The 41238-nt window shown below is 72.1% G+C and carries 29 protein-coding genes, 1 tRNA gene and 1 pseudogene (1 of these 31 only partly in view); 18 read left to right on the top strand and 13 right to left on the bottom strand.

Annotation, left to right across the window (positions count from 1 at the left end):
• From LH62_RS31840 to LH62_RS32500, 3 genes and pseudogenes are all read right to left on the bottom strand, one after another.
• Positions 1-276: pseudogene (locus LH62_RS31840) on the bottom strand (O-antigen ligase domain-containing protein); the annotation flags it as partial.
• Positions 266-1159, bottom strand: coding sequence for a Wzz/FepE/Etk N-terminal domain-containing protein (locus LH62_RS04735; RefSeq protein WP_043359605.1), 894 nt, complete (start codon positions 1157-1159; stop codon positions 266-268). The gene LH62_RS04735 and the pseudogene LH62_RS31840, both read right to left, overlap by 11 nt.
• Before the next feature lie 39 nt (positions 1160-1198).
• On the bottom strand, positions 1199-2902 hold the full coding sequence (locus LH62_RS32500; RefSeq protein ID WP_043359602.1) for a heparinase II/III-family protein: 1704 nt from the start codon (positions 2900-2902) through the stop codon (positions 1199-1201).
• A 334-nt stretch (positions 2903-3236) separates the two neighbouring features.
• On the opposite strand from LH62_RS32500, the gene LH62_RS04725 reads away from it, so the two are divergent.
• Together LH62_RS04725 and LH62_RS04720 are read left to right on the top strand one after the other, a co-directional pair.
• A complete protein-coding gene (locus tag LH62_RS04725; RefSeq protein WP_236552472.1) occupies positions 3237-5771 on the top strand; it encodes an SLBB domain-containing protein in 2535 nt (844 codons plus the stop codon).
• 67 nt (positions 5772-5838) lie between these two features.
• Complete coding sequence (locus LH62_RS04720; protein WP_236552471.1) at positions 5839-7914, top strand: YjbH domain-containing protein; 2076 nt, start codon at positions 5839-5841, stop codon at positions 7912-7914.
• Positions 7915-7934: 20 nt separating this feature from the next.
• Here the strand turns inward: LH62_RS04720 and LH62_RS04715 are convergent, their stop codons facing one another.
• Positions 7935-8858 (bottom strand): manganese catalase family protein, encoded by a 924-nt coding sequence (locus tag LH62_RS04715; protein ID WP_043359599.1) that lies wholly within the window; start codon positions 8856-8858, stop codon positions 7935-7937.
• A 127-nt stretch (positions 8859-8985) separates the two neighbouring features.
• Here LH62_RS04715 and LH62_RS04710 point away from each other — a divergent pair, with 127 nt between their 5' ends.
• A complete protein-coding gene (locus LH62_RS04710; protein ID WP_052213710.1) occupies positions 8986-10041 on the top strand; it encodes a glycosyltransferase family 4 protein in 1056 nt (351 codons plus the stop codon).
• On the opposite strand, the gene LH62_RS04705 is transcribed toward LH62_RS04710, so the two are convergent.
• Positions 10025-10654 (bottom strand): YjbF family lipoprotein, encoded by a 630-nt coding sequence (locus LH62_RS04705; protein ID WP_043359597.1) that lies wholly within the window; start codon positions 10652-10654, stop codon positions 10025-10027. The genes LH62_RS04710 and LH62_RS04705 overlap by 17 nt on opposite strands.
• Before the next feature lie 53 nt (positions 10655-10707).
• The gene (locus LH62_RS04700) at positions 10708-11562 is read right to left on the bottom strand and encodes a prephenate dehydratase (protein ID WP_043359596.1); all 855 of its coding nucleotides are present in this window, start codon (positions 11560-11562) and stop codon (positions 10708-10710) included.
• 75 nt (positions 11563-11637) lie between these two features.
• Between LH62_RS04700 and LH62_RS04695 the strand changes: the two genes are divergently transcribed.
• Genes LH62_RS04695 through LH62_RS04685 form a run of 3 tightly spaced genes read left to right on the top strand, consistent with a single transcriptional unit; the run spans position 11638 to position 15396 of the window.
• On the top strand, positions 11638-12411 hold the full coding sequence (locus LH62_RS04695; protein ID WP_043359594.1) for an inositol monophosphatase family protein: 774 nt from the start codon (positions 11638-11640) through the stop codon (positions 12409-12411).
• A 38-nt stretch (positions 12412-12449) separates the two neighbouring features.
• Positions 12450-14291 carry an extracellular solute-binding protein gene (locus LH62_RS04690; protein WP_043365182.1) on the top strand — a complete coding sequence of 614 codons (1842 nt, stop codon included), beginning with the start codon at positions 12450-12452 and terminating at the stop codon, positions 14289-14291.
• 1 nt (position 14292) lies between these two features.
• The gene (locus LH62_RS04685; protein WP_043359593.1) at positions 14293-15396 is read left to right on the top strand and encodes a microcin C ABC transporter permease YejB; all 1104 of its coding nucleotides are present in this window, start codon (positions 14293-14295) and stop codon (positions 15394-15396) included.
• A gap of 3 nt (positions 15397-15399) precedes the next feature.
• Here the strand turns inward: LH62_RS04685 and LH62_RS04680 are convergent, their stop codons facing one another.
• The 3 genes from LH62_RS04680 to LH62_RS04670 all read right to left on the bottom strand — a co-directional run bounded on the left by LH62_RS04680 (position 15400) and on the right by LH62_RS04670 (position 22610).
• Entirely contained in the window at positions 15400-20673 is a 5274-nt protein-coding gene (locus LH62_RS04680; protein ID WP_043359590.1) for a calcium-binding protein, read from the bottom strand.
• A gap of 76 nt (positions 20674-20749) precedes the next feature.
• Entirely contained in the window at positions 20750-21583 is an 834-nt protein-coding gene (locus LH62_RS04675) for an NADPH-dependent oxidoreductase (RefSeq protein WP_052213709.1), read from the bottom strand.
• Positions 21584-21626: 43 nt separating this feature from the next.
• Positions 21627-22610, bottom strand: coding sequence for a tripartite tricarboxylate transporter substrate binding protein (locus LH62_RS04670; RefSeq protein WP_043359587.1), 984 nt, complete (start codon positions 22608-22610; stop codon positions 21627-21629).
• Between the two features lie 218 nt (positions 22611-22828).
• Here LH62_RS04670 and LH62_RS04665 point away from each other — a divergent pair, with 218 nt between their 5' ends.
• A complete protein-coding gene (locus LH62_RS04665; protein ID WP_236552470.1) occupies positions 22829-23530 on the top strand; it encodes a transglycosylase in 702 nt (233 codons plus the stop codon).
• Positions 23531-23859: 329 nt separating this feature from the next.
• A complete protein-coding gene (locus LH62_RS04660; protein ID WP_052213708.1) occupies positions 23860-24285 on the top strand; it encodes a response regulator in 426 nt (141 codons plus the stop codon).
• A 131-nt stretch (positions 24286-24416) separates the two neighbouring features.
• Here LH62_RS04660 and LH62_RS04655 read toward each other — a convergent pair whose 3' ends face one another.
• Complete coding sequence (locus LH62_RS04655; protein ID WP_043359585.1) at positions 24417-24611, bottom strand: hypothetical protein; 195 nt, start codon at positions 24609-24611, stop codon at positions 24417-24419.
• Between the two features lie 72 nt (positions 24612-24683).
• Here LH62_RS04655 and LH62_RS04650 point away from each other — a divergent pair, with 72 nt between their 5' ends.
• Positions 24684-25487: an SDR family NAD(P)-dependent oxidoreductase gene (locus LH62_RS04650; protein ID WP_144404376.1), complete on the top strand. Its 804-nt coding sequence runs from the start codon at positions 24684-24686 to the stop codon at positions 25485-25487.
• A gap of 125 nt (positions 25488-25612) precedes the next feature.
• On the opposite strand, the gene LH62_RS04645 is transcribed toward LH62_RS04650, so the two are convergent.
• Positions 25613-26215, bottom strand: a complete 603-nt coding sequence (locus LH62_RS04645) for a hypothetical protein (RefSeq protein ID WP_043359582.1) — start codon at positions 26213-26215, stop codon at positions 25613-25615.
• 139 nt (positions 26216-26354) lie between these two features.
• Positions 26355-26440: transfer RNA gene (locus tag LH62_RS04640), tRNA-Leu, on the bottom strand.
• Between the two features lie 131 nt (positions 26441-26571).
• On the opposite strand from LH62_RS04640, the gene LH62_RS04635 reads away from it, so the two are divergent.
• The gene (locus tag LH62_RS04635) at positions 26572-27537 is read left to right on the top strand and encodes a tripartite tricarboxylate transporter substrate binding protein (RefSeq protein ID WP_052213707.1); all 966 of its coding nucleotides are present in this window, start codon (positions 26572-26574) and stop codon (positions 27535-27537) included.
• A 112-nt stretch (positions 27538-27649) separates the two neighbouring features.
• Here LH62_RS04635 and nhaA read toward each other — a convergent pair whose 3' ends face one another.
• Complete coding sequence (gene nhaA, locus LH62_RS04630) at positions 27650-28846, bottom strand: Na+/H+ antiporter NhaA (RefSeq protein ID WP_043359581.1); 1197 nt, start codon at positions 28844-28846, stop codon at positions 27650-27652.
• Between the two features lie 229 nt (positions 28847-29075).
• Between nhaA and LH62_RS04625 the strand changes: the two genes are divergently transcribed.
• The 8 genes from LH62_RS04625 to LH62_RS04590 form a co-directional block, all read left to right on the top strand.
• Positions 29076-32384 (top strand): DUF2126 domain-containing protein, encoded by a 3309-nt coding sequence (locus tag LH62_RS04625; RefSeq protein WP_043359580.1) that lies wholly within the window; start codon positions 29076-29078, stop codon positions 32382-32384.
• Position 32385: 1 nt separating this feature from the next.
• On the top strand, positions 32386-34908 hold the full coding sequence (locus tag LH62_RS04620; RefSeq protein ID WP_052213706.1) for a circularly permuted type 2 ATP-grasp protein: 2523 nt from the start codon (positions 32386-32388) through the stop codon (positions 34906-34908).
• Positions 34905-35795, top strand: coding sequence for a transglutaminase family protein (locus tag LH62_RS04615; protein WP_043359579.1), 891 nt, complete (start codon positions 34905-34907; stop codon positions 35793-35795). The genes LH62_RS04620 and LH62_RS04615 overlap by 4 nt, the downstream gene beginning before the upstream one ends.
• 68 nt (positions 35796-35863) lie before the next feature.
• Complete coding sequence (locus LH62_RS04610) at positions 35864-36958, top strand: putative zinc-binding metallopeptidase (protein WP_043359578.1); 1095 nt, start codon at positions 35864-35866, stop codon at positions 36956-36958.
• A gap of 228 nt (positions 36959-37186) precedes the next feature.
• Positions 37187-37507, top strand: coding sequence for a 6-carboxytetrahydropterin synthase (locus LH62_RS04605; protein ID WP_043359577.1), 321 nt, complete (start codon positions 37187-37189; stop codon positions 37505-37507).
• Between the two features lie 179 nt (positions 37508-37686).
• Positions 37687-38202 (top strand): molybdopterin-dependent oxidoreductase, encoded by a 516-nt coding sequence (locus LH62_RS04600; protein ID WP_043359575.1) that lies wholly within the window; start codon positions 37687-37689, stop codon positions 38200-38202.
• Between the two features lie 48 nt (positions 38203-38250).
• Entirely contained in the window at positions 38251-40698 is a 2448-nt protein-coding gene (locus LH62_RS04595) for a bifunctional diguanylate cyclase/phosphodiesterase (protein WP_052213705.1), read from the top strand.
• A gap of 97 nt (positions 40699-40795) precedes the next feature.
• Positions 40796-41238, top strand: the start of a protein-coding gene (locus LH62_RS04590; RefSeq protein ID WP_052213704.1) for a cation:proton antiporter. 790 nt of this gene lie beyond the right edge of the window; 443 of the gene's 1233 nt are visible here — the first part of the coding sequence; its start codon is at positions 40796-40798; its stop codon lies off the right edge, out of view.

Raw genomic sequence — 41238 nt, 5'->3', positions numbered from 1 at the left:
GAGCGGGGGGCGGGAGCCGCTCCACGTCCCCGCCAGCACCAGCCAGACCAGCAGCCCGGCGAGCCCTGCCAGCGGCAGGGCAAGGTCCCGGCGCACCTCCCAGTCCCGCAGCGCGAAGAGCAGCAGCAGCGAGGGCACCAGCAGCAGGGTGGCCAGCAGGGTGAGGTCGACCGGCAAGGCCGCAAGGCCGGGCAGCGACTTCAGCGCACCGGCGAATTGCAGCAGCGCGGCGAAGAGGCCGGTGCCGGCGGCCAGTACGCCCGCGTCAATCCGCACCGGCGCCGAGCCTCCGCGGCCCGAGCGCCATCTCGTACTGCACGGGCCGCGCCCGCGCCGGGCCGCGCAGCAGCACCAGGCAGGCGGCGGCGAGCAGGCTCGCCAGCGGCGCCGCGACGGCCAGCAGCACCAGCAGCAGCGGCCGGTTGGGCAGCGAGGGCCTGATCCCGACCATTGGCGCCGAAACTATCCGCGCCGCCACCGCCTCATCCGCCCCAAGGACGAGGGCGATGCGCTGCTGCGCCGCCAGCAGCTCATAGAGCGCGCTGCGCTGGAATTGGTCCGGCTCCGTCGCCAGCCGCGCCTCGATCGCCGCCATCCGCTGCCGCGCCTGGCCGAGCAACCCGGCCCGCACCCGCGTCTCGGCCATGGCATGCAGGCGGCGGAGCATGTCGAGCGCCGCCGCCCGGTCGCGGTGCTCCAGCGTCAGCGTGACGGTGGTGGTGGCGATGCCCTGGGTCGCGGCGAAGCGCTGCGCCAGCCAGGACTCCGCATCGTCGAGATCGGCCTCGATCCGCCAGCCGAGATGGCGCCGCAGCGCCCCCATCGCCCCGGCGCCGCGGAGATCGCTGAGGTAGGCAAGCAGCCCGGTCTCCCGTGCCAGCATCGCCGCCGCCTCCGGCGCCCGCAGCGCATCCAGGTATATGCCGAAATTGCCCGAGGGCCGGTTGTCCAGCAGCCCGCCCTGCAGCAGCGGCGAGGGCGACATCAGCGTGGAGGTGGCGACGCCGCTGGTCTCGGCCGGCGCCACCATGGCTTGGGCGACGTAGTGCCGCGGCCAGGAAACGATCAGCCCGGCGCCCAGGCCGAAGACCAGCACCGCCGCCAGGGCCACCGCCCAGCGCCGCTGCCAGATCCCGCGAAGCAGTTCGTCGAGGGGCATGCCCTCCTGTACAATATGGTGTGATATCGCATCAATAAGTTATCGTTCCGGTATCGCGATAAGCGTCTCCACCCGGCGGGCCGGAGCGGCCAGCCGCGCCACCAGCACCGGCACCGGGCGGAGCACGCCATAGGCCGGGCTCTCCACCCCGTCCTCCAGGGCGAGGGCAAGCGGCGCGTCGGCGGCGAGGCGGAGCCGGGCGAGGGGCCCCCCCACACCATCCTCGGTCAGCCGCCATGCGCCGGGCGCCAGCCGCCAGCGCAGCGCCGCCTGCTGCCAGGGGCCGGACAGCCGGTCCTCCACCCGGCAGCGCCGCCCCTCCAGCCAGACCCGCCGCTCCTGCCGGTTGCCGCGATGGTCGCGGATCCAGCCGCCCTCCGGCAGCAGCCCGCAGTCCGGCCAGTGCGAATGGAGGAAGCGGGAGAGGGACGGCATCTGGTCCTGGCCGTCGAACTCCACGGTGTTGTGCCCGGCGGTCGCCCAGAGCGCGGGCTGCCAGGGGTTGTAGGCGCCCGTCCCGCCGTCGCGGAGCAGGTTGCGCGGCCCGTCCCAGAGGTCGAGATGCAGCAGGTCGGCATGGGCCGGGCGGAAGCGCAGCGGCCCCGTCCGCAGCACCGCCCGCAGCGTGCCGGAGCGCCAGCCGCGCAGCCCGGCCGCCACCCAGTCACCCGGCAGCGGAGCCATCACCGGCCCGGCGGCCACGCCGAGCCAGGCGCAGCCCGGATCCTCCCCATACCCGGCCGAGCCGCCGGCCAGCAGCCGCGCCGCCCGCTCCAGGCTCGGCCGCGCATCGGCTGGCCCGGCGAGGGAAAGGTCGGCGAAGGCCGAGCCGTCCTGGTGGCCGAGGCGCGGCGCCTCCCCCGTCTCCGCCGCCACCAGCCGGTGCAGCCAGAGCACCGGCGCCGGGTCGGGCGCGGCAAGGGGCAGGCCATGGCGCCGCCGCAGCCATTCCGTCACCGCCAGCACGTCGAGCAGCAGCCGGTGATAGCCGGTGGAAAGCTGCGCAAAGCCCCCATCGGCCCCGACCAGCCGCCGCCGCGCCGCCGCCAGCCGCCGCTCGCCCAGCGCCACCCAATCGCCCTCGCCGAGCAGCAGCCCGCAGGCCAGCAGCCCGGCCGGCTCGGAGATGGCGTGGTTGTTGTCCTGCGCCATGGCGTAGGCCGGCGTCGCCGCAATACGCCGTCCATGCAGCGCGACCAGCGCCCGCGCCCCGGCCGGCAGCATCGCCTGGTCGAGCGCCAGGGCAAGATGCAGCACCCGGAGCGCCGCCTCCTGCCCCGAGGCCCAATTCGGCCCGCGGAAAGGCGGGTTGCGCGCCGCCCAGTCCGCCAGCAGTGCCGCGGCCCGCGCGCCATGGCCGGCGCCCGGCTCGAGCCGCTGCGCCTGGGCGAGCAGCGGCAGCTCCGCCCAGCGGTTGCGCTCCCAGACCGGGCGGACATCGCCGGGACCGAACAGGTCGAGGCCGAGGGCGGGTGCGCCGGCGGCGAAATCCCCGTGCCAATCCACCCGTCCGAGCGACGCCGCCCGCGCCAGCACCGCCCGGCGATGCGCCATCGGCAGGGCCGGGGCAGGGGGCAGGCGCTCCGGCCAGAAAGGCCCGGCCGGCACCGGCCGGTCGGCCAGCGCCCGCCGCGCCAGCGCCCTGGCCGGCGGCGAGCGGTCCCAGGCCGCCAGCAGCACCGGCCGGGGGCCGAGCCGCCAGGCCGCATCGGCGATCCGGAGCCAGGTTGGAATGTATTCCATTGCGTAAACGTTTCTGATTCGATTAGTGATCGAGCACGGTATCACTTGGCAAGGCTTCCTTTTCTGACCGCGCCGTCCGGCTCCCTCCTGCTGCGTCGCCTGCTGGCCGCGATGCTCGCCTTGCCCTGGTCTGCCCTGGCGCAGACCGGCATGCCCGGCAGCGGCCTGCTGGCACCCCCCGCCCTGCCGGGAACGCTGCCTGGCGGCCTGCCGCTGCCGAGCCTGCCGCCCGGGGCGCAGCAGGACATCCTCCAGCGCATTCCTCGATGGCGGGGCGCAGCGCCCGCCGGGCCAGCCGGCGCTGCCGCTCGCCCCACCCCTGCCGGCAACGCCCGTGCCCCTTCCTCCTGCAGCGCTGCCGGAGGAGCCGCTCTCGCCGGCCGAGAGCTTCTTCGCCGCCCGCAACGCGCAGGGCGAGGCGGCACCCGGCGGCTCCGCCCCCCCGCCGCTGCGCCTCTTCGGCATCGAGAGCCTGCGGACGGCGCCCGGTGCCCCGGCCCCCGTCCCCGGCTTCGGCACCCTGCCCGACGAATACCTGATCGGCCGCGACGACGAGGTGGTGCTCGCCTTCCGTGGCCGCTCGCGCCAGACCCTCAGCCTGCGCGTCGGGCGGGACGGCATGCTGCTGCTGCCCGACCTCGCCCCCATCCCCGCCGCCGGCCGCACGCTGCGCGACCTCCGCGCCGACCTTTCCAGCCGGGCGGCGCGGGAGTTGGGCGGGTCGGAGGTCTTCCTTTCCATCGGCCAGATCCGCCAGGCCAACCTCTTCGTCGGCGGCGAGGTGCTGCGCCCCGGCCTGCAGCAGCTGACGGCCATGGCGAGCGTGCTGGACGCGCTGATGGCCGCGGGCGGCATCCGCCGCACCGGCAGCCTCCGCGCCATCCGCGTCGAGGGCCCCGCCGGCCGCCGCACCATCGACCTCTACCCGGTCCTCGCGGGCGAGGGGGAGGCGCCCGACCTCCGCCTGCATGAGGGCGAGCGCATCCTGGTCCCGCCCCTCGGCGGCGTCGTCGCCATCGGCGGCGAGGTGATGCGCCCCGGCCTCTATGAACTGCCCGCCGGCGCCAGCCAGGCTCCTCTCGCCGCCATGCTGCGCCTCGCCGGCGATGCGATGCGCCCGACGGGTCACCGCTTCCTGCTCCAGACCACCGATGCCAATGGCAGGCGGAGCTGGCGCGAGATCGGCCCGCGCGACGCGCTCCGCCGTGGCGACGCGCTGCTGGTCCAGCCCGGCTCCGACGTGCTGGCGCAGCAGATCCGCCTCTCCGGCCATGTCGGCGCCCCGCTGGTTCGTGCGGCGACCGGCCGCGGCCAAACGCTGCGCGGCCTGCTCGCCGACCCGCGGTTGGTGCGGCCCGACCCCTATCCGCGGCTCGGGATGGTCTGGCGCACCGATGCGCGGACGCGGGCGCGGCGCTTCATCCCCTTCGACCTCGGCCGGGTGCTAGAGGGACGAGCCGACCTGCCGCTCGCCGAGGGCGACGAGGTGATCCTGCTCGGCCTGCCGGACGTGCTCTTCCTCGCCGGGCCGAGCGTGCAGCAGGCCCTGCGCGGCGACCCGCCCGCCCCCAGCACCCCGCCGCCGACCCCGCTGCCCACCGCCGCCGGCATGCCGGGCGCCGCCCTCTCGGCGGCCACGCCCGCCGCACCGCCGCCGGCCCCGCCGGCCCCCGCCGCCCCCGACTGCCAGGCCCTGGTGCTGCTGACCGTCGCCGCCCAGGCCTCGCCGCAGCGCTTCGCCCATGCCCGCAGCGCCGGCTTCCCCGATTTTGGCCGCGGCCCCTGCCCGCAGGTCTTCCTCGACTACCCGACCCTGCTGCCGGTGCTGATGGACCAGACCGTGCTGCTCACCGGCGAGGTGCGGCTGCCCGGCCTCTACCCCATCCTCAACGATACCGGGCTCGATGCCGTCCTCGCCGCCGCCGGCGGGGCGAGCGACACCGCCGACCTTTCCGCCGTCGAGCTTGCCCGCGAGCCGGCGGAGCAGAGCGCCACCCTGCCGCTCGCCCGCACCCTGCTTGACCTGCGCTCGCGCAACTTCGCCGCCGTCCGACTCTCGCCGCGCGACGCACTGCGGCTGCCGCGCGGCTTCGGCGACCGCGACATCGGCCCGGTGACGCTTTCGGGCGAGTTCGTCCGCCCCGGCATCTACGACATCCGCCGCGGCGAGCGTCTTTCCGAGGTCATCGCCCGCGCCGGCGGGCTGACGCCCCAGGCCTATCCCTATGGCGCCGTCTTCACCCGCGAGAGCGTGCGCCAGCGCCAGCAGGACGGCTTCACCCGCAGCGCGCGGGAGCTGGAGCAGGGGCTGATGCAGGTCGCCGCCGGCCAGGCGGTGGCGGGGATGCGCGGCTCGGCCGATCTCGGTGGCGCCATCATGGCGGGGCGGGAACTCGCCAATTCCCTCCGCCAGGCCCGTGCCGCCGGGCGGATGGTGGTGGAGGCCAATCCGGTGATCCTCGCCGGCCGCCCCGACCTCGACGTGCTGATGGAGCCCGGCGACCTCATCGCCATCCCCAAGCGGCCGAACGAGGTGACGGTCGTCGGCTCCGTCCTCAACCCGGGCAGCCTGCAATTCGCCACCGGCTGGCGGGCCGGGGACTATGTCCGCGCGGCGGGCGGCCAGCAGCGCTTCGCCGATGGCAGCCGTGCCTTCATCGTCCTGCCGAACGGCCAGAGCAGCCCGGCCGGCCTCGGCGCCTGGCAGATGGGCGGGCCGCCGATCCCGCCCGGCAGCACCGTCGTCGTGCCGCAGGACCCCTCGCCTTATGAAAGCTGGGGGATGCTGCGCGACGTGACGCAGGTGCTGTCGCAGATCGCCCTGTCGAGCGCGGCTCTGGCGGTGATCGTGCGAACAGGTGCGCGGTAGGCGGTGACGCGTGCGGCCCCGCCCCCGCCACAAACCTGACTCAAGGGTTCCAAGGGTCCTTCGGCCCTTGGCGGGAGGGTCCAGGGAGGGCAGAGCCCTCCTTGGCCTCGCCTTCGCCCTCGCCGCTTTCGGGGCGCGAGCGCAGGACGTTCCCGCGACCGCCTCCGACTTCGGCGGCGTCGGCCTGATCGAGATGCGCAATGCCCGCTTCCGCCCGGACGGCATGCTGGAGGCCGGCACCGCCATTCGCCACCAGCGGCAATTCTGGTTCCTTTCCTTCCAGGCCCTGCCGTTCCTTGAGACCACCTTCCGCCTCACCGACCGGCTGGATGCGACGGCCGGCCGCGGCACCACCACCGACCGCGCCTTCGACTTCAAGGCGCGGCTGTGGGAGGAAGGAGAATGGCGCCCGGCGCTGGCGGTGGGCGCGCAGGACTTCATCGGCACCGGCCTTTATTCGGGCGAGTATCTGGTCGCGTCCAAGCGGCTATGGGACTTCGACCTGACGCTCGGCATGGGCTGGGGCCGGCTCGGCACCGGCGCCGATCTCGGCAACCCCTATGGCATGGCCTATTCCCGATACAACACCCGGCCGCGCCATGTCGGCACCGGCGGCATGCCGGCCTTCAACAGCCTGTTCCGCGGGCGGGACGCAGCCATCTTCGGCGGCGTCGAATGGTCGGTGCCCTGGGTGGAAGGGCTCCGCGCCAAGCTCGAATGGTCGGGCGACGCGCTGCGCGACGAGCGCGGCGGCTACCCCGCGCGCACCACCAACCTTCGCGGCGAGGCGCGCTCGCGGATCAATGCCGGCCTCACCTGGCAAAATGACTGGCTCGATGCCGGGGTGCACTTCGTCCACGGGACCGATGTGCTGTTCCGCCTCTCCCTTCGCCTCGATCCGGCACGCCCGCCGAGCCTGCCGCCCCCGCCCCCGCCGCCCCCGCCCCCGCCGCCCCTGCCGCCGCGCCCCGAAGCGCCCGGCGATGCCGAGGCGGCTCTGCGCCAGGCCGGCTTCCGCCCCATCGCCATCATCCAGCAGGGGGAGGAGGTGCGGATCGCCGTCGCCGGTGGCCGCTACCGTACCCTCGCCCGCACCGCCGGCCGGGTCGCCCGCGCCGTGCAGGGCAGCCTGCCGCCGGAGGTGGAGCGGATCGCCGTCGAATGGCACCGCGCTGGCCTGCCCGTCGCCCGGCTGGTGCTGTTGCGCGAGGCGCTGGAAGGCGCCGCGACCGGAGCCGGCAGCGCCGAGGAGGTGCTGGCCAGCGCCAGCCTCACCCCCGCCGAACCGCTGCCGGGCTTCGCCCCCGACCTCACCTGGGCGCTGGAGCCTCGCCTCGCCCTGCAACTCGGTGACCCGAGGACCGGCTTCCGTTGGCAGGCAGCCGGGGCAGCCGGGGTACGGCTCGGGCTCGGGGCAGGTTTCGCCGTGGCGGGCAGCCTGGCGCAGGCGGTGGCCGGCAATCTCGACAAGGGCCTGCCTTCGGACAGCCGGCTCCCGCATGTCCGCAGCGACATCGCCCGCTATGCGCGTCAGGGCCGGACGGCGATCCCGACCCTTTATGCCGAGCGGCTCTGGAGCCCGGCGCCCGATTGGTTCGCGCGCGTCTCGGCCGGGTTGCTGGAGCCGATGTTTGCCGGCGCCTCGGGCGAGCTGCTGTGGCGGCCGCAGGCGCGCGGCTTCGCCCTCGGCCTCGACCTCGCCTGGGTGGCGCAGCGGGACTACCGGCAGCGCTTCGGCGCCCTCGGCTATTCCGTGGCAACCGGCCATCTCTCGCTCTATGCGGACCTGCCGGTCTGGAACCTCGGCGCCGTGGTGCGGGCCGGGCGGTATCTCGCCGGTGATTGGGGCGCGACGCTGGAGATGAGCCGCCGCTTCGACAGCGGCATCGAGGTCGGCGCCTTCGCCACCCGCACCGATGTCTCCGCCCGCCGCTTCGGCGAGGGCAGCTTCGACAAGGGCAGCTTCGTCCGCATCCCCCTGCAATTGCTGGGGCCGGAGACGCCGGTGGTGGCCAATGCGGTGATCCGCCCCGTGGTGCGGGACGGCGGCCAGCGCCTCGCGGTCGACAACCCGCTCTGGGAGGTGACGCGCGAGGGCCGGGCGGAGGCGCTGGGGCGGGACTATCTCGGCTTGCTGCGATAGCCCCGCCCGGTCAGGTCAGGTCAGCCCATCGCCTTGGTCAGCTTGGCGGCGATCTCGAACATTTCCTCCGGCGCGTAGTCCGGGGTGAAGGCCGAGGGGATGCCCTCGAGCTGGTGGATCTTGCCGCCTTCCGGCATGCCCTTCACCACTTCCAGCTCGCCTGGCGGGTCGCCCGGCAGGGCCTGCTCGCCCTGGCCCCAGATGCCGGCGATCTCGGCATAGTCGTTCGGGCTCCAGGTGTAGAGCCGGCGATGCGAACCTTCCTGGAGGTACTTCTGGCACTCCGGGATGTTGCCGAGCGGGATGTTCGGCGTCGGCAGCATCTTCTCGATCTCGACGCCGGTGAGGTTCTTCAGCGCCAGCGCATAGGAATGCGCATGCACCGAGCCGCGCACTAGCAAGTAGCCGCAGACCTCGCGCCCGGTCGGGTCGGAAAGGGTCTCGTAGACCCGCAGCTTGTGCAGCCGCGCGCCGCATTCGAGGTGGAAGTTGTGCAGCAGGTCGAACACCACATTGCCCGTGGTGGTCACCATGTCGGCGTTCCACGACATGGAGTTGCTGTTCACCGGCGTAGCCCCGCCGCCATGGGAGGCGAAGCTGGCGAAGGAGCGGATGTCCTTCATCGCCTCGAAGGGCGTCTTCGAGATGTCGCCGCCATTGGCGCCGTCCGCGCCCTTGTCTGGGCCGTTGGCCAGCATGGCGACGCCGTTGCTGACCAGCTCGACATGGCCGAGTTCCTCGGCCGTGATGCTGGCAACCAAGCCGTAGAAGGGACGCAGCTTGCTCTTGCTCTTGAAGTTGAAGCTCTGGAACATGTAGTTCCCGAGCGTCGACATCTCGCCATATTTGCCGCCGAGCAGTTCCTGCAGGGCCGCGGCGGCGTTCGGGTCTTGCCGCTTCGGCGGAGGGAGTTCCGCCTGCAGCTTGTCGACGCGCATGAACATGGGCTGTACCCTTCCGGACAACTGGATACCGGATTAACCAGCCAGCGCCGCCGGGGTTTTCGTCGCGGGTGCGGATTGGACTGCTGCGCTTGCGATCCGCCGCCGCATCGGCCACACCCGCGGCCGCATGACCCTCGGCGCCCTTTCGCAACATCTCCTCTTCGCTCTCGCCCTCGCGCTGCTTTCGGCAGCCGCCGTCCGGGCAATGATCCGCTGGCCCATCCTCGACATCCCGAACGGCCGCAGCGCGCATAGCGTGGCGACGCCGCGGGGCGGCGGGGTCGGCGTGGTCGCGGCCTTCATCGTCGGGATGCTGGTGCTCTACCGCGTCGCGGACTTCGCCCGGCTGGAGGAGCGGCAGTTCCTCGGCGTCATCCTGGCCGCGCTCGCCATCGCCGGCGTCGCGCTGCTGGACGACATGCGGAACCTTTCCGCACGGCTGCGGCTGCTGGCGCAGCTGGCCGCGGCGCTGGTGGCGGTCGGCACCGGGCTCTCGCTCTCCCGCCTCGCCCTACCCTATGTCGGCGTGACGGAATTGGGCTGGATCGGCCCGGCGCTCACCGTCTTCTGGGTCCTCGGCTGCACCAATGCGGTGAATTTCATGGACGGGTTGGACGGGCTGGTCGGCGGCACGCTGCTGATCGCCTGCGCGGCGCTGGCCGCCATCGCCGGCGCCGAGGGCGGGCGCTTCGTCTACCTTTCCGCGCTGATGCTGGCGGCGGGCTTCGCCGGCTTCCTGCCCTTCAACCTTTCGCCCGCCCGCATCTTCATGGGCGACGTGGGCAGCCAGTTCGCCGGCTTCATGCTGGCGGTGCTCGCCGTCGCCGCCGCGCGCTTCGATGCCAGCCAGATCAGCTTCCTGATCGTGCCGCTGCTGCTCTTCAGCCTGCTTTTCGACGCCGCCTTCACCCTGCTGCGGCGTGGCTGGATGGGCGACAGGGTGGGCGCGCCGCACCGCACCCATCTCTACCAGATGGCGCAGCGCAGCGGCATGCCGGCCCTGGCGGTCGCGGCCACGCATTGGGGCTTCGCCCTGTTCCAGGCGGCGCTCGCCGTGCTCTTCTTGCAACTGCGCCCGGGGCTGAAGCCGCTGGTCGTGCTGCCCGCGCTCGCCCTGCAGCTGCTCTGGCTCGCCTATGTGGCGATGCGCGTGCGCCGCGCCGGCCTTAGCTGGCGGGGCTGAGGAACTCCATCACCAGCATCGGCATGGCCGGGCCGATCCACTGCTCGGCCCGCACCACCGCACCGCCCGCCGCCTCCACCCAGAACAGGTTGGTGAAGCCGAAGCGCCCGCGGCTGCGGCAGCTCTCCCGCACCAGCAGGATCTCGGCATCCTCGGTCGCCTCCGCCCGCAGCCGGCAATCGAGGGCGAGGCCGAAGCGCATCCCCTCCGGCCCGCCATCCGGGTCCTGCAGATCGACCAGGCGGCGGGCGGCGGCGGGATGGCCCAGCAGCTCGGACGGGTTGGCGAGCGGGTCCGGCCCGTCGAAATGCGTCGCCGCGACATATTGCCGGAAGCCGGCCGTCGCTGTGACGCGGCCTCCCTCGGTCGAGACCACCTGACCAGCCGCGGTGCGCCAGATCCGCCGCTCGCCGATCTCCTGGAGCAACACGGCCGCGGCGGGCCGGCCCCGGATCCAGAGGCGGAGCGCCGGCCCGCCCGGCTCCGGCAAGTCCTCCAGGGGGGTGGCGACGCGCTCCACTGCCTCGGTCCAGGCCGTCTCCGCATAGCGGGCGATCAGCGTATCGCCGCAGGCGGCGAGCAGCAGGGGCAGCAGCAGGGGCCAGGCGCGCATGCCCCGAGTTTAGGCTCGATATCGAAATAAAAGAAGTGGAAAGGCGGCGGCGCCTATTCCGCCGCTCCCCGATGCGCCCGCCGGTAGGGATGCGCCGAATAGGTGCCGAGCAGCTTCAGCTCCCGCGAGAAGAAGGCCAGCTCCTCCAGCGCCCGCCGCACCGGCGCTTCCTCCGGATGGCCATCGACATCGGCGAGGAACTGCGTCGCGGTGAACTCGCCATCGAGCATGTAGCTCTCCAGCTTCGTCATGTTGACGCCGTTGGTGGCGAAGCCGCCGAGCGCCTTGTAGAGCGCCGCCGGGATGTTCCGCACGCGGAAGACGAAGGTGGTGACGCAATCCGGCGTCCCCGCCGCCGGCAGCGCGGGGGAGGGGGCGCAGACATAGAAGCGCGTGGTGTTGTGCGCCGCATCCTCCACGTTGCGCCGGAGGATGGCGAGCCCATAGGTCTCGGCGGCCAGCGCGCTGGCGATCGCCGCATCCTCGACGCCGCCCCGCTCGGCGATGATCTGCGCCGCGCCGGCCGTGTCCGCCTCGATCACCGGCGTCAGCGACAGCTCCTTCAGGATGCTCCGCACCTGGCCGAGCGCGACGGGGTGGCTGTGCGCCCGCTTCAGCGTGGCGAGCGTCGCCCCATGCGGCGCCAGCAGGCAGTGCTCCACCCGCTCGAAATGCTCGCCCACCACGGCGAGGCCGCTCTCCGGCAGCAGCCGGTGGATGTCCGGCACCCGCCCGGCCAGCGAGTTCTCGCAGGGCAGCATGGCGAGCCCCGCCTGGCCGCCGCGCACCGCATCCATCGCCGCCTCGAAGCTCGGGCAGGGCAGGGTAGCCCAGCCGGGATAGGCGGCGCGGCAGGCGAGGTCGGAATAGGCGCCGGGCAGGCCCTGGAAGGCGATCACGTCGGTCATGCGGGTGCCGTTGCAAGAGGGGTCCGCGGCTTCTAATCGAGGGGGTGAGAGGGCGCAAACCGGGGGAGGAGGGGCATGGAGGCATTCATCGCGGCAGCCGAGGCGGCGGCCGAGGCCGCGGGCGCCGCCATCCGCCCGCTCTTCCGCTCGCCGTTGCTGGTGGAAGCAAAGGGCGATGCCAGCCCCGTCACCGAGGCCGACCGCGGCGCCGAGCGGGCGATGCGCGAGGTGCTCTCCGCCCGCTTCCCCGACCACGGCATCTGGGGCGAGGAATACGGCCCCGACCGCACCGAGGCCGAATATCTTTGGGTGCTGGACCCGATCGACGGCACCCGCGCCTTCGTCACCGGCCGCCCGCTCTTCGGCACGCTGATCGGCCTGCTGCATCGCGGCGTGCCGGTGCTCGGCCTGATCGACCAGCCGGGGATTGGCGAGCGCTGGATCGGCGCGAAGGGCCAGCCGACGCGCTTCCGCTCCCCTCTCGGCGGCGCGGCCGGCTGCCGCCCCTGCGCCCGCCTCGCCGAGGCCGAGCTCTCCTGCACCAGCCCCGACATGTTCGCCCCCGCCGACGGCCCGGGCTTCGCGCGCCTCCGCGCCGCCGCCCGCCGCGTCACCTGGGGCGGCGACTGCTACAGCTACGGCCTGCTCGCCCTCGGCCTGGTCGATGTCATCGCCGAAAGCACCATGAAGCCCTGGGACTGGGCCGCCCTCGTCCCGGTGGTGGAGGGCGCCGGCGGCCGCGTCACCGGCTGGCGCGGCGAGGCGCTGACCCTCGAGAGTGACGGCCGGGTCCTCGCGGTCGGCGACCCGGCCCTGCTGCCGGAGGCCGTCGCCCTGCTTGGCGGGTGACGGTTGCCGCCGGCGAGGCGAACCCCCATCCTCCCGCCATGGACCGCCGCACCCTCCTCGCCTCCGGCCTCGCTATCCCCTTCCTCCGGCCCGCCGCCGCGGCGGCCCAGCAGGGGCCGACCCGCAGCCACGCCCTCTCCCTGCTCGGCGACCCGGCCCTGCCCGCTGGCTTCCCGCATTGGCCCTGGGTCAACCCGGACGCGCCGAAGGGCGGCGAAATCGCGCTGACCGCGCTCGGCAGCTTCGACAGCTTCAACCAGTACATCCTGCGCGGCACGGCGGCGGTCGGCCTCGGCAACCTCTACGACACGCTGCTGAAGGAGAGCGCCGACGAGGCGAGCACGGAATACTGCCACCTCGCCGCCGCCATCGAGCAGCCGGCCGACCGCATGGGCGTCACCTTCGAGCTGCACCCCGCGGCGCGCTGGCATGACGGCAAGCCCGTCACCGCCGAGGACGTGGTCTGGACCTTCAACACCCTCCGCCAGAGCGGCCGGCCCTTCTACCGCGCCTATTGGGCGGACGTGGCGGAGGTGGTGGCCGAAAGCCCCCGCCGCGTCACCTTCCGCTTCAGGACGAACGAGAACCGCGAGCTGGCGCTGATCCTCGGCCAGATGCCGGTGCTGCCGAAGCATTGGTGGGAGAGCCGCGACTTCGCCCGTCCGCTGCTCGAGGCGCCGCTCGGCTCCGGCCCCTACCGGCTGGAGCGCTTCGAGAGCGGCCGCAGCCTGGTCTACCGCCGCGTCGCCGATTATTGGGCGAAAGACCTGCCGACGGCGCGCGGCACGGCGAATTACGACGTGATGCGCTACGAGTATTTCCGCGACAGCACCGTGGCGCTGGAGGCCTTCAAGGCCGGGCAGATCGACTTCCGCACCGAGAACATCGCCAAGGACTGGGCGACCGCCTACGACTTCCCCGCCATGCAGCGCGGCCTCGTCAAGCGCGACGAGATCCGCCACGAGCTGCCGACCGGCATGCAGGCCTTCGCCATGAACCTGCGCCGCCCGCTCTTCCAGGATGCCCGCGTCCGCCGCGCCCTCATCGAGGTCTTCGACTTCGAGTGGATGAACGCCAACCTCTTCTACGGCAGCTACACGCGGACGACCTCCTACTTCTCCAACTCCGAACTCGCCTCCTCGGGCATCCCCGAGGGGCGGGAGCTGGAGATCCTCCAGGCCTACAAGGGCCGCGTCCCCGACCGCCTCTTCACCGAGCCCTACAGGCTCCCCGTCACCGACGGCTCCGGCAACAACCGCGAGGGGTTGCGCCGCGCCCTCGACCTGCTGCGCGGGGCCGGCTGGACGGTGCGCGACCGCAAGCTGGTCAATGCCGAGGGCCAGCCCTTCGCCTTCGAGATCCTGCTGAACGGCCCGAGCTTCGAGCGCATCGCGCTGCCCTATGTGCAGACCCTCCAGCGCCTCGGGATGGAGCCGCGCATCCGCACCATCGACCCGGCGCAGTACCAGGTGCGGATCGACGCCTTCGACTACGACATGACCGTGGACGGCCAGGGCCAGTCCCTCTCCCCCGGCAACGAGCAGCGCGACTTCTGGACGGGCGCCAAGGCGGGGGAGAATGGCAGCCAGAACGTCGCCGGCATCGCCAACCCGGTGGTGGACGAGCTGGTGGAGCTGGTCATCGCCGCGCCGGACCGCGCCGAGCTGGTGGCCCGCACCCGGGCGCTGGACCGCGTGCTGCTCTGGAACGACTACATGATCCCGCAATGGCACAGCCGGACCTTCCGCGTGGCCTATTGGGACAAGTTCGGCCGCCCGCCGCGCAACCCGAAATACGCGCTAGCCATCGACAGCTGGTGGGTCGAGCGCAACCGCGAGGGCGCCGTCGAGCAGGGCAAGCGCGAGGCGAAGCCGCAATAGCATGGGCGCCTATCTCCTCCGCCGCCTGCTGCTGGTGGTGCCGACGCTGCTCGGCATCATCCTGATCAATTTCGCCGTGGTGCAATTCGCCCCCGGCGGCCCGGTGGACCAGATGCTGGCGGAGCTGAAGGGGCAGGGCGGCAGCAGCCTCGGCCGCCTCTCCGGCGAGGGCCAGGGCGAGACGACGCGCCCGCCGGCCAATCAGGGCGGCGGCAACGAGAGCAGCCGCTACCGCGGCGCCCGCGGCCTCGACCCGGCGGTGGTGCAGGAGATCGAGCGCGCCTTCGGCTTCGACAAGCCCTGGCCGCAGCGGCTCGGCGAGATGCTGGCCGGCTATGCCCGCTTCGACCTCGGCCGCAGCCTGTTCCAGGACCGGCCGGTCTCGCAGCTGATCCTGGAGAAGCTGCCCGTCTCCATCTCGCTCGGCCTGTGGTCCACGCTGATCATCTACCTGGTCTCGATCCCTCTCGGCATCCGCAAGGCGGTGCGCGACGGCACCCGCTTCGACCTCGCCAGCAGTGCCGTGGTGCTGGTGGGCTATGCGATCCCGAGCTTCCTCTTCGCCATCCTGCTGGTGGTGCTCTTCGCGGGGGGAAGCTTCGTGCAGTGGTTCCCGCTGCGCGGCCTGCTCTCCTCCGGGCTGCAGGACGCGCCCTTCCTGACGCGCGCGGCGGACTACGCCTGGCACATGGTGCTGCCGACCGTCGCCCTCGTCATCGGCGGCTTCGCCGGGCTCACCATGCTGACGAAGAACTCCTTCATGGAGGAGATCGGCAAGCAATACGTCGTCACGGCCCGCGCCAAGGGGGCAGGGGAGGGGCGCGTGCTCTACGGCCATGTCTTCCGCAACGCGATGCTGCTGATCATCGCCGGCTTCCCTGCGGCCTTCATCGGCATCCTCTTCACCGGGGCGCTGCTGGTGGAGATCATCTTCTCGCTGGACGGGCTCGGCCTGCTCGGCTTCGAGGCGGCGATCCGGCGCGACTACCCGATCATGTTCGGCACGCTCTACATCTTCACCCTGCTCGGCCTGGTGATGCAGATCATCGGCGACTTCGCCTACACCCTGGTCGATCCGCGCATCGACTTCTCCGCGCGGCGGTAGGGCTCAGCCGAAGAGGAAGTCGCCCGCCGACAGCGCGGACCTGGCGATGCCTGCCAGGGTGAGGCTGTCGCCCTGGCCGAGATCGATCACCACCCCGCCCGGCCGGTCCGTCGCCGCCGCCAGCACCGCGGTGAAGCCGGCGACGCCGCCGAGCCGGATGTGATCGAGGCCCGGGGTGAAATCGCCGATCCGGTCCGCCCCGCCGCCCGGCGCGAACAGGAACAGGTCCGCCCCCGTCCCGCCGAGCAGCACGTCGTTCCCGCCCCCGCCATCGAGCGTATCCTCGCCCGCGCCGCCCATCAGCCAATTCGCCGCCGCATTGCCGGTGATGGCGTTGTCGAGCGCATTCCCCTGGCCGATGCGCGTCGTCCCCAGCAGCACCAGCCTCTCGGCATTCGATGGCAGGATGTAGCGGCCGCCCGCGATATCGGCGAACACGGCGTCGATGCCCCCGCCCGCCGCCTCCACCACCTGGTCCGCGGCGCTGTCCACCCGGTAGGTGTCGTGGCCGGCGCCGCCTGCCAACCAATCCATCTCGCCGAGGCCGGAAGCGCCGTCCAGCAGGTCATCCCCGTCGCCGCCCAGCAGCCGGTCCATCCCGCCGCCGCCGACCAGCGTGTCGTTCCCCGCACCGCCGCCGAGGATGTTCGGCGCATCGTTCCCGGTGATCAGGTTGGCGAGCGCATTGCCCGTGCCGCGCAGGGCCCCGGCCGCGAGCACCAGCACCTCGACATGCGTGGGCAGCACGATGTCGATGGCGGCGACCACCGTATCCCGGCCCTCGCCCGCCGCCTCCGTCACCCGATCGCCCGCGGTGTCGACGTGATAAAGGTCGTTGCCGAGACCTCCCGCCAGCCGATCGGAACCCGCCCCGCCATCCAGCGTGTCGTCCCCCGCGCCGCCGGCGAGGCTATCCGCCCCGGCGCCACCCGTCAGCCGGTCCGCCCCGGCGCCGCCGGTGACCTCCAGCCGCTCGATCCCGCGCAGAAGGGTCGCATGGACGCCATCCGTCAGGCTGCCCACCGCCATGTCGAGGACGAGGCCCGCCCCGGCCGTGCTGCGATCGATCAGCGCGAGGTCATTGTCCTCACCGCCATCCAGCAGCGCATCCCAGTCCGTCGAGACGAGGGTATCGTCGCCGAGACCGCCCTCCAGGCTGTTCCGCCCGGTCTGGCCGTCGAGCCGGTCATTGCCGGTGCCGCCCTGCAGCGTATCCTCTCCTGCGCCGCCAAGCAGCGCATCGGCGCCATCTCCGCCTTCCAGGCGGTCGCTGCCGTCGCCGCCATCGAGTTGATCGGCGCCCGCATCGCCGAGCAGCGTATCGTCACCGAGGCCGCCAGCGAGCCTATCCTCGCCGTCGCCGCCATCCAGCCGGTCACTGCCGTCGCCGCCATCGAGTTGATCGGCGCCCGCATCGCCAAGCAACGCATCGTCACCGAGGCCGCCAGCGAGCCTATCCTCACCATCGCCGCCGCTCAGCGAGTCGCCGCCATCCCCGCCATCGAGCCAGTCCCCCTCGGCGCCGCCGCGGAGCGTATCGGCGCCGATGCCGCCATACTGCGTATCGGCGCCAGCGCCGCCGTCCAGCAGGTCGTCCCCATCGCCGCCATCGAGCCGGTCCGCCCCCGCGCCGCCGATCAGCGTATCCCTCCCCATCCCGCCATGGAGCGAATCATCGCCGCCCTGGCCGGCGACCAGGTCATCGCCGTCGCCACCATCGATCCAGTCGCCGCTTCCGCTGCCGGAGAGCGTATCATCCCCTGCCCCGCCATTCAGGGTCGTCGCCGGCTGCCCCGCCGCCAGCAGCAGCACGTCGTTGCCGGCGGAGCCGTTGATCTCCTCCATGCCCAGCATCATCCCCGCCGCGCCGCGCAGGTCGAGCAGCATGCCGATGCTGCCGGCGCCCCATCGGTCATATCCGGCACCGCCATCGACGCTGTCGGCCAGCGTGCCGATATCGGCGAGGCTGATGATGCGCGGCGCCGCCTCTCCGGCATCGAGCAGCAGCGTGCCGGTGAAGCGGCCATCGGCCTCGCTGATGAGGACGTCGTCGCCCCCGCCGCCGAGCAGCGTATCGGCGCCCGGCCCGGCGAGCAGGGCATCGTTCCCCGCCTCGCCCGCCAGCAGGTCGTCGCCACCGCTGCCATAAAGGGTATCCGCCCCGTCGCCGCCCTGCAGTGTATCCTGCCCGTCGCCGCCATCCATGGCGTCGGCGCCGGCCTGGCTGACCATCAGGTTGGCGAGCCCGTTGCCCCAGCCATTGGCGCTGCTGCCGGCGAGGTTGGCCAGCACCAGGGCCTCGACATCTGCCGGCAACGCATAGGGCCGGTCGGCGATGACGGTGTCGAAACCCTCGCCCGGCGCTTCCACCACCTGGTCGCCCGGGCCGACGCGATAGGTGTCGTCGCCCAGGCCGCCGATCAGCGTCTCCGCTCCCGCCCCGCCGGCAATGGTGTCGGCGAAGGCCGAGCCGCGGATCAGTCCGATGGAGACCAGCCGGTCGATTCCGCCCCAGCCGTCCCGCACCGTGCCGGCGGCCAGGTCGGCATCGATGGCGCCCGGATCCCCCGCGTAATCGGCGCCGACCCAGGTGCCAAGGGCGGGTGCCCGCAGCGTGTCGTTCCCGGCGAGGCCGCGCAGCCAGGCATAGGCGCCGATCGCCAGCCCGGTCAGGTCGTCGCCAAGGGCGGAACCCCAGAGGAATTCCACATTGCGCAGCACATCCGTGCCGCCCCATTGGTCCTGGCCGATGCCGGCGGTGAGGTTCGCCACCACGCCCTGCGTCGCCAGCCCGCCCGTATCGTAGCTGACGGTACCGAAGCCGCCGGCGCCATCGATGGTGTCGTTGCCTGCCCCGCCGGCCAGGCGCTCATCCGCTGCCGAGCCGTGGAGGCTGTCATGCCCAGCCCCGGCGGTGACGATCTCGATCGAGGTCAGCCGGTCGGTGCCCCCCGGCTTCAGCACATAGGGGCCCAGGACGAAGCCTTGCACCGTGGTCGTGGCGAGCATGGCGGTGATGGCGCCGTCGCCCGCATAGCGCCACTCATCCTGCCCGGCGCGGCCGTCGAAGCTCTTGTTGCCGCTCTGGCCGGAAAGGAAGACATCCTCCCAGGCCGAGCCCAGCACCGTGTCGCCATGGGCCGAGAGTGCCGCGACCCGGCGGATGTCCACCAGCGTGTCGATGCTGCCCCAGCCGTCCTGCGCCGTGCCGCCCTGCAGGTCGACGAGCACCGCTGTCGGGCTCGCCCCGTAGGAGAGCTGCACCGCCGTGGTGCGGTTGCCGATGATCCGGTCCGCCCCCGCCCGTCCCTCGAGGCTGAGGGCGAAGAAGCCGGCCGTGGCGCCGCCCGCATCCAGCGTATCGGCCCCCGCGGTGCCGGCGATCACCTGGATGCCGGTGAAGCTGTCCACCCCGCCGCCCGGCTTCACCGCCGTACCCGCCCCATAACCCGCAATGGTGACGGCGACGGGCCCGGACAGGCCGGCATAGCTCAGCGCATTCCCCGCCCCCGCGCCGCCGGCGATGCGGTCATTGCCGAGGCTGCCGAGAAAGGTCTCGGCCAGGCTGCCGCCTTGCAGGCTGTCATCCCCGGCCGTCCCACCGACAGAATAGCCACCATCGAGCCTGAGGAAGGTGCCGTCGACGAAATCCGCCACGCCGAGCGTGCCGACGCCATCCAGCCGCACTGCGAGGTCAGTTGCATCCAACTGCCCGTTGCGGTCGAGGTCGAGCACCAGCCAGCCGCCGCCATCCTGCCCCGGCAGCCAATAGGCCTGGTAGGCATCCAGCCGCTGCGCCGGCAGCGCCATCCCGGCGACGGGGGCCGCGCCAGCCGCGCCGATGCTGCCGCTGAAGACCAGCGGCCGGGCGATGCCATCCGTCCCGGCATAAAGCCCGGCATCCGCCCCGCTGCCGTCCGCGCGGCCGAACCAGGCATTGCTGATGCGGAGCCGGTCGCCATCCGCCCGGCTGAAGCCGATGACCGTGTCCATGGCGCCGAGGGTGGACCAACTGGCCTGCCCCATGCCGTGGAGCAGCAGCGTATCCGCGCCCGGCCCACCCTCCAGCCGGTCGGCGCCGAAGCCGCCCTGAAGGCTGTCATTCCCGTCGCCGCCCTGCAGCCAATCATTCCCCGCACCGCCGAGCAGCAGGTCGTCGCCCACCCCGCCGGCCAGCCCGTCATCGCCGTTGCCACCGTCGAGCACGTCGGTCCCGTCGCCCCCATCGAGCGAGTCGCCGCCCTCGCCACCGACCAGGCTGTCGAAGCCGGTCCCACCGAGCAGGACGTCAGCTCCATCCCCGCCGAGGAGGGTGTCGTCCCCGTCGAGCCCGGCCAGCGCATCGGCGCCGGCGAAGCCGTGGATGCGGTCCGCCCCGGCCGTCCCGACGAGGCTGTCCGCCCCGGCGGTCCCGAGGGTGGAGAAGGTCCCGGCGACGAAGCTTCCGGCCCCGATCGCCTGCCACGTCGGTAGGTCGAACCGCACCACGAGGTCGGCCGTGCCGAGCAGCCCGTCGCCGTCGAGGTCGAGCAGCAGCCAGCCGCCTGCCGCGAGCCCCGGCTGCCAGTGGAGCGTGAGGCCTTGCCCCCCTGTCGCATCCGGCAGCGCCATGCCGGCCACCGGCGCCACCCGCGCCGCCAGCGCCCCGCCGAAGCCGACCGGCAGGCTCGCCCCGCCCGAGAGGCCGAAGCTGCCCGTCGCCAGCGGCAGCAACCCGGCGCCGATGGCCTCGCCGCGCAGCACCAGCAGGTCACCGTCCCCGGCGTTGAAGTCGGCGATGCGGTCGGGGAAGGCGAGGCTGCTGTCGAGCCCGCCGCTGCCTTGCAGGATGAACCGATCCGCCCCCGCCCCGCCGGTCAGCAGGTCCGCCCCGGCCCCGCCGAGCAGCGTATCCGCCCCGTCGCCGCCGAGCAGCGTATCCGCCCCGGCCAGGCCTTGCAGCGCGTCGCTTCCCGCCCCGCCGGCGAAGCTGTCATCCCCCGCGCCGCCGGCCAGCCCGTCATTCCCGCTGCCGGCGGTGAAGCTCAGATGCTCCACCCCTGTCACGCTGGTGCCAGCGACCTGGCTGACCAGCCCCGGCGCCAGCATGTAGAAGGTGATGGCCGCCGTGCTGGCCGAGCGGTCGATCACCGCCCGGTCATGGCCCGCCCCGCCGTCGAGCGTGTCATTCCCCGCGCCACCGACCAGCGTATCGTCGCCGCCGAGGCCGGCGAGGCTGTCCGCCCCCTCCGTCCCTTGCAGCAGGTCGGCGCCCGCGGTGCCGGTGAGCGTGGCCATGGAACCCCTTGCCGGCCCGCCGCGGATCGGCGCGGCCGGTCAGAGGGCTCTAGCCTCCTTCCGCTTAAGAAATCCCCTACCGCAGCGGAAAGCCGATGCCCCGCAGCGCCGCCACCAGCCGGTCGCGCCCCGCCATCGCGCGCAGCGTCGCCAGGCGGCCGATGACGCGCCGCGTCCAGCCCTCCGGCCCCATGCCGTTGCGCGCCGAGAATTCGCCGAGCAGCGCATCATAGCCCGCGCGCCGCGCCGCCTCGCCCTCGGTCGCATAGCGCTCGCGGTGCAGCACCGTCGCCTGCGGCAGGCGCGGCTTCACCTCGCCCGGATCGGCCGCATAGCCGACGCAGAGGCCGAAGACGCCGACCACCCCCGGCGGCAGGCCGAGCAGCCCCGCCACGCGCTGCACGTCGTTGCGGAGCGCGCCGATATAGACGGTCGAGAGGCCGAGCGATTCCGCCGCTACCACGGCGTTCTGCGCCGCCAGCGCCGCATCGACGGAGGCGACGAGGAAGCTCTCGAGATAGGGCAGCCCCTCGAGCGCCACGCCCTCCGCCTCGGCCAGCCGGGCATTGCGCGAGAGATCGGCCAGCCAGACAAGAAAAAGCGGGCATTGCCGGACATGCTTCTGTCCGCTCGCCACCTCGGCCAGCGCCGCGCGCACCTCCGGGTCCTGCACCGCGACCACCGACCAGGTCTGCAGGTTGGAGGAGGTTGCGGCCGAGGAGGCGGCGGCCACCAGCGTCTCCAGCGTCCCGTCCGGCAGCGGGTCCGGCCGGTAGGCGCGGACCGAGCGATGGCCGAGCATGGCGGCAATGGTCTCGTTCCACGGCCCGGCGTGGGGGATGGCGTCGCGGCCGTAGCGGGCGGCGAGCGCCTCCGCCTTGCCGGCGGTGGCGGGGGTCAGGCTGTCCATGGGCGGTCTCCGTTTCGCCGGCAGGCTAGTGCCGCCAGCCGCTTCAGACGAGCCCCAGCCGCTTCGCCAGCTCCCGGTACAGCGCGACCTGGGCGCGCACGTAGTCCCGTGTTTCCTCCGGATCGAGCAGGCGGGGGATGGAGCCGACGCGGCGGGTCGCCGTCATCCAGTCCCGGTCCTGCCGCAGCCGGGCGAGGGCGGAGGTCCAGGCGGCCACCACCCCTGCCGGCAGGCCGGGCGGGCCGAACAGCGCATTCCAGCCGGCAATGCGCGCCAGCGGCTCCACCTCCGCCTCGCGCGCGGTCGGCACGCCGGGCAGGGAAGGCAGCCGCTCCGCCGTGCCGACTACCAGGGCGCGCAACTGCCGGTCGGCGATGGCTCCCGCCATGTCGCTGAGGTTGTTGCCGATGAACTGCGCCTGCCCGCCGAGCACCGCGGCCACCGCCTCCGCGCCGCCGCGGAAGGGGATGGCGACCCCGGCATCGATCGGCAGGCCGAGGCTGGCGAAGAGGTGCCGCACCCCGAGGTCAAGCAGCGTCGCCGGCCCGGTGGTGGCGAAATTCAGCCGCCCCGGCCCCTCGCGCAGCGCCCCGGCGAGATCGCCGAGCGTCTGCCAGGGCGCATCGGCCCTGACGCAGAGGACGAAGGGGTTCTCGTCCAGCAGGCCGAGCATGGTGAACTCGTCCCAGGCATAGGGCGTGCGCGGATCGGTTGCCGGAAGGATGGCGGAGGAGCCGATGCGGGCCAGCAGCAGGGTCTGCCCATCGGGCTTCGCCCGCGCGACGAAGCCGGTGCCGACCGCGCCCGAGGCGCCGGTGCGGTTCTCCACCACCAGCCCGGCCTGCGGGTTCGGCAGGTAGCGCCCGGCATGGGCGGCAAGCGTCCTGCCCGCGATATCCGCCGCGCCGCCGGCGGAGAAAGGCACCACCAGCATCACCGGTCGCTCCGGATAGGCGGCTTCCGCCCGGGCGGACGGGGCGAGAAAGGCGAGGCCAGCGGCAAGGCTGCGGCGCGTGAGCTGCGGCATGATGGATTCTCCCGGCGGCCGGAGCATGGCCTGCAAATGGGGCGACCGCGCGGCTGCGGCAGGCCGATGTCGATCACGCCGTGTTGCGTGATCCTTCACGCCCGTGCTAACGCCAAGGCATGACGTCCGCGAACGGCACGCCGGCAGGCAACTCCCGGCGACCCTCAGCGGCGTTCCCGCGTGGTGCGCGGGGCGCCCTCCCTTCGGGGAAAAACCGCATGGCAGGAGCCTTGTGGCGGGGAAGTATTGCCCTGGCCCTGGCCGCCGCACCGGTCACCGCCGCCTCGGCCCGCCCGGCCCATAAGGCCGCCGCAACCGCCACGCCCCGCCTGCCGGACGCGCCGCAGGAGCTCCTTCCGCCTGCCATTGCGACGGACCTGCCGAGTTCGCCGCGTGCCGCCTGCCTCGCCGCCGCCCGCCGGGCCGAGCAGGTGCACGGCCTGCCGCGGGGCCTGCTGGTCGCGATCGCCCTCTCCGAAAGCGGGCTGCACGCCCATGCGCTGAGCATCGCCGGCCGCGCCTCTTTTCCGGACGACCTGCGGACGGCCCGCCGCCTCCTGACCCAGGTCCCGGCCCGGCAAAGCGTCATGGCCGGCTGCGTGCAGGTGAATGCCCGGGTCCATGCCCGCGGCTCCGACTGGCCGCTCGACCCGGTGCGGGCGACCGACTGGGCCGGCGGCCTGCTGCGTCGCTGGTACACCGAGACCGGCACCTGGGAGGAGGCGATCCGCCGCTGGCATGGCGGCTCCCCCGCCTCCTCGCAACGCGTGGTCTGCCGCGTGCGGGCCAAGCTGGAGGTGACCGCTCCCGGATCGGCCCTGCTACGGGGCCAATCCTGCCGCGAGGCGGAGGCGATGCAGGCCCGCCGCAACGGCGCCACCCTGCTCGAAGTGGCCGAGATGCAGGACCGCACGGACTGAGCATCCAACCGGGACCGCGCCGCAGGTCGATTCATCAAATCGGGATGAATGGCCACGAGGCAGTGGCGCCACGCCTGAATCATCTCCAACCGTGACCTGATAAGGAAACAAAAGAAAGGCAGGGGACTGCCCATCGCTGTTACTTGTTATTCGAAAAGCAATGTTTGCCGTCGGTCAGAGGGATGCTGAGGTTTCCTTCGTTCCACGCCAATGCGACTTCAGGGTGACAAGCGCATTTTCGTGTGCCCTGTAACGCGCTCGTCACAGCGGCAGCGGGCAACGGTGGCATCGGTCGGGGCTTCGCTTAGGCGGGGGCGAGGAATCCACTGATGCATGGTCACCAATCCGTTCTGCTTGTTGTCGAGGATGACTTTCTGGTCCGCCTGACGCTCGTCGATGCCCTGGGCGATATGGGCTTCGAGGTGCTAGAGGCGGAGGATGCGCGCGCCGCGCTGTCGCTGCTCTGCGACCATCCAGAGATCGACCTCATGCTTACCGATATCAATCTGCCCGGCGGGTCCGACGGCTTCGCCCTGGCCCGCGCCGCGCGGGTGATCCGCGCCGAGCTGCCGATCATCTACGCCTCAGGCCGCTACAACCGGGCGGAGCCCCACCAGCAGGTTTCCGGCTCGCGCTTCATCGCCAAGCCCTTCACCCCGACGCTGGCCGTCGCGGTGATTGCCGACCTGCTGAGCGGCGACGCGGCGCGTGGCCCGCTTCGTCCGGAGCAGATAGGGACCGACCGCCGCGTCTGACGCCACGGCCGCCAAGGCCGAGGCGCAGCGGCCGTTTCAGCCCATGATGATGTGACAGGTCGATCCGCCCTTGCAGGGCGGGGCCGCCGGCTCGCTGACCCAGCCGGCGGCGTGCCTGCATCAGCCCAGACTCAGTTGACGGCCCGGTCCACCGAGCGGCCCAGCCGCTCGACCGGCCCGCGCGGCGGATCCACCGTGTCGCGCACGCGCTCGCCAGCCCGGTCGAGGCTCCGTCCCGTGCGCTCGGCCGGGCCTCCGCGGTCGCAGGCGGCCAGGGTCATCGTCAGCAGCGCGGGAATCAGCAGCAGGCGAAGCAGCGTGGTCATGCCATCCTCTGTGTCGGTTACGGTTGCTGCTTCATCGCCGGAGCGGCACGAAAGTTCATGGAGGGGGAAAGGATGCTCGATCTGACGGGGAAGGTGGCCATTGTCACCGGCGCGGGCTCGGTCGGTCCGGGCTGGGGCAATGGCAAGGCGACGGCGGTGCTGCTGGCGCGGCAGGGCGCCCAGGTCTTCGCCATCGATGTCGCACCGGAGGCTGTCGCCGAAACCGCCGCGCTCATCGCCGGCGAGGGCGGCACCTGCACCACCCAGGTCTGCGACATGCTGGATGCCACCGCGGTGGAGGCTGCCATCGCCGCCTGCCTTGCGCGCTATGGCCGCATCGACATCCTGGTGAACAACGTGGGCGGCTCGCATCCCGGCGGGCCGGTCGACATGCCGGAGGAGGTCTGGGACCGCCAGATCGACTTCAACCTGAAGACGCCCTTCCTCGGCTGCAAATACGTGTTGCCCGCGATGAAAGGGCAGGGCGGCGGCGCGATCGTCAACATCTCCTCCGTCGCCGCGCTGCGCATGTCGGCGGGGCGGCCGCATGTCGCCTATTCGGCGAGCAAGGCGGGCGTCATCGCCTTCTCGAAATCCGTTGCCCTGGCCTATGCGCGCCGGGGCATCCGCTGCAACACGGTGATCCCCGGGCTGATGCACACGCCGCTGGTGGAGCACCGCTTGGTGCGGCAACTCGGCGCCAACGACGCCGAGGCGCTGATCGCCCGCCGCCATGCCAGTGTGCCGGCCGGGCAGATGGGCAGCGGCTGGGACGTCGCCCATGCCGTGCTCTTCCTCGTTTCCGAGGAGGCGAAGTACATTACCGGCGCCGAGCTGGCGGTCGATGGCGGGTTCACGGCCGCCGGCCCGGTGTGAGGCACCCCGCAAAACTGCCGGGCAGTTTTGCGGGGACCCCGAATGGTCGCCTCAATCCCGAACCCTCGCACGGCTTTCCACGGCAAAGCCCCGGAAGGACACCCGGCGAGACCCAGGCCGCTGCATCAGGGCCGCAGCGCCTCCGCCGGCGACCAGCCGCGCTCCAGCCGCTTGCAAAGGCGCCGGTAGTCGATGCCGGTTGCCGCGGCGGCGGCGGAGAGGCTGACCATCCGCCCGCGATAGGGGATGAAGTGCCGCGGCGTGCCGCGCCGTGGCGGCGAGTGCTCCCAGGCGCAATTCGCCGGGGAGAATCCGCGCTGCTCGTTCAGCCGAACCAGCCGGTGGTCCGGGCTTGGCCGCTTGCCGAGATCCTCCAGGAAGGCAGCGTAGCCGCGCCCGCCGCGGGCCTGCCAGCGACGGCAGACCGAGGCTTCCTGCTGGCGGTGCAGCAAGCCTTGCCAGACATGGTATTCCGGCGCCACCCGGCCGCCGGCCTTGCCGCCATGGCGGTATTGCCGCTCGCGGGAGGCATCGTCGCGCAAGCAGCCGCAGCTCAGCGTCGTGCCGGCTTTCAGCCTGTCTTCCCGCACCGTCGCGCTGCCGCCGCATTCGCAGTCGCAATGCCAGCGCCGCCGCGCGAAGCGGCCGCGCCAGAAATAGGGGCTGTCCTCATGCGATACCACGAGGCGGCCAAAGCGGAGGCCGCTGCGGATCGTATCAGTCGCCATGCGTGCGTTTCCTCCCAGATTCGACCTGTGACAATCTTGGGACACGACCGGCGATGTCACGCTTCACATGCCGCGAAGCCAGCTTGGCTCAAGGAGGGTTGATGCCGGATTAAGAACGGCTCAGCCGGCGAGGGGCTTCTGGTAGGGGCGGCCGGACTCGAACCGGCAAGGCCTTGCGGCCGGGGGATTTTGAGTCCCCTGTGTCTACCATTCCACCACGCCCCCGCCCGAGTTCGGATAGCACGGAATGCAGCCCGCTGCGAAGCCGGGACGCCATGCCGGGCCGCCCGCACGGCGCTTGCCAGCCTCCGGCCCGCATTGTTCAGTCACCGGCAAGAACGATTGGAGGATACGCCGTGCCGATTTCTCGCCGGGCCCTGCTCGCCGCGCCCGCCCTGCTGCCCGCCATGCTTCCCCCCGGGGCCCGCGCCCAGCCGTCCTGGCCCGACCGGCCCGTCCGCCTCGTCGTCGCCTTTCCCGCCGGCACGGTGACCGACACGCTGATCCGCCATCTGTCGGAGCCATTGTCGCGCGAACTCGGCCAGCCGGTCATCGTCGACAACCGCCCGGGCGGCAGCGGCGTCGTCGGCACCGAGAGCGTCGCCCGCTCGGCGCCTGACGGCCTCACCTGGTGCGTGCTGAGCGTCACCAACGGGGCGCTGAACACCTATCTCGTCCCGCGCCTCTCCTATGACCCGCTGAAGGATTTCGCCCCGGTCGGCTATGTTGCCGACACCGCCTATATTCTGGTCGTGCCGGCCGCCAGCCCGGCGCGGGACCTGAAAGGCTTCATCGATCTGGCGAAGCGGCAGCCGCTCACCTTCAGCTACGGCAATGCCAGCGCCCGAATCGCCTCGGCGATGCTTGCCCGCATGGGCGGGGCGGAGATGACGGCGGTGCCCTATCGCGGCGGGCCGGAGGCGCTGACCGATGTCATCGCCGGCCGCATCGACAGCACCTTCACCGATTTCGCCGCTGGCATGCCGCAGGTGAAGGAAGGGAAGGTGCGGGCGCTCGCCGTCACTTCGCCGCAGGCCTTCGCCCTCGCGCCCGACATCCCGCCAGTGGCGAGCCTGCTGCCGGGCTACGGCGTTTCCGCCTGGTTCGGCATGGGCCTTCCCGCCGCGACGCCGGCGCCGATCGTGGCGCGGGCCAATGCGGCGATGAACGCGGCCCTGGCCGACCCCGCCTTCATCGAGAAGGTCGGCCGGCTCGGCTATGTCCCGCGCGGCTCGACGCCGGCGGAATTCCACGCCTTTCTCCGCGGCCAGATCGAGGAGATGACCGTGCGGGCGAAGGAAGCCGGGTTGGAGCCCGGCTGAGAATCCTCCGCGAAACTGCCGCGCGGCTTGGCGGCCCCGGATGGCCGCCTGCCTTTCGCGGCAAAGCCGCGAAAGGACGCCGGGCGAGGGCCGGCCCCGACCGATGGTCCGATCAGTCCGCCCGCCGCGGCGCCGCCCTGAGCACTGCCGCCCCGAGCAGCCCCGCCAGCACCGAGCCGGCAAGGATGCCGATCTTCACCTCCGCCTGCAGCAGCGGCTCGCCCTCGAAGGCAAGCATGCCGATGAAGAGGCTCATGGTGAAGCCGATGCCGCAGAGCAGCGCCGTCCCGAACAGCTGCCACCACGACGCCCCCACCGGCATTTCCGCCCAGCCGAGCCGGATCGCCGCCCCCGCCGCGCCGAAGACGCCGATCAGCTTCCCGACGAGCAGCCCGAGCGCCACGCCGAGGGTCAGCGGGTCGAGCAGCGCCTCCATCGTCAGCCCTTCGAAGGAGACGCCGGCATTGGCAAAGCCGAAGGCGGGGACGATGGCGAAGGCGACCGGCAGGTGCAGCGCATGCTCCAGCCGGTGCAGCGGCGAGGCGGCGAGGTCGTCCGCCCCGCCCGGCCGGTTCCGCAGCGGGATGGCGAGGGCGAGCACCACCCCGGCGACCGTCGCATGCACGCCGGAGCGCAGCGTCAGCCACCACAGCACTGCGCCAAGCAGCAGATAGGGCAGGAGCCGGCACACCCCCGCGCGGTTCAGGCCGAAGAGCACGAGCGAGACCAGCCCGGCCAGCCCGAGATAGGGCAGGGCGATCTCGCCCGTGTAGAAGACGGCGATGATGGCGACCGCCCCGAGGTCGTCGAGGATGGCGAGCGCCGTCAGGAAGATGCGGAGCGAGGCTGGCACCCGCGGCCCGAGCAGCGCCAGCACGCCGAGTGCGAAGGCGATGTCGGTTGCCGCCGGGATGGCCCAGCCGCGCAGCGTCGCCGGGTTGCCCGCATTGAAGCCGGCATAGATCAGCGCCGGTACGGCCATGCCCCCCGCCGCCGCGATACCGGGCAAGATGCGCCGGCCCCAGCCGGCCAGCTGCCCATCCAGCAGCTCCCGCTTGATCTCGAGCCCGACCAGCAGGAAGAACACCGCCATCAGCCCGTCATTGATCCAGTGCAGCAGGCTGAGCGGCCCCAAATAGGCTTCGAGCGCCCCGAAATAGACCGGCGCGACGGCCGAATTGGCGAGGATGAGGGCGAGCACCGCCGCTGCCATCAGCACCAGCCCGCCCGAGGCGTTGTTGTGCAGGAAGTCCCGCAGCAGCGAGCGGGCACGGCGCGAGGCCGGCCTCACTGGCATGTCCGGCGGCATGGCAGGCTCCTTGTGGTTCAAACGGATCGGGGCGGTGCTGCCGGAGTCCTGGACAAAAGGCAATGCGACCCGGCTGACATCCCTGCCAGCAACCGGGTGGCACCACCATTGCATCGCCATTGGCTTGGGCTGGCGCATGGCCCGGGCGGCAGAAGCACCGGCCTGCGCGCATAGCCTTCTTGCTGTAAGCGGTCCCCAGCCGTCCCACCCAGGACCCGGATATCTCCCGATGCCGCTGCATGTCGCCCTGAACCACCGGACAAGCTACCAATACGAGCGCGCCATCACGCTCGGGCCGCAGACCATCCGCCTGCGGCCGGCGCCACAGGCCCGCACGCCGATCGTCAGCTACGCGCTCACCATCGAGCCGAAACCACATTTCCTCAACTGGATGCAGGATCCGCAGGGCAACCACCTGGCGCGCGTCGTCTTCCCCGAGCGGGTCACCCATTTCGACGTGACGGTCGATCTCGTCGCCGACATGGCGACGATCAATCCCTTCGACTTCTTCCTCGAGCCCGAGGCCGAGACCTGGCCCTTCACCTATGACCCGGTGCTGGAGCAGGAACTCGCCCCCTTCCGCCGGACGGAGCCGGCCGGGCCGCTGCTCTCGGCCTTCCTCGCCGGGATTCCCCGCGGCGAGCAGCCGACCGTCGACATGCTGGTCGGGCTGAACCGCCGCATCCAGGAGCGCACCGCCTATGTCGTGCGCATGGAAGCGGGCGTCTGGACGCCCGAGGAGACGCTCGGCAACGAGCGCGGCTCCTGCCGCGACAGCGCCTGGCTGCTGGTGCAGGCATTGCGGCACCTCGGCTACGCGGCGCGCTTCGTGTCCGGCTACCTGATCCAGCTCGTCGCCGACCAGAAGCCCGTCACCGGCCCTGAGGGCCCGACCAGTGATTTCACCGACCTCCATGCCTGGGCCGAGGTCTACCTGCCCGGCGCCGGCTGGATCGGGCTCGACGCCACCTCCGGCCTGATGACGGGGGAGGGGCATATCCCGCTCGCCGCCAGCCCGGAGCCGGCCTCGGCGGCGGCTATCAGCGGTTTGGTCGAGAAGGCGGAAACGAAATTCGAATTCGCCATGTCGGTGACGCGGGTGCGCGAGACGCCGCGGGTAACGAAGCCCTATGGCGAGCGCCAATGGCAGGACATCCTTGCCCAGGGCGAGCGGGTGGAGCGCGCGCTTCGGGCGGGCAATGTCCGCCTGACCATGGGCGGCGAGCCCACCTTCATCGCCGCCGACGACATGGACGCGCCGGAGTGGAACACCGACGCGATGGGCCCCACCAAGCGCCGCTATGCCGGCCGCCTGCTGCGCCGCCTCGCCGAGCTCTGGGGCCCCGGCGCCGCGCTGCAATACGGGATGGGCAAGCAGTACCCCGGCGAGCAGCTGCCGCGCTGGGCGCTGCACGCCCATTGGCGCCGCGACGGCGAGCCGGTCTGGCGGGACCCCGGCCTTCTCGCCTCCGACGACGACACCGACACCGCGACGGCCGCCGATGCCGCGCGTTTCGCCGGGATGCTCGCCGAACGCCTCCAGGTCGATCCCTCGCTGGTCAACCCGGCGCATGAGGACATCCACTACTATTTATGGAAGGAGCGGCGCCTCCCCGACAATGTCGTGGCCGAGGATGCCAGGCTGCGCGACCCGCTGGAGCGCGCCCGCCTCGCCCGCGTCTTCGGCCAGGGCCTCGCCGCCCCGGTCGGTAGCGTCCTGCCCCTGCGCCGGGTGATGGAAGGCGGCCAGCGCCGCTGGCAGTCCAGCCGCTGGTTCTTCCGCGACGGCACGCTCTTCCTCATCCCCGGCGACAGCCCCATTGGCTTCCGCCTGCCGCTGGAAAGCCTGCCCTGGGCCGACCCCGCCACCATCGAAGGCGAGTTCGAGCCCGACCCCATGGCCCCGAAGGGAGAACTGCCGCCGTACCAGGCCTTCCAGCGCCCGCATGGCCCGAGCACGATGGGCGCCGGCGCCGAGGGCTTCCGCCCGGTGCCGCAGGACCTGCCGGTGGTCGGCCGGGGCGAGCCCGGCCTCGTCCGCACCGCGCTCGCCGTCGAGGCCCGCGAGGGCAGGATCCACGTCTTCTACCCGCCGCTGACGGCCGCCGAGGACTGGCTCGACCTCACCGCCGCCGTCGAGGCGACCGCTGCCGAGACCGGCCGCAAGGTGGTGCTGGAAGGCTACCTCCCGCCCCGCGACGAGCGCATCCAAAGCTTCTCCGTCACCCCCGACCCGGGCGTGATCGAGGTGAACATCCACCCCAGTGCCTCCTGGGCCGAGCATGTCGAGCGCACCGAGACCCTCTACGAGGAGGCCCGCCAGCTCGGGCTGTCCGCCGAGAAATTCATGCTCGACGGCCGCCATGTCGGCACGGGGGGCGGCAACCATGTGGTGATGGGCGCCGCCTCGCCGGCCGACAGCCCCTTCCTCCGCCGCCCGGACCTGCTGAAGAGCCTGCTCGGCTTCTGGCACAACCACCCGAGCCTCTCCTACCTGTTCAGCGGCCTGTTCATCGGCCCGACCAGCCAGCACCCCCGCGTCGACGAGGCCCGGCAGGATGCCATTGCCGAGCTGGAAGTCGCCTTCGGCAAGATCGAGCCGGGCCGCGAGACGCCGCCCTGGCTGGTGGACCGGCTGTTCCGCAACCTGCTGGCCGACATGACCGGCAACACGCACCGGACCGAGTTCTGCATCGACAAGCTCCACGCGCCCGAGCACAGCTCCGGCCGGCTCGGCCTCGTCGAGTACCGCGCGCTGGAGATGCCGCCCCATGCGCGCATGTCCGCCGCGCAGATGCTCCTGATGCGGAGCGCCATCGCCGCCTTCTGGCAGCACCCCTATGAGCGCCGCCTGGTCCGCTGGGGCACCCGGCTGCATGACGAGTTCATGCTGCCGCACTATGCCGAGCAGGATTTCCGCGACGCGCTGGAGGAGCTGCACGGCCTCGGCTTCCCGCTCGACCCCGCCTGGTTCGCCCCGCACCTGGAATTCCGCTTCCCCCGGATCGGCGAGGTGACGCTGCGCGGCACCGGCATCGAGCTGCGCCATGCCCTCGAGCCCTGGCACGTGCTGGGCGAGGAGCCGGCCGGCGGCGGCACCGCCCGTTATGTCGACAGCAGCACGGAGCGGCTGCAGGCGCGCGTGACGGGCTGGGTCGCGGAACGCTATACCCTCGCCTGCAACGGATTCGAGGTCCCGCTGGTGCCGACCGACACCCAGGGCGAATATGTCGGCGGCATCCGCTTCAAGGCCTGGGACCCGCCCTCGGCCCTGCACCCGACCGTCCGCGCCCAGGGCCCGCTGGTGTTCGACCTCTATGACCGCTGGACCGGGCGCAGCCTCGGCGGCCTCACCCACCATGTGGTGCATCCGGGCGGGCGCAGCTACGACACCCTGCCGGTGAACGCCAACGAGGCCGAGGCCCGACGCCGCACCCGCTTCCAGCCCTTCGGCCACACCCCTAACCCCATGCCGCCGCCCGCCGCCGTGCCGGCGAAGGAGGCCCCGCGCAGCCTCGACCTGCGGCGGGTGGGGTAGGGTGGAGCCCGGCGCTCCGCTCGACGAGATGGTGGACGGTGCCGGCGGCTTCCGCCCGCATTGGCGCCCGCTGCTCGGGGCACTGGCCGATCTGGGGCGGGAGGCGCTCGCCGAGCGTGCCCAGCTCATCGAGCGCTTCCTCGCCGATGAGGGGGTGTTGAGCCTGCTCGCGCCGCAGGAGGGCAGCCTGGTCGCCGCCTGGCGCTGCGATCCGATGCCGCTGATCCTGCCGCCCGCGGAGTTCGACGCGCTGGAGGCCGGGCTCGCCCAGCGCGCGGCGTTGCTGGAGGCGGTGCTGCAGGATGTCTACGGCCCGCAGCGCCTGCTGGCCGAGGGCGCGCTGCCGCCCGCGCTGATCCATGCCAACCCGGCCTTTCTCCGCCCCTGCCGCGCACCCGATGGCGGCCGGCCAGGCCCGCTGCTGCACCTCTACGCCGCCGACCTGATCCGCGCGCCCGAGGGCGACTGGCGCGTCGTCGCCGACCGCACGGCGAGCCCGACGGGCCTTGCCCATGTGCTGGAGAACCGCCGCGCCCTTTCCCGCCACATGCCGGAATTCGTCCGCTCGCAGGAGCTGCGCCAGCCCGGCCCCTTCTTCGACATCTGGCAGGATGCGCTGCGTGCCCTCGCCCCCGGCGGCAATCCCGGCATCGCCCTGCTGGCCACCGGGCATGCCAGCCCGTTCTGGTCGGAGCAGGTGATCCTTTCCCGCGAGCTGTCCTGCGCCCTGGTCGAGGGTGGCGACCTCAGCGTGCGCGACGGCGTGCTCTACCTGAAGACGCTGCGCGGCCTGCAGCGCGTCGATGTGCTGCTGCGCCGGCAGGACGGCCGCACCATCGACCCGCTGGAGCTGGACTCCAGCATGGCGCATGGCGTCGCCGGCCTGCTGGACGCGGCGCGCGGCGGGGCGGTGAAGATCGTCAACGACCCGGGCGCCGGCTGCGTCGAAGCACCCGGCCTCGCCGCCTTCCTTCCCCGCCTCGCCCCGAGGCTGATCGGCGAGGAGCTGCGCCTCGCCGGCGCCCGCACCCTCTGGCTCGGCGAGGCCGCGGCCTGGGCGGAAGCGGAGCGGAACCTCGACTCCTGGCTGGTCCGCAGCGCCGTCGACGGCACCGTCCGCTCCATCCGCCCCGCCGCGCTCGGCGCCGGGGCCCGCGCCGCGCTGCTTGCCCGCCTCGCCGCCGCGCCGCAGGATCATGTCCTGTCGGAAGTGCTGGCCCCCTCGGTCGCGCCCTGCGTCGGGCCGGAGGGGCTGGCGCCACGCCCCGTCATGCTGCGCCTTTTCCTTGTCTTCGACGGCCGCGGCTGGCGTGCCCTGCAGGGCGGCCTTGGCCGGGTGCTGGACGAGACGCGGCCGGGGCCTGCCGTGGCCAAAGATGTGTGGGTGCCGGCGGAGGAGGGCACCGCCATCCAGGGGCCTCGCGGGGGCGCCTTCGTGCCGCTCCCCATCCGGCGCACCTCGGGCGAGCTGCCGAGCCGCGTCGCCGACAATTTCTTCTGGCTCGGCCGCTACCTGGAGCGGCTGGAGAGCGCGGCCCGCCTGCTGCGCGCCGGGGCCGGCCGCCTCGGCCGCGCCACGCCGACGCCGCGCGAGCTGGCCGAATTGCGCAGCCTTTCCGCCTGCCTGGTCCGTGCCGAGCTGCTCGATGCCGAGACCGCGCAGGGCGGTGCGCATGGCCTCGGCACCCGCGCGCTGACCCATGCCCTGCTGCGCGCCATGCGCGAGGGTGGCCCGGTGCCCGGCCTCCTCGCCCGGGTTTCTCACCTCGCCGAGCTGCTGCGCGACCGGCTGACCGGCGAGATGCAGCACGCCCTGCATCGCGGCCTCCGCCAGCTCGGCGCCCAGCTCATCCCCGTGCCGGGAGGGGTGGAAGCGCGGGAGGAGGCGCTCGGCCTGGAACGGCTGACCGAGGCGAGCAATGCCATACTCTCCTTCGCCGCGACCGTCGCCGGCCTCGCCGCCGAGAACATGGTGCGCGGCGGCGGCCGGCTCTTTCTCGATCTCGGCCGCCGGGTGGAGCGCGCCCAGGCGATCGCCGCCGAGATCGCCCGCGCGCTCGACCAGCCCGGCGCCGCGGCCCAGCCGGCCCGGCTGGAGCCGGGGCTGCGGCTCGCCCTGGAGCTGCGCGATTCGGTCATCACCTACCGCAGCCGCTACCTGACGGCCTTGCAGGCCGGGCCGGTGCTCGACCTCGTGCTGGCCGACGAGGGGAATCCGCGCGGCCTGGCCTTCCAACTCGCCGCCGCCCGCGACATGCTGGCGGACCTTGACGGCGATAGCTCATCGCCTCTCGGCCTCGCCGCCGGGCAATTGCTGGAGGAGGCGCGGGCCATGGTGCGGGATGTCGCGGCGGCGGCGGTGCAGGCGGAGGCGGCGTTGCAACTGCCGCCCCGGCTGCGTGCGATGGAGGGTGCGGTCGCCGCCCTCTCCAACCGCATCGCCCGGCAGTACTTTACCCTGCTGCCGGCGGCGCACAGCCTCGGGCCCACGGCCCCGGGCGGCAGGCTGCGCGGCGCGGCGTGATCTACCGGGTCCGCCACAGCACGCGCTATGCCTATGGCAGCACGGTGGATCTCGCCGCGCACCTGCTGCATCTGCGGCCGCGCGCACTGCCCGGCCAGCGGGTGATCTCCGCCGAGGTGACGGCGACGCCGGCCGCCTCGCGCCGGCGGGAGGCGCTCGACCATTTCGGCAACCACGTCACCTGGCTCTTCCTCGACGAGCCGCATGCCTGCTTCGAGGTGGTGGGGGAGGCGGTGGTCGAGGTCGGCTTCCCCGCCCCGCCACCCGCAACGGCGACCCTCGCCTGGGAGGCGGTGGTCGGGCTGGCCCGCGCCGGCGGCCCCGCCGGGTGGCAGGCGGCCGAGTTCACCTTCGACAGTCCGATGGTGGCGGCCGAGCCCGCCGCCCTAGCCTATGCGGCGCCGAGTTTTCCCGCCGGGCGGCCGGTGCTGGAGGGGCTGCTCGAGCTGACGGCGCGCATCCGGGGGGATTTCACCTACCGAACCGGCGCCACCAGCCTGGCGACGCCGGTGGCCGAGGTGCTGGCCCGGCGCGAGGGTGTCTGCCAGGACTTCTCGCATGTGATGATCGGCGCGCTCCGGGCGCTCGGCCTGCCGGCGCGCTACGTTTCCGGCTATATCCGCACGTGGCCGCCCCCGGGCCAGCCGCGGCGGCGCGGTGCCGACCAGTCCCATGCCTGGGTCGGCTGCTGGCTCGGCCCGCAGCATGGCTGGGTCGATCTCGACCCGACCAACGGCACGGTGGTGCGGGAGGAGCACCTGGTCGTCGGCTGGGGGCGCGACTATGCCGATGTCAGCCCGGTCAGCGGCGTGGTGCTCGGCGGCGGCGCCCATAGCCTCGGCATCGCCGTCGATCTGGAGCCCGTCGCCGTCGAGGCGGCGGGCTAGCGCCCGGGGCGGAACCATTCGGGTTCCGGCGCGTCACGCCCGCGCCTTATGGCCCCGACGAGGTCCCGATGAAGCTCTTCCATTGCCAGGCCTGCGCCCAGGTCCTCTATTTCGAGAACATCCGCTGCGAGCGTTCGGGCCACGCACTCGGCTACCTGCCAAACGAATTCGAACTTTCCGCCCTGGAGCCGCTCGACCCCGCGGAGGACGGCACCGCGCTCTGGCGCCCGCTCGCCGAGCCCGGGGCCGAGGTCCGCCTGTGCTCCAACGCGCAGTACGAGGCCTGCAACTGGCTCGTCCCGTCCGGATCGGAGGAGGTGTTCTGCGCCGCCTGCCGGCACAACCGCACCGTCCCCGACCTCACCGACCCGGCCAATCTTCATGCCTGGCAGCGCTGGCAGAGCGCCCTGCACCGGCTGGTCTACACCCTCCAGCGCCTCGGCCTGCCGCTCGCCAACCGCGCCGACGACCCAAATCACGGCCTGGCTTTCGACGTGCTGGCCGACCCGCCGGATGGCGGCCCGAAGGTGATGACCGGGCATGACGAGGGCATCATCACCCTAGCCCTCTCCGAGGCCGACGATGCCGAGCGCGAGCGCCGCCGCACCGCCATGGGCGAGCCCTACCGCACCCTGCTCGGCCATATGCGGCACGAGACTGGGCATCATTACTGGGACCTCCTGGTCCGCGATGCCGGCCGGCTGGAGGAATGCCGCGCCGTTTTCGGCGACGACAGCCAGCATTACGGTCAGGCATTGCAGGCGCATTACGCCAACGGCGCACCGGCCGACTGGCAGGACGCCTATGTCAGCACCTATGCCACCGCCCACCCCTGGGAGGATTTCGCCGAAACCTGGGCGCATTACCTCCATATCGTCGACACGTTGGAGATGGCCTCTGCCTTCGGCCTCCGCCTTCGTCCGCAGATGCCCCAGGCCGAGGCGGCGGCGGCCGCCGTGCTGGCGGCGAAGATCGACTTCGATCCCTACGGCCCGATCACCATCGAGGACCTCATAGAGGCCTGGCTGCCGCTTACTTATGCAACGAACAGCCTCAATCGGTGCATGGGTGCACCGGACCTTTATCCTTTCGTGCTCTCTGTCCCTGCCATTGCCAAGCTCGGCTACATCCACAAGCTGGTACGCAGCGGAAATACCGCTTGAATGGCTACGGTTGAAATGTCACGTTTATGGAACGCGAAACCAATGCCCATTCCTGACGGATGCGGTTTATATTCGCCGGTGGTGCAAGTGCCCTGAAAGCCGGGCCTACAATCTGAGAGAGCAATGACGAAAATTGACACGGCATTAAGCCCCGGCTACGCGCCGGTTTCCGAGCCTGTTACGCCTGAGCCCCTGGGGATGCCCGGCCGTGTGGGAGAGTCGGTTGGGATGATGACGATCTGGGCGGAATGCATCGTCTCCGCTGCCCATCGTTTCGCCCAGTATGATCTGCACGGCCATACCTATACGGTGCGCGTTTCCGTCCGCGAGAGCGACGATGGTTTCCTCAACGCCGAGAGCTTCCGCGACGAGCTGATGCGCATTCGCCGCGGGGTTGACCACCGTTGCCTGAACGACGTCCTCGTGACCCCGACCATGGAGGAGCTGGCCCGCTGGTTCGCCCGCGAGGTCCGCAAGGAAGGCTTCGACGTCACCGAGGTGCAGATCATCCGTCCCGAGGGTGTCGGCTGCCGCCTGACCCTGGCCTGAGCGGCCAGGGGCGCCACGGGCGGGTGCGGATAGTATGCCATTCAGCATCGTTTCGTGGCGTTGATGTCAATTACGGCGCTGCCAACTCCTCGCCTTCTCGTTTATATGGTTGATGGGATGTCCCCGGTGCGCGTGTCGCGGCCGTGGCCAGGCCCGTGTCCAGGCGGTGGGGGGTTGGGATGCGGCTGATCGAGCGGCGCCGGGTATTGCTGGGAAGCGGCCTGCTGCCGCTGACCTTCACGCAATCCAAGGCACAGGCCCTGCCGGCCCCGACCGGCCGCGTGATCCTCACCGTTTCCGGCAAGATCTCCGCCACCAACGAGGGCGATTCGGCGCGCTTCGACCGCGCCATGCTGGAGGCGATCGGCCTCGCCTCCTTCACCACCGCCACCCCCTGGTACGACGGCCCGGTCACCTTCGAGGGCGTGCCGATGACGAAGCTGCTGCAACGCCTCGGCGCCCAGGGCGAGGCGGTGCAGGCCGTCGCCCTCAACGACTACTCGACCGAGATCCCGATCGCCGACTTCGCCCAGTACGGCGTGCTGCTGGCGCTGAAGCGCGACGGCAACTACCTGACGGTACGGGACAAGGGGCCGCTCTTCATCGTCTACCCCTATGATTCCGACCCGGTGCTGAAGTCACCTCGCTACTACGGCCGCTCCGCCTGGCAGGTGGCGCGATTGGTCGTGCACTAGCCGATGCTGGAGCCGGAGGCCCAACACCGGCCGCAGCCACCCGCTGGATTGCCGCGCCTCCAGCGCTTCGGCTTCGTCATCATCATCGGCGTGCTGGTCCTGGTCGCGGCCTATGTTTCGGTCCTCATCAACCAGCGCCAGCAATCGCTGACCGCCGTCGCGCGCTACAACGTCACCTGGCTGGTGAGCCAGGGCGTGATCGAGGTGGCGCGCCTGCAGGCGGCCATCGCCACCTACCGGGCCCAAGCGGACGAGGAGGCCGAGGAGGCCGTCCAGCTCTGGCTCGACATCGTCGCCAGCCGCGCCCAGCTCCTCGGCGGCGGCGAGGTGGCGCATTTCATCCGCGAGGACCCGGAGCGCGTGGCGACCGTCGCCCAGCTCCAGCGCACCCTCGCCGCCGCCCAGCCGCTGGTCGCCCGGCTCGGCGAGCCAGGCGTCGCGGACCGCATGCTGGACTCCTTTGCCGAGCTCAGCCCCCGCCTCACCCGGCTGGTTTCCGCGGCCTATACTCATGGCAACGACCTTGTTTCCGGCGATGTCCAGCAGCTCGGCAACCTGTACTGGACCTTTATCGGCGTCCTGGTCGCCCTGCTGCTCTGCTGCGGCGGGCTGATCGGCACGCTGGCGATGCACAACCGGCTGATCCGCAACGCCCATGCCGAAGTGCAGGCGCTGGTCCAGGACCTGACGCGCACCGGCCGCCAGCTCGCCATCGCCAAGGAGCAGACGCAGGAGGCGATGGCCGAGGTGCAGCAGCAATACCGCGCGCTGCGCCTGCGCGATGCCGAGCTGCACCTGCAGAACGACCGCTTCGACGCGGCGCTGAACAACATGTCGCAGGCGCTCTGCATGGCCGATGCGGACCATCGGCTGATCGTCTGCAACCGCCGCTTCCTCGAGCTGTTCGGCCTGGCCGAGGCGGATGCCGCGGCGGGCACCGGGCTCGACCTGCTGATGCGGTCGGTCCGCAGCGCCGGGCGCATCGACCCGGCGCTGCTCGCCGCGCTCGGCGAGGCCCAGTCCGCGCTGGTGGCCGAGGGCCAGGCCGGTACGTTTTGGCGCGAAGGGGCGGACGGCCGCGCCATCGCCGTCTCCCACCGGCCGATGGCGGATGGCGGCTGGCTCGCCACCTACGAGGACATCACCGAGCGCCGCCGCGTCGAGGCGCGCATCAGCTACATGGCGCATCACGACGAGCTGACCGACCTGCCCAACCGGCTGCTGTTCCGCGAGCGGATGGAGGCGGCCCTGGCCGGGGGGCGCAGCCGCGGGCAGGAGTTGGCCCTGCTGTTCCTCGACCTCGACCACTTCAAGGACGTCAACGACACGCTCGGGCACCCGCTCGGCGATGCGCTGCTGCGCGACGTGGCGAGGCGGTTGCGCAGCTGCATCCGCGAGGGCGACCTGGTGGCGAGGCTCGGCGGCGACGAATTCGCCATCCTCCAGGCGCCCGGACGCTCCGCCGAGGAGGCTGCCGACCTCGCCCAGCGCGTGGTGGACGTGATCTGCGCGCCCTATGAGCTGCTCGGCTACCGTGCCCAGGTGGGTGCCAGCATCGGCATCGCGCTGGCCGAGCATGTCACGGGCGATGCCGCGACGGCCGCCAACCAGATGCTGAAGCACGCCGACCTTGCCCTCTACCGCGCCAAGGCCGCCGGGCGCCGCACCTGGCGCTTCTTCGAGGCGAGCATGGCCGCCGAGCTGGAGGCACGGCTGGCGATCGAGGCCGACCTGCGCGAGGCCCTGCCGGGCAACCAGCTCGAGGTGATGTACCAGCCGATCTTCGCCCTCCAGACCAACCGCCTCTCCGGCTTCGAGGCGCTGCTGCGCTGGCGCCACCCGGTCCGTGGCATGGTGTCGCCCGGCGTGTTCATCCCGCTCATGGAGGAGACCGGGCTGATCGAAGCGGTGGGCCGCTGGGTGCTGGAGCAGGCGACGCGCGAGGCCGCCACCTGGCCAGCGCCGCTCAAGGTCGCCGTGAACCTTTCACCGCTGCAGTTCCGCGCCGCCGACATCGCCACCAGCATGCTGCATGTCCTCGGCCAGTCCGGCCTTGCGCCGGGACGGCTGGAGCTGGAGATCACCGAATCGGCCCTGCTGCAATCGGATGGCGGCGTGGCCGAGGTGCTGCAGGCCTTCCGCAGCACCGGCATCCGCACCTCGCTCGACGATTTCGGCACGCGCTATTCCTCGCTGAGCTATCTGCTCAGCTTCCCCTTCGACAAGATCAAGATCGACCAGTCCTTCGTGCGCGACATGGCGACGCGGGCGGAAAGCGTCGCCATCGTCACCTCCGTCGCCCATCTGGCGAACCAGCTCGGCATGGCGACGACGGCCGAGGGTGTGGAAACGGCCGAGCAGCTCCGCCGGGTGCGCGAGGCCGGCTGCACCGAGGCGCAGGGCTATTTCTTCGGCCCGCCCGAATCGGCCACCGAGCTGCGCCGCTGGTTTGACGAGCCGAGCCGCTCCGACCGCATTCTCCAGGCCGTGCTGTAAGCCTGGTCCTGCGATCGACGCCTTGGGCGTTTCACGCCTGGGACGATCGCAGGCCGCTTCGGTTGGCCCTGGCGCCCGCGGCTGGCAGATAGGAGCCATGCCGCATCATATCCCTCTCATCACGACGCTTGCCGCAGCACTCGGGGCTGCCCTGCTGCTCGGGGTGCTGGCGCGCAAGCTGCGCCTGCCGCCGCTTGCCGGCTACCTGCTGGCTGGCATCCTGATCGGGCCGCATACGCCGGGCTTCGTCGGCGACCTGGCGTTGGCCGGGGAGCTCTCCGAGATCGGCATCATCCTTCTGATGTTCGGCGTCGGCCTGCATTTCTCCCCAAGGGAACTGGCCGAGGCCCGAGGCGTCGCGGTGCCGGGGGCGCTGGTGGGCATGAGCGTCGCCACGCTGCTCGGCTGGGGGCTGGCGCGGCTCTGGGGCTGGACGGACGGGCAGGGGCTGGTCTTCGGCATCTGCCTCTCCGTCGCCAGCACGGTGGTGCTGCTGCGCGCCCTGCAGGAGCGCGGCAGCATCGGGAGCCGGGCCGGGCA

Source organism: Belnapia sp. F-4-1 (assembly GCF_000802185.1).
Lineage (GTDB): Bacteria > Pseudomonadota > Alphaproteobacteria > Acetobacterales > Acetobacteraceae > Belnapia.
The sequence above is the reverse complement of the archived record's forward strand: the minus strand, read 5'-3'. Positions and strand labels throughout refer to the sequence as shown.

Excerpts from the sequence above, each read along its gene's own strand:
- LH62_RS04700 (WP_043359596.1), bottom strand. The coding sequence starts at position 11,562 with ATGACCGACGTGATCGCCTTCCAGGGCCTGCCCGGCGCCTATTCCGAC.
- LH62_RS04665 (WP_236552470.1), top strand. The coding sequence starts at position 22,829 with ATGGCAGGAGCCTTGTGGCGGGGAAGTATTGCCCTGGCCCTGGCCGCC.
- LH62_RS04705 (WP_043359597.1), bottom strand. The coding sequence starts at position 10,654 with ATGCGCGCCTGGCCCCTGCTGCTGCCCCTGCTGCTCGCCGCCTGCGGC.
- LH62_RS04695 (WP_043359594.1), top strand. The coding sequence starts at position 11,638 with ATGGAGGCATTCATCGCGGCAGCCGAGGCGGCGGCCGAGGCCGCGGGC.
- LH62_RS04680 (WP_043359590.1), bottom strand. The coding sequence starts at position 20,673 with ATGGCCACGCTCACCGGCACCGCGGGCGCCGACCTGCTGCAAGGGACG.
- LH62_RS04600 (WP_043359575.1), top strand. The coding sequence starts at position 37,687 with ATGCGGCTGATCGAGCGGCGCCGGGTATTGCTGGGAAGCGGCCTGCTG.
- LH62_RS04685 (WP_043359593.1), top strand. The coding sequence starts at position 14,293 with ATGGGCGCCTATCTCCTCCGCCGCCTGCTGCTGGTGGTGCCGACGCTG.
- LH62_RS04715 (WP_043359599.1), bottom strand. The coding sequence starts at position 8,858 with ATGTTCATGCGCGTCGACAAGCTGCAGGCGGAACTCCCTCCGCCGAAG.
- LH62_RS04610 (WP_043359578.1), top strand. The coding sequence starts at position 35,864 with ATGAAGCTCTTCCATTGCCAGGCCTGCGCCCAGGTCCTCTATTTCGAG.
- LH62_RS04655 (WP_043359585.1), bottom strand. The coding sequence starts at position 24,611 with ATGACCACGCTGCTTCGCCTGCTGCTGATTCCCGCGCTGCTGACGATG.
- LH62_RS04690 (WP_043365182.1), top strand. The coding sequence starts at position 12,450 with ATGGACCGCCGCACCCTCCTCGCCTCCGGCCTCGCTATCCCCTTCCTC.
- LH62_RS04735 (WP_043359605.1), bottom strand. The coding sequence starts at position 1,159 with ATGCCCCTCGACGAACTGCTTCGCGGGATCTGGCAGCGGCGCTGGGCG.
- nhaA (WP_043359581.1), bottom strand. The coding sequence starts at position 28,846 with ATGCCGCCGGACATGCCAGTGAGGCCGGCCTCGCGCCGTGCCCGCTCG.
- LH62_RS32500 (WP_043359602.1), bottom strand. The coding sequence starts at position 2,902 with ATGGAATACATTCCAACCTGGCTCCGGATCGCCGATGCGGCCTGGCGG.
- LH62_RS04645 (WP_043359582.1), bottom strand. The coding sequence starts at position 26,215 with ATGGCGACTGATACGATCCGCAGCGGCCTCCGCTTTGGCCGCCTCGTG.
- LH62_RS04625 (WP_043359580.1), top strand. The coding sequence starts at position 29,076 with ATGCCGCTGCATGTCGCCCTGAACCACCGGACAAGCTACCAATACGAG.
- LH62_RS04650 (WP_144404376.1), top strand. The coding sequence starts at position 24,684 with ATGCTCGATCTGACGGGGAAGGTGGCCATTGTCACCGGCGCGGGCTCG.
- LH62_RS04675 (WP_052213709.1), bottom strand. The coding sequence starts at position 21,583 with ATGGACAGCCTGACCCCCGCCACCGCCGGCAAGGCGGAGGCGCTCGCC.
- LH62_RS04605 (WP_043359577.1), top strand. The coding sequence starts at position 37,187 with ATGATGACGATCTGGGCGGAATGCATCGTCTCCGCTGCCCATCGTTTC.
- LH62_RS04660 (WP_052213708.1), top strand. The coding sequence starts at position 23,860 with ATGCATGGTCACCAATCCGTTCTGCTTGTTGTCGAGGATGACTTTCTG.
- LH62_RS04670 (WP_043359587.1), bottom strand. The coding sequence starts at position 22,610 with ATGCCGCAGCTCACGCGCCGCAGCCTTGCCGCTGGCCTCGCCTTTCTC.
- LH62_RS04710 (WP_052213710.1), top strand. The coding sequence starts at position 8,986 with ATGACCCTCGGCGCCCTTTCGCAACATCTCCTCTTCGCTCTCGCCCTC.